The organism is Streptomyces sp. NPDC055103 (genome assembly GCF_053607625.1).
The window spans coordinates 20,850-76,201 of sequence record NZ_JBSGTX010000007.1 but is presented as its reverse complement, the minus strand read 5'-3'; the positions used below and the strand labels follow the sequence as shown (position 1 = coordinate 76,201).

54 protein-coding genes and 2 pseudogenes (1 of these 56 only partly in view) are annotated in these 55,352 nt (G+C 73.2%); 32 read left to right on the top strand and 24 right to left on the bottom strand.

Features of this window, described 5'->3' with window-relative positions; translation table 11 throughout:
- A protein-coding gene (locus ACWFR1_RS07075; RefSeq protein ID WP_453547610.1) for an LVIVD repeat-containing protein crosses the window boundary here: on the top strand, positions 1–920 show its 3' portion. 511 nt of this gene lie to the left of the window's left edge; the window shows 920 of its 1,431 coding nt (coding positions 512–1,431); its start codon lies off the left edge, out of view; its stop codon occupies positions 918–920.
- Here the strand turns inward: ACWFR1_RS07075 and ACWFR1_RS07070 are convergent.
- The 4 genes from ACWFR1_RS07070 to ACWFR1_RS07055 all read right to left on the bottom strand — a co-directional run bounded on the left by ACWFR1_RS07070 (position 899) and on the right by ACWFR1_RS07055 (position 4,157).
- Positions 899–1,549, bottom strand: coding sequence for a TetR/AcrR family transcriptional regulator (locus tag ACWFR1_RS07070; protein WP_453547406.1), 651 nt, complete (start codon positions 1,547–1,549; stop codon positions 899–901). The two genes, ACWFR1_RS07075 and ACWFR1_RS07070, sit on opposite strands and share 22 nt — an antisense overlap.
- Positions 1,550–1,678: 129 nt before the next feature.
- Entirely contained in the window at positions 1,679–2,365 is a 687-nt protein-coding gene (locus ACWFR1_RS07065; protein ID WP_453547403.1) for a phosphatase PAP2 family protein, read from the bottom strand.
- Positions 2,366–2,529: 164 nt separating this feature from the next.
- Positions 2,530–3,465 carry a M56 family metallopeptidase gene (locus tag ACWFR1_RS07060; RefSeq protein WP_453547401.1) on the bottom strand — a complete coding sequence of 312 codons (936 nt, stop codon included), beginning with the start codon at positions 3,463–3,465 and terminating at the stop codon, positions 2,530–2,532.
- Between the two features lie 125 nt (positions 3,466–3,590).
- Complete coding sequence (locus ACWFR1_RS07055) at positions 3,591–4,157, bottom strand: DUF5134 domain-containing protein (RefSeq protein WP_453547399.1); 567 nt, start codon at positions 4,155–4,157, stop codon at positions 3,591–3,593.
- Between the two features lie 160 nt (positions 4,158–4,317).
- Between ACWFR1_RS07055 and ACWFR1_RS07050 the strand changes: the two genes are divergently transcribed.
- From ACWFR1_RS07050 to ACWFR1_RS07035, 4 genes are all read left to right on the top strand, one after another.
- Complete coding sequence (locus ACWFR1_RS07050; RefSeq protein WP_453547397.1) at positions 4,318–4,881, top strand: GNAT family N-acetyltransferase; 564 nt, start codon at positions 4,318–4,320, stop codon at positions 4,879–4,881.
- Positions 4,882–5,081: 200 nt separating this feature from the next.
- A complete protein-coding gene (locus ACWFR1_RS07045; RefSeq protein WP_453547395.1) occupies positions 5,082–6,494 on the top strand; it encodes a DUF6421 family protein in 1,413 nt (470 codons plus the stop codon).
- Positions 6,491–7,300, top strand: a complete 810-nt coding sequence (locus tag ACWFR1_RS07040) for an SDR family NAD(P)-dependent oxidoreductase (RefSeq protein WP_453547392.1) — start codon at positions 6,491–6,493, stop codon at positions 7,298–7,300. Before ACWFR1_RS07045 ends, ACWFR1_RS07040 begins: the two co-directional genes overlap by 4 nt.
- The gene (locus tag ACWFR1_RS07035; protein WP_453547608.1) at positions 7,297–8,379 is read left to right on the top strand and encodes a threonine aldolase family protein; all 1,083 of its coding nucleotides are present in this window, start codon (positions 7,297–7,299) and stop codon (positions 8,377–8,379) included. The genes ACWFR1_RS07040 and ACWFR1_RS07035 overlap by 4 nt, the downstream gene beginning before the upstream one ends.
- A gap of 71 nt (positions 8,380–8,450) precedes the next feature.
- Here the strand turns inward: ACWFR1_RS07035 and ACWFR1_RS07030 are convergent, their stop codons facing one another.
- Positions 8,451–8,531 carry a hypothetical protein gene (locus ACWFR1_RS07030; RefSeq protein ID WP_453547606.1) on the bottom strand — a complete coding sequence of 27 codons (81 nt, stop codon included), beginning with the start codon at positions 8,529–8,531 and terminating at the stop codon, positions 8,451–8,453.
- Here ACWFR1_RS07030 and ACWFR1_RS07025 point away from each other — a divergent pair.
- Positions 8,505–9,065 carry a transglutaminase-like domain-containing protein gene (locus ACWFR1_RS07025; RefSeq protein ID WP_453547389.1) on the top strand — a complete coding sequence of 187 codons (561 nt, stop codon included), beginning with the start codon at positions 8,505–8,507 and terminating at the stop codon, positions 9,063–9,065. The two genes, ACWFR1_RS07030 and ACWFR1_RS07025, sit on opposite strands and share 27 nt — an antisense overlap.
- Positions 9,066–9,107: 42 nt before the next feature.
- Here ACWFR1_RS07025 and ACWFR1_RS07020 read toward each other — a convergent pair whose 3' ends face one another.
- Positions 9,108–9,830 carry a lysophospholipid acyltransferase family protein gene (locus tag ACWFR1_RS07020; protein WP_453547387.1) on the bottom strand — a complete coding sequence of 241 codons (723 nt, stop codon included), beginning with the start codon at positions 9,828–9,830 and terminating at the stop codon, positions 9,108–9,110.
- Between the two features lie 249 nt (positions 9,831–10,079).
- Here ACWFR1_RS07020 and ACWFR1_RS07015 point away from each other — a divergent pair, with 249 nt between their 5' ends.
- The 6 genes from ACWFR1_RS07015 (at position 10,080) to ACWFR1_RS06990 (ending at position 16,805) form a co-directional block, all read left to right on the top strand.
- On the top strand, positions 10,080–10,406 hold the full coding sequence (locus ACWFR1_RS07015; RefSeq protein ID WP_453547385.1) for a TlpA family protein disulfide reductase: 327 nt from the start codon (positions 10,080–10,082) through the stop codon (positions 10,404–10,406).
- Positions 10,407–10,603: 197 nt separating this feature from the next.
- The gene (locus ACWFR1_RS07010) at positions 10,604–11,128 is read left to right on the top strand and encodes a flavin reductase family protein (protein WP_453547382.1); all 525 of its coding nucleotides are present in this window, start codon (positions 10,604–10,606) and stop codon (positions 11,126–11,128) included.
- 199 nt (positions 11,129–11,327) lie between these two features.
- Positions 11,328–12,113, top strand: a complete 786-nt coding sequence (locus ACWFR1_RS07005) for an electron transfer flavoprotein subunit beta/FixA family protein (protein WP_453547380.1) — start codon at positions 11,328–11,330, stop codon at positions 12,111–12,113.
- Between the two features lie 135 nt (positions 12,114–12,248).
- Positions 12,249–13,223: an electron transfer flavoprotein subunit alpha/FixB family protein gene (locus ACWFR1_RS07000; protein WP_453547377.1), complete on the top strand. Its 975-nt coding sequence runs from the start codon at positions 12,249–12,251 to the stop codon at positions 13,221–13,223.
- A 153-nt stretch (positions 13,224–13,376) separates the two neighbouring features.
- Entirely contained in the window at positions 13,377–14,666 is a 1,290-nt protein-coding gene (locus ACWFR1_RS06995) for a DUF6986 family protein (protein WP_453547375.1), read from the top strand.
- 207 nt (positions 14,667–14,873) lie between these two features.
- Positions 14,874–16,805, top strand: a complete 1,932-nt coding sequence (locus ACWFR1_RS06990; protein ID WP_453547603.1) for a serine/threonine-protein kinase — start codon at positions 14,874–14,876, stop codon at positions 16,803–16,805.
- A gap of 83 nt (positions 16,806–16,888) precedes the next feature.
- Here the strand turns inward: ACWFR1_RS06990 and ACWFR1_RS06985 are convergent, their stop codons facing one another.
- Positions 16,889–17,923: a LacI family DNA-binding transcriptional regulator gene (locus tag ACWFR1_RS06985; RefSeq protein WP_453547372.1), complete on the bottom strand. Its 1,035-nt coding sequence runs from the start codon at positions 17,921–17,923 to the stop codon at positions 16,889–16,891.
- Between the two features lie 230 nt (positions 17,924–18,153).
- Here ACWFR1_RS06985 and ACWFR1_RS06980 point away from each other — a divergent pair, with 230 nt between their 5' ends.
- The 3 genes from ACWFR1_RS06980 to ACWFR1_RS06970 all read left to right on the top strand — a co-directional run bounded on the left by ACWFR1_RS06980 (position 18,154) and on the right by ACWFR1_RS06970 (position 21,253).
- Positions 18,154–19,137, top strand: coding sequence for an ROK family protein (locus ACWFR1_RS06980; protein WP_453547370.1), 984 nt, complete (start codon positions 18,154–18,156; stop codon positions 19,135–19,137).
- Positions 19,138–19,377: 240 nt separating this feature from the next.
- Positions 19,378–20,424, top strand: a complete 1,047-nt coding sequence (locus tag ACWFR1_RS06975) for an NUDIX domain-containing protein (RefSeq protein ID WP_453547367.1) — start codon at positions 19,378–19,380, stop codon at positions 20,422–20,424.
- Between the two features lie 76 nt (positions 20,425–20,500).
- A complete protein-coding gene (locus tag ACWFR1_RS06970; RefSeq protein ID WP_453547365.1) occupies positions 20,501–21,253 on the top strand; it encodes a class I SAM-dependent DNA methyltransferase in 753 nt (250 codons plus the stop codon).
- Positions 21,254–21,337: 84 nt separating this feature from the next.
- Here ACWFR1_RS06970 and ACWFR1_RS06965 read toward each other — a convergent pair whose 3' ends face one another.
- Positions 21,338–22,702 carry a M20/M25/M40 family metallo-hydrolase gene (locus ACWFR1_RS06965; protein ID WP_453547363.1) on the bottom strand — a complete coding sequence of 455 codons (1,365 nt, stop codon included), beginning with the start codon at positions 22,700–22,702 and terminating at the stop codon, positions 21,338–21,340.
- 372 nt (positions 22,703–23,074) lie between these two features.
- Between ACWFR1_RS06965 and ACWFR1_RS06960 the strand changes: the two genes are divergently transcribed.
- Positions 23,075–24,487 (top strand): geranylgeranyl reductase family protein, encoded by a 1,413-nt coding sequence (locus ACWFR1_RS06960; protein WP_453547601.1) that lies wholly within the window; start codon positions 23,075–23,077, stop codon positions 24,485–24,487.
- A gap of 82 nt (positions 24,488–24,569) precedes the next feature.
- On the opposite strand, the gene ACWFR1_RS06955 is transcribed toward ACWFR1_RS06960, so the two are convergent.
- The gene (locus tag ACWFR1_RS06955) at positions 24,570–25,049 is read right to left on the bottom strand and encodes a nitroreductase family deazaflavin-dependent oxidoreductase (protein ID WP_453547361.1); all 480 of its coding nucleotides are present in this window, start codon (positions 25,047–25,049) and stop codon (positions 24,570–24,572) included.
- A 138-nt stretch (positions 25,050–25,187) separates the two neighbouring features.
- Between ACWFR1_RS06955 and ACWFR1_RS06950 the strand changes: the two genes are divergently transcribed.
- The 3 genes from ACWFR1_RS06950 (at position 25,188) to ACWFR1_RS06940 (ending at position 28,080) form a co-directional block, all read left to right on the top strand.
- Entirely contained in the window at positions 25,188–25,883 is a 696-nt protein-coding gene (locus ACWFR1_RS06950) for a TetR/AcrR family transcriptional regulator (protein WP_453547359.1), read from the top strand.
- Positions 25,884–26,050: 167 nt separating this feature from the next.
- Positions 26,051–27,427 carry a sensor histidine kinase gene (locus tag ACWFR1_RS06945; RefSeq protein ID WP_453547357.1) on the top strand — a complete coding sequence of 459 codons (1,377 nt, stop codon included), beginning with the start codon at positions 26,051–26,053 and terminating at the stop codon, positions 27,425–27,427.
- Positions 27,424–28,080, top strand: coding sequence for a response regulator (locus ACWFR1_RS06940; RefSeq protein ID WP_453547355.1), 657 nt, complete (start codon positions 27,424–27,426; stop codon positions 28,078–28,080). Before ACWFR1_RS06945 ends, ACWFR1_RS06940 begins: the two co-directional genes overlap by 4 nt.
- A gap of 63 nt (positions 28,081–28,143) precedes the next feature.
- On the opposite strand, the pseudogene ACWFR1_RS06935 reads toward ACWFR1_RS06940, so the two are convergent.
- Positions 28,144–29,339: pseudogene (locus ACWFR1_RS06935) on the bottom strand (MFS transporter); the annotation flags it as partial.
- Here ACWFR1_RS06935 and ACWFR1_RS06930 point away from each other — a divergent pair.
- Positions 29,325–29,645, top strand: a pseudogene (locus ACWFR1_RS06930) (MarR family winged helix-turn-helix transcriptional regulator); the annotation flags it as partial. The pseudogenes ACWFR1_RS06935 and ACWFR1_RS06930 sit on opposite strands and share 15 nt — an antisense overlap.
- 151 nt (positions 29,646–29,796) lie before the next feature.
- Here the strand turns inward: ACWFR1_RS06930 and ACWFR1_RS06925 are convergent.
- On the bottom strand, positions 29,797–30,600 hold the full coding sequence (locus tag ACWFR1_RS06925; RefSeq protein ID WP_453547599.1) for a maleylpyruvate isomerase family mycothiol-dependent enzyme: 804 nt from the start codon (positions 30,598–30,600) through the stop codon (positions 29,797–29,799).
- A gap of 95 nt (positions 30,601–30,695) precedes the next feature.
- Positions 30,696–31,958, bottom strand: a complete 1,263-nt coding sequence (locus ACWFR1_RS06920) for an MFS transporter (protein ID WP_453547353.1) — start codon at positions 31,956–31,958, stop codon at positions 30,696–30,698.
- Positions 31,959–32,109: 151 nt separating this feature from the next.
- Here ACWFR1_RS06920 and ACWFR1_RS06915 point away from each other — a divergent pair, with 151 nt between their 5' ends.
- Complete coding sequence (locus ACWFR1_RS06915) at positions 32,110–33,336, top strand: ROK family protein (protein WP_453547351.1); 1,227 nt, start codon at positions 32,110–32,112, stop codon at positions 33,334–33,336.
- A 113-nt stretch (positions 33,337–33,449) separates the two neighbouring features.
- The gene (locus ACWFR1_RS06910) at positions 33,450–34,220 is read left to right on the top strand and encodes an SAM-dependent methyltransferase (RefSeq protein WP_453547349.1); all 771 of its coding nucleotides are present in this window, start codon (positions 33,450–33,452) and stop codon (positions 34,218–34,220) included.
- A 7-nt stretch (positions 34,221–34,227) separates the two neighbouring features.
- On the opposite strand, the gene ACWFR1_RS06905 is transcribed toward ACWFR1_RS06910, so the two are convergent.
- Positions 34,228–34,881: a DUF4865 family protein gene (locus ACWFR1_RS06905; protein ID WP_453547347.1), complete on the bottom strand. Its 654-nt coding sequence runs from the start codon at positions 34,879–34,881 to the stop codon at positions 34,228–34,230.
- Positions 34,882–34,969: 88 nt separating this feature from the next.
- On the bottom strand, positions 34,970–35,554 hold the full coding sequence (locus ACWFR1_RS06900) for a TetR/AcrR family transcriptional regulator (RefSeq protein WP_453547345.1): 585 nt from the start codon (positions 35,552–35,554) through the stop codon (positions 34,970–34,972).
- Between the two features lie 179 nt (positions 35,555–35,733).
- Here ACWFR1_RS06900 and ACWFR1_RS06895 point away from each other — a divergent pair, with 179 nt between their 5' ends.
- Entirely contained in the window at positions 35,734–36,021 is a 288-nt protein-coding gene (locus ACWFR1_RS06895) for an SHOCT domain-containing protein (protein ID WP_453547342.1), read from the top strand.
- A 56-nt stretch (positions 36,022–36,077) separates the two neighbouring features.
- Here the strand turns inward: ACWFR1_RS06895 and ACWFR1_RS06890 are convergent, their stop codons facing one another.
- Together ACWFR1_RS06890 and ACWFR1_RS06885 are read right to left on the bottom strand one after the other, a co-directional pair.
- Positions 36,078–36,752, bottom strand: a complete 675-nt coding sequence (locus ACWFR1_RS06890; protein ID WP_453547339.1) for an ATP-binding protein — start codon at positions 36,750–36,752, stop codon at positions 36,078–36,080.
- Between the two features lie 185 nt (positions 36,753–36,937).
- On the bottom strand, positions 36,938–37,264 hold the full coding sequence (locus ACWFR1_RS06885) for a hypothetical protein (RefSeq protein ID WP_453547337.1): 327 nt from the start codon (positions 37,262–37,264) through the stop codon (positions 36,938–36,940).
- 185 nt (positions 37,265–37,449) lie between these two features.
- Between ACWFR1_RS06885 and ACWFR1_RS06880 the strand changes: the two genes are divergently transcribed.
- Positions 37,450–38,580: a PLP-dependent cysteine synthase family protein gene (locus tag ACWFR1_RS06880; protein ID WP_453547335.1), complete on the top strand. Its 1,131-nt coding sequence runs from the start codon at positions 37,450–37,452 to the stop codon at positions 38,578–38,580.
- Here the strand turns inward: ACWFR1_RS06880 and ACWFR1_RS06875 are convergent.
- A complete protein-coding gene (locus tag ACWFR1_RS06875) occupies positions 38,540–39,040 on the bottom strand; it encodes an SRPBCC family protein (RefSeq protein ID WP_453547333.1) in 501 nt (166 codons plus the stop codon). The two genes, ACWFR1_RS06880 and ACWFR1_RS06875, sit on opposite strands and share 41 nt — an antisense overlap.
- A gap of 160 nt (positions 39,041–39,200) precedes the next feature.
- Between ACWFR1_RS06875 and bla the strand changes: the two genes are divergently transcribed.
- Together bla and ACWFR1_RS06865 are read left to right on the top strand one after the other, a co-directional pair.
- Positions 39,201–40,184: a class A beta-lactamase gene (gene bla / locus ACWFR1_RS06870; protein WP_453547331.1), complete on the top strand. Its 984-nt coding sequence runs from the start codon at positions 39,201–39,203 to the stop codon at positions 40,182–40,184.
- Positions 40,185–40,288: 104 nt separating this feature from the next.
- Complete coding sequence (locus tag ACWFR1_RS06865) at positions 40,289–41,107, top strand: isocitrate lyase/PEP mutase family protein (protein WP_453547329.1); 819 nt, start codon at positions 40,289–40,291, stop codon at positions 41,105–41,107.
- Positions 41,108–41,159: 52 nt separating this feature from the next.
- Here the strand turns inward: ACWFR1_RS06865 and ACWFR1_RS06860 are convergent, their stop codons facing one another.
- Together ACWFR1_RS06860 and ACWFR1_RS06855 are read right to left on the bottom strand one after the other, a co-directional pair.
- Entirely contained in the window at positions 41,160–41,600 is a 441-nt protein-coding gene (locus ACWFR1_RS06860) for an SRPBCC family protein (protein ID WP_453547326.1), read from the bottom strand.
- Entirely contained in the window at positions 41,597–42,424 is an 828-nt protein-coding gene (locus ACWFR1_RS06855; RefSeq protein WP_453547324.1) for a DeoR/GlpR family DNA-binding transcription regulator, read from the bottom strand. The genes ACWFR1_RS06860 and ACWFR1_RS06855 overlap by 4 nt, the downstream gene beginning before the upstream one ends.
- A gap of 145 nt (positions 42,425–42,569) precedes the next feature.
- Between ACWFR1_RS06855 and ACWFR1_RS06850 the strand changes: the two genes are divergently transcribed.
- Entirely contained in the window at positions 42,570–45,062 is a 2,493-nt protein-coding gene (locus tag ACWFR1_RS06850) for a hypothetical protein (protein WP_453547321.1), read from the top strand.
- On the opposite strand, the gene ACWFR1_RS06845 is transcribed toward ACWFR1_RS06850, so the two are convergent.
- The 5 genes from ACWFR1_RS06845 to ACWFR1_RS06825 all read right to left on the bottom strand — a co-directional run bounded on the left by ACWFR1_RS06845 (position 45,032) and on the right by ACWFR1_RS06825 (position 51,267).
- On the bottom strand, positions 45,032–47,437 hold the full coding sequence (locus ACWFR1_RS06845; RefSeq protein WP_453547319.1) for a right-handed parallel beta-helix repeat-containing protein: 2,406 nt from the start codon (positions 47,435–47,437) through the stop codon (positions 45,032–45,034). The genes ACWFR1_RS06850 and ACWFR1_RS06845 overlap by 31 nt on opposite strands.
- A 136-nt stretch (positions 47,438–47,573) precedes the next feature.
- Positions 47,574–48,182, bottom strand: a complete 609-nt coding sequence (locus tag ACWFR1_RS06840) for an Rv1733c family protein (protein WP_453547317.1) — start codon at positions 48,180–48,182, stop codon at positions 47,574–47,576.
- A gap of 84 nt (positions 48,183–48,266) precedes the next feature.
- The gene (locus tag ACWFR1_RS06835) at positions 48,267–49,091 is read right to left on the bottom strand and encodes an MOSC domain-containing protein (RefSeq protein ID WP_453547315.1); all 825 of its coding nucleotides are present in this window, start codon (positions 49,089–49,091) and stop codon (positions 48,267–48,269) included.
- A gap of 60 nt (positions 49,092–49,151) precedes the next feature.
- Complete coding sequence (locus ACWFR1_RS06830; protein ID WP_453547313.1) at positions 49,152–49,664, bottom strand: DUF6643 family protein; 513 nt, start codon at positions 49,662–49,664, stop codon at positions 49,152–49,154.
- Between the two features lie 316 nt (positions 49,665–49,980).
- Positions 49,981–51,267, bottom strand: coding sequence for a glycosyltransferase (locus ACWFR1_RS06825; RefSeq protein ID WP_453547311.1), 1,287 nt, complete (start codon positions 51,265–51,267; stop codon positions 49,981–49,983).
- Between the two features lie 58 nt (positions 51,268–51,325).
- Here ACWFR1_RS06825 and ACWFR1_RS06820 point away from each other — a divergent pair, with 58 nt between their 5' ends.
- The 5 genes from ACWFR1_RS06820 to ACWFR1_RS06800 all read left to right on the top strand — a co-directional run.
- Complete coding sequence (locus tag ACWFR1_RS06820) at positions 51,326–52,120, top strand: glutamate racemase (protein ID WP_453547309.1); 795 nt, start codon at positions 51,326–51,328, stop codon at positions 52,118–52,120.
- 62 nt (positions 52,121–52,182) lie between these two features.
- Positions 52,183–52,749 (top strand): hypothetical protein, encoded by a 567-nt coding sequence (locus tag ACWFR1_RS06815; protein WP_453547307.1) that lies wholly within the window; start codon positions 52,183–52,185, stop codon positions 52,747–52,749.
- Positions 52,750–52,848: 99 nt separating this feature from the next.
- Entirely contained in the window at positions 52,849–54,453 is a 1,605-nt protein-coding gene (lnt, locus tag ACWFR1_RS06810) for an apolipoprotein N-acyltransferase (protein ID WP_453547305.1), read from the top strand.
- Between the two features lie 82 nt (positions 54,454–54,535).
- On the top strand, positions 54,536–55,018 hold the full coding sequence (locus tag ACWFR1_RS06805) for an NUDIX hydrolase (RefSeq protein ID WP_453547303.1): 483 nt from the start codon (positions 54,536–54,538) through the stop codon (positions 55,016–55,018).
- Between the two features lie 55 nt (positions 55,019–55,073).
- Positions 55,074–55,352, top strand: a 279-nt coding sequence (locus ACWFR1_RS06800; protein WP_453547300.1) for an SDR family NAD(P)-dependent oxidoreductase, incomplete at its 3' end; no start/stop codon positions are given.

Genomic DNA, 55,352 nt, shown 5'->3' with positions numbered 1-55,352 from the left:
CCCACACGCTCGTGCCCAAGGGCAAGGACGTGTACGTGTACGTCTCCTCCTACTCGCCCAACGTCGCCTTCCCGGACTGCCAGCCCCCGCACGACGGCATCTCCGTCATCAAGGTGCCCCGCCAGTCGCCCGAGCAGGCCGCGATCGTCAGCTTCCCCGTCCTCTTCCCGGGCGAGGGCCCGGACGGCGGCGGCAACCCGGGCGGTCCCACCAACCCGGGCGTCTCCAAGACCACCGGCTGCCACGACATCACCGTGCTGCCGGAGAAGGACCTCGCCGCCGGCGCCTGCATGGGTGACGGCATCCTCTTCGACATCGAGGACCCCGAGCGCCCGAGGGTGATCGACCAGGTCCAGGACAACGTCAACTTCGCGTTCTGGCACTCGGCGACCTTCAACCAGAAGGCCAACAAGGTCATCTTCACTGACGAGCTCGGCGGTGGCGGCGCCGCCACCTGCAACGCCGTCATCGGCCCGAACCGGGGCGCCGACGGCATCTACGACATCGTCGGCAAGGGCAAGAAGCTCGACCTCGTCTTCCGCAGCTACTTCAAGATCCCGCGCCACCAGGCCAACACCGAGAACTGCGTCGCCCACAACGGCTCGCTGATCCCGGTCAAGGGCAAGGACCTCATGGTCCAGGCCTGGTACCAGGGCGGCATCTCGGTCTGGGACTTCACCGACTCCGCCAACCCGAAGGAGATCGGCTTCTTCGAGCGCGGCCCGCTGTCGGCCACGAAGATGTCCTCGGGCGGTTCCTGGTCCGCGTACTACTACAACGGCTACATCTACTCGAACGACATGGCCAAGGGCTTCGACGTCCTGAAGCTCTCCGACCCCCGCACCGACCCCGCGAAGCGGATCCGGATGGACGAGCTGAACGTCCAGACGCAGCCGGACTACTTCGACCTCGACGACTGATCGAGCGGCACCACAGGCGCGCCGTCGGGCGGACCTCCGTCCGGCGGCGCGCCCTGCTCCCAGTCGAGCCCGTACCGCTGGAAGAGCTCCCACCGCAGCCGCGCCATCGGCATCGGCGCGCCCGGCAGCAGCACCGCCACCACCGCGCCCATCAGGAGCGCGCGCAGCAGCGGATAGTCCGTGTCCACGTCCTCGGAGCCGTACCGGGTGACCGTGTCCCGCAGCAGGAACGCGAGGCGCTGCTGCTCCTCGCACTGCACGAACCCGTCGGCCTGCAGGATTCCCGCCATGTGGGTCCGCATCAGGGTGGGCCGGGCCACCGCGAGCCCGAGGATCGCGTCGATCGCCCGGGCCAGCCGCTCCCGGCCGTCCTCCGTGCGCGGCTCGCGCTCCAGCGCCTCCTCCAGCGTCAGATGCATCAGCCGGTGCACCGCCGCCTGCAGCAGCTGCCGCTTCCCCGGGAAGTAGTACGAGATGAGCCCGCGCGCCGTACCGGCCCGCTCCGCGATGTCGCCGAGCGTGGTCGCCTCGTAGCCATGCGTCGACATCAGGTCCACGGTGGCCCGCAGAATCCGCTCACGTGAGCGGCGTCTGAGCTCTTCATTGACCGATGGGCTACGCGGGGACATGCTTGGCTCCTGCGTTGACTGGCTGCCGGCCAATATACTCAGCGCATCCCGTCGGCGCGCCCCTGTGGCAGACCGGCGGGGAGGCCGTCTGTTCTGGGCGACACGGGGGATCGTCCAGAACAGGCGGCTTCATCGCGTTTCTCCCATTCTCCTCCCCAGGGCCGGCGAGGCGCCGGAGCCGCCGATCTTCGAGCCTCGTCGCTCGAACCGGCGGAACAGGAGGACGGCCGCGGCCACGCAGCACCAGCCGAGCAGCCAGCCGCCGAGCACGTCCGACGCCCAGTGCACGCCCAGGTGGATCCGCGTCCAGCCGACGCCGAGCACCGACACGACCGCGGCACTCGCGAGGACGCTCCAGCCGCGCCAGTCCGCCCGCCAGTGCAGCGCGAGCACCCACAGGAGCAGGCCGCAGGTCACCATCGCCGTCATCGCGTGTCCGGAGGGGAAGGCGGCGTACCGCGCGGAGTCGACCGGATCGGTCCACACGGGCCGGTCCCGCCCCACCAGAGCCTTCAACCCCTGCTGGAGTCCCACCGCGACGAGGCTCGTGCCGGCCACCCACAGGGCGAGGATCCGCTCCCGCCGCCACCACAGCAGCACGACGGCCACCGCGGCCAGGGCGCGCATCGCCCAGGGGTCCCACACCCAGTCGCTGAGGAAGCGGTTGAGGCCGGTGACACCGGGGGAGGCGACGGCGTCGCGGTGCGACTCCTCGGCGATCCACCGGTCGAGGGAGAGCAAAGGGGGCCACCCCGCGGCGACGAGCACGAGCAGGAGGACGAACAGGACTCCGGAGACCACGGCGGAGGGGCGCATGCGCCGATCCTGCCCGACACCCCACGCCGAGCGACGAACCGCCCCACCCCGAGCGGCCATCGACCCTGTCCCGAGCGACGAACCGCCCCACCCCGAGCGGCGATCGAGAGCCGAGGGCGCGTCCCCGCACGCTCCGCCCCGCCGGCCCCGTGCGCTCCGCCCCGCTACCCCAGCGCGCTGAGCGCCGGGACGAAGGCCACGAGCACCGGGACCACGGGGACCAGGGACGCCGCGGCGGTCAGCCGCAGCCGGTGCCCCGCCGTGAGCCGCGGCGCCGCCGTGAGGAGCCGGTGCACCCGCTGCGGCAGATCCGCGTCCGTGGCCGGGCCGGGTCCGAACACCCCCCGGTCCTCGTTCAGTTCGACGAGGGCCAGGGCGATCGTCAGCCGCCCGAACCGGCGCGAGGCCACGTCGTCCGCGGCCAGCTCCACCAGCCGGTGCATCTCCTCGCGGAACGCCGCGAAGACGGGGATCCCCGGGAAGCCGCCGGCGAGCGCGGCCGAGCAGTGCAGCAGCCAGTCGTGCCGGGCCCGGGCGTGCCCCTGTTCGTGGGCCAGGACCGCGTCCAGCTGCCGGCCCTTCAGGCGCCGCAGCGCGGCCGTGGTGACGACGAGCCGGGGAGTCGTCCCCGCCATCCACCACGCGCCCGCACGCTCGCCCTCCAGGACGACGAGCCGCTCGCTGCCCGGCTGCTCGCCGGGCAGCAGGGGCGCGCGGACGAGGAGGTCGCGGCGGCGCTGTCCGCGCCGGGCGCGCGCCTGGCCGATCTCCCGGCCGAGCATCGCTCCGGACCAGACGCCACCGCAGGCCAGGGCGACCGCGAGGACCCCCGACCAGGGGCCGCTCGTGCCGAGTTCGTACGCGTCGACCACCGCGCGCGGCGCGGGCGCGAAGAGCTGCCCCCGTACCGCCTGCCAGGCCGCCGACGCGCTGAACGTCATCGACAGCGCGAAGCTCAGCAGCACCGCCGCCACCACGCACTGCCACACCCAGAGCGCGACCACGGGTTCTCGCTCCACCCAGTCGGCCCGCGCCAGCAGCCGGGGGGCCGCGAGGGCGGTCAGGACGCCGAGCAGGAGTAGCGCGAGGGAGACCCACATGAGCGTCACCCTATGAGTGCGGTACGGGTCGGGGGTATGGCCCCGGACGCCAAGTGACGTACGACACGGTTTCGTTGTGAGGGCGGTGTGGATCACCCGCTCCCACACGTCACGACGTCACGCCCTCACAGCGTCACCAGCATCGCCACCATCGCCAGGGCCATCGAGAGCCGGCACGCGAGGGTCAGCTCCGGCCGGGTCGCCCAGGACGGGCCGGGGCCACCGGTCGCCGTCACCGCCGCCGGTGCCAGCCGCGCCCCCGCGCGCAGGACGTACACCGTGTAGTAGAGGAGCAGCACGCCCGTGAGCAGGGGTATGCCGCCGGCTGTCCCCATGGCGTGCCCCGTGTGCGCCCCCTGTGCGACGGGGGAGGCCATCGCCACCGCCATGTACAGCATCGCGAGCGAGCCGACGAGATGGTGCAGATGGTGGCCGCCGCGCCGGGCGGCACCGACCAGGCCGAGCAGCGCCGCCCCGCCGAACACCGCCGCGTACACCGTCCAGCTCCAGCCGGGCTGTGTCACCACCGTCGCGGGCAGCGCCATGGCGGCCATGCCGAGGCCCATGACGGCCTCGCCGCCCGCGGCCCGCCGCTCCGCCCCGTCGCACGCGCGCATCCGCAGCAGGCAGTACGTGCCCGTCGCGGCGCAGAGCGCGACCAGCAACCACCCCGACAGGGTCGCTCCGTGCACGGCACACCTCCCCCTTCGTCCAGAGGAATGCCCGTCGCCGGGAGCCCGCACGCGGGCGCACGGGCGCGCACGGGTGTACGAGGGGGAGCGAAAGGTGCGCGCGTTAGGCTCGGGACGATCGCGCACGCCGATCGTCAGCGCCCGAGGGGAGCCCGCACGCATGGACACCGCCACGTCCCAGGAGACCGGCACGACCGAGAGCCGGATCGAGTACCGCGAGGCGGTCCTGGACGACGTCCCCGTCCTCGTCCCGCTCGTCGAGTCGGCCTACCGGGGTGACTCCAGCAGGGGCGGCTGGACCACGGAGGCGGACCTCCTCCAGGGGCAGCGCACCGACCCCGAGGGTGTGGCCGCCGTCATCACCACTCCGGGCAGCCGTCTCCTGGTCGTCGAGCGCGACGGCGAGGTCGTCGCCTGCTGCCAGCTGGAGCACCGGGGCGAGGCCGCCTACTTCGGGATGTTCGCGGTCCGTCCCGAGCTCCAGGGCGCGGGCCTCGGCAGGCGGATCATCGAGGAGGCCGAGCGGCGGGTGCGCGAACTGTGGGACGTCCGGGAGATGCACATGACGGTGATCTCCGTGCGCGAGGAGCTCGTCGCCTGGTACGAGCGGCGTGGCTACCGGCGTACGGGACGGATGACGCCGTTCCCGTACGGGGACGAGCGCTTCGGCCTGCCGCAGCGTGACGATCTGCAGTTCGAGCTGCTGGTCAAGACCCTGGTCTGACGCTGCGTGGTCGAGCGGGGGCGGAGAGGGCCCGGCGGAGGCGACCCGTACGGCGGAAGCGTGGCCTCAAACCCAGTAGACAGGAAAAACTTCGGTCACCATGGGGGTCGCACAGGATAATTTCTCTTGCTCCCCTTGTGTCGAGGAACCGTGGATGGTTACGGTGTCTTGACGGAAGGTTCTCCTGTGGAGGAAGAGGCATGACGGAAATTCTTGTGCAGGACGCGACCGGTGGGGCGATAGCCGCCGACGTCCGGGTCATCGACCACCCGGCTTGGGCCGAGCTCAAGAGTGCCGTGGAGGAGATCCGTGTCTGGCAGAGCGCCGACGGCTCCATCGACTTCGACCCGGAGAACGCGGACGCGCCCGCCCGCGCCCTCGTCGAGCTGACCCTCGACCGGGTCGCCGCCGCGGTCGAGCAGCTCTCCCCGCTCGTCCCGCACGACGGCGCCTACCACCTCGCGCTCGTCTCCGACCTGCGCAAGTGGGCCGAGAGCGGCTTCACGGTCCCGGACTTCCTGGACTCGCTGCTGGCCTTCCAGCCGGCAGCCGACCGCGTCGACGGGCTCCAGCACCTCGTGCTCTTCCCGATGTACACGCAGAACGGCAACCTGGACCGCAACCTCGAAGCCGTCGTGCTCCGCATGGTGTGGCCGGAGTGGCTCGCCGAGCTGGAAGCCACCCGCTACGACAACCCGCTCTTCTGCGGCATCACCTTCGAGGACTTCACCGCCGGGTACGACACCCACTCGGCCGTCCTCTTCCCGGAGACCATCGCCGTCCGCGAGGCCCCCGAGCGCTTCAGCTGGGGCGGCATCTTCTGCGACCGCGAGGCCGCCCGCTTCCGCAAGGTCACCGAGGCCGCCGTCGACACCCTGGGCATCGACCTGCCCGCGGACATCGCGGCGATGATCGACGACCAGACCCGCTGCGAGCAGGCGTTCGTGCTCTGGGACATGGTCCACGACCGCACGCACAGCCACGGCGACCTGCCCTTCGACCCCTTCATGATCAAGCAGCGCCAGCCGTTCTGGATGTACGGCCTGGAGGAGCTCCGCTGCGACCTCACCGCCTTCAAGGAGGCCGTGAAGCTGGAGGCCGAGGGCAACGCGCACGGCCGTGACGTGCAGTACGCGGTCCTCTTCGACCGGATGTTCCGCTTCCCGCTCTCCGGCGACCGCAACCGCAACTACGACGGTCTCGGCGGCCAGCTCCTCTTCGCGTACCTCCACAAGAACGACGTGGTGCGCTGGACGGACAACACCCTCAAGATCGACTGGCAGCGGGCCCCCGAGGTCACCAACCAGCTCTGCGCCGAGATCGAGAAGCTCTACCGCGACGGCATCGACCGCCCGAAGCTGGTCCACTGGTTCAAGGCGTACGAGCTCGTCTCCACCTACCTCGCCCCGCACCCGGGATCGACCTGGGCCAAGGGTCCTGACGCCCTGGACCTCTCCCTCCCGCCGCGCAAGCTCGTCGACGACGTGCTTCCGGACGAGTTTCCGCTCAGCATGTTCTTTGAGGCCCTCGGCAAGAAGCTGAAGGGCGTGATCGCCGACACCAAGGGGATCACCGCCGCCGACGTCCCGCGCACCGAGCGGGCCGCCGCATGAGCGACCTCACCGACGGCACGGAGACCATGGAGGAGGCGTCGCCCATGAACGCCAACGGAAACGGCGGGCCGCTCGACGGCGCCGTCATCGCGGTCGCCGGCGCGGCCGGCCCCGCGGGCCGCGCGACCCTGATGCGCCTCGCCGAGGCGGGCGCGACCGTCGTCGGCTCCGACGCCGATCCGGCGCGCCTCGCGGAGGCCGTCGACGCCGCCCGCTACGCCCACGGCGGCGCCCGGGTCATCGGCGACACCGTCGACCTGCTCGACCTGGACGCCACCCGCGACTGGGCCGCGAAGACCGAGAAGGAGTTCGGCCGGATCGACGGCCTGGTCCACCTCGTCGGCGGCTGGCGCGGCAGCGCCTCCTTCACGGAGACCGACCTCAAGGACTGGGACTTCCTGGAGAAGCTCCTCATCCGCACCGTCCAGCACACCTCGCTCGCCTTCCACGACGGGCTGCTGCGTGCCGGCGGACGCGGCCGGTACGCGCTGATCAGCCAGGTCGGCGCCCACAAGCCCCTCGCCAACAACGCCGCGTACAACGCGGGCAAGGCGGCCGCGGAGGCCTGGACCCTCGCCATGGCGGACTCGTTCCGCAAGCTGGGGGGCGACGACGGCCCGCAGGCGGCGGCTGCCATCCTGGTGATCAAGGCATTGGTGCACGACGCGATGCGCGCCGAACGCCCCAACGCGAAGTTCGCGGGCTTCACCGACGTCAAGGATCTGGCCGACGAGATCGCCGGACTGTGGGACAAGCCCGCCCAGGAAGTGAATGGACAGCGTCTGTGGCTGACCCCCAAGCCGTGACACCGGCCTCCGGCCCACGGACCGACGCGCGTCGTCACCACGACCCGTCGGTCCGGGGCTTCGCCAGCGACAACTACGCCGGCGCCCACCCCGAGGTCCTCGCGGCCCTCGCCCTCGCCAACGAAGGCCACCAGGTCGCCTACGGCGAGGACCAGTACACCGAGCACCTCCAGCGCATCATGCACAGCCACTTCGGCTCCAGTGCCGAGGCCTTCCCGGTCTTCAACGGCACCGGCGCCAACGTGACCGCGCTCCAGGCGCTCACCGACCGCTGGGGCGCCGTCGTCTGCGCCGAGTCCGCGCACATCAACGTGGACGAGGGCGGGGCGCCCGAGCGGATGGGCGGCCTCAAGCTGCTCACCGTGCCGACCCCGGACGGCAAGCTCACCCCCGAGCTGATCGACCGGCAGGCCTGGGGCTGGGAGGACGAGCACCGGGCGATGCCGCAGGTCGTCTCGATCACCCAGAACACCGAGCTGGGCACGGTCTACACGGTCGAGGAGATCCGCGCGATCGTCGAGCACTCCCATGCCAAGGGCATGAAGGTGCACCTCGACGGCGCCCGGATAGCCAACGCCGCCGCCTCGCTGGACGTGCCGATGCGCGCGTTCACCAACGCGGTCGGCGTGGACGTGATCTCGTACGGCGGTACGAAGAACGGCATGCTCTTCGGCGAGGCCGTCGTCGTCCTCAACCCGGACGCCGTCAGCCACATGAAGCACCTGCGCAAGATGTCCATGCAGCTCGCCTCGAAGATGCGCTTCGTGTCGGTGCAGCTGGAGGCGCTCCTCGCCAAGGACCTGTGGCTGCGCAACGCCCGCCACGGCAACGCGATGGCCCAGCGCCTCGCGGCGGGTGTGCGCGCGGTCGACGGGGTGGAGATCCTCTACCCCGTGCAGGCCAACGCGGTCTTCGCGCGCCTCCCGCACGAGGTGACCAGGCGGCTGCAGGAACGCTTCCGCTTCTACTTCTGGGACGAGGCCGCCGGCGATGTCCGCTGGATGTGCGCCTTCGACACCACGGAGGACGACGTGGACGCCTTCCTCCAGGCGCTGAAGGAAGAGATGGCCCGCCAGTAACGTCCCCTCGGCTGGCAATGCATGAATATGCGGCCGGACGGAAAGTCATTGACTTCCGTCCGGCCGTTTCCTTACGCTCTCACCGCATGGAACTCGTGCAGCAACACCCCGACGTATCGTCCTATTTGGCGGTCGGCGAGACCGTCGACCATGACCACCCGCTGGTCAGGGAGGTGGCCGATCGTCTCTCCGGCGATCACGTCGACGCATACTCATACGCCGAGGCGGCCTACGCGTACGTCCGCGACACCATTCCGCACTCCCAGGACTCGGGCGATCTCCGCGTCACCTGGCGCGCCTCCGACGTCCTTGAGCAGGGCACCGGCATCTGTTACGCCAAGTCCCTCGCGTACGCCGCTCTGCTGCGCGCCCGCGGCATCCCCGCGGCCCTCTGCTATCAGCGGCTCGCGGACGACGACGGCTCGAACCCGGTGATCCACGGCCTCGTGGCCGTGCTGCTGCCCGGGGAGCGGGAATGGGCCCGGCAGGACGTGCGGGGCAACAAACCGGGCGTCGACGCCCGGTTCTCGGTGGGGGAGGAGCGCCTCGCCTGGACCGTACGGCCAGGGCTCGGCGAGATGGACTACCCGGAGCTGTACGCCGAACCCCACCCGGCCGTCCTGGGCGCGCTGAAGGCGGCCCCTGACCGGCCGCACCTCTGGAGGACGCTCCCTACGGAGCTGTGACCGGCCCGCGGGCCGGACCGGCGGCCTCCGCTGCCGGCTGCCTCAGCCCGCTTCCTTGACCTGGGCCGGCGTCGGAGCCGTACCGCCGAGGTGCGCGGGCACCCACCACGTGTCGTTGGCGTCCTTCGGGCGGACCGGGTAGGCGCGCTGCGCGGCCTCCAGGAGCTCCTGGACGCGCCCGCGCAGCCGCCGCGTGATGGCGCCCGCGTACTGGTCGGCGGGGGCCTCGACGGGCTCGCCGACGCGGATCGTCACCGGGATGTGGCTCCGCTTGAAGTTCCGGGGACGGCCCTTCGTCCACACCCGCTGGGTGCCCCAGAGCGCCATCGGGATCAGCGGGACGCCCGCCTCCTGCGCCAGCCGCGCCGCACCCGTCTTGAAGCTCTTGAGGGTGAAGGACTGGGAGATGGTCGCCTCGGGGAAGACGCCGATGATCTCGCCGGCCCGCAGCGACTCGAGCGCGTGCTGGTAGGCGTGCTCGCCCTGCGAGCGGTCGACGGGGATGTGCTTCATGCCGCGCATGAGCGGCCCCGAGACCTTGTGCTTGAAGACGGAGTCCTTCGCCATGAAGCGCACCAGACGCTTCTGCGGGAGGGCCGCGAGGCCGGTGAAGATGAAGTCCAGATAGCTGATGTGGTTGCTCACGAGCACCGCCCCGCCCGTACGCGGGATGTTCTCGGAACCCTGCGTGTCGATCTTCAGGTCGAGCGCCTTGAACAGCGTGAGCGCGGCACCGACGACCGGTCGATAGACGAGTTCTGCCATCGGAGAGGAACCTCTTCTTCGTGTGCCCGGAGCGGTTCTCCTGGCGAAGTTACGCGGCCGTAGGTTTTCGGCTTTGGGCAGATCGTGCCCCATGCGGGGCGCCGTGACCAGTCCAGGCGGCTTCGTACAGGGAGATTCTCGTCACCCTTGGTGGCCATGGCGGGAATCGTTCGGTCTCGTGCGACGCTGCTGGTGGGTGAGAAGTGGCCTACGTGGCCTACGTGGCGTACGGGAAAGAAGGAGACAGGGATGTCGGCGGAGACCGCGGCGGAGATCCTGGGGTCGGAGACGCTCGGCGTCGCGCTGGGGGAGCGGGCCACCCTCGTGCAGTTCTCGACCGCCTTCTGCCAGCCCTGCCGTGCCACCCGCCGCACCCTCGCCGAGGTGGCAGCCATGGTGCCGGGCGTCGCGCACGTGGAGATCGACGCCGAGGAACGGCTCGACCTCGTACGGGAACTGGGCATCGTGCGCACTCCCACCGTCCTCGTCCTCGACGGCGCGGGCCGGGTCGTCCGACGGGCGGCCGGGCAGCCCCGCAGGGCGGACGTCATCGCCGCGCTGGGGCGGGCCGTCTGACGCGGTGACGCTTCTCCCACATCCCGGTACCCACTTGACTGCAACCGCCAACGATCGTCACTCTGACGGAGTGCCCCCAGAACTCCTTCTCTACGGCCGGGCCCACGTGGACCTGGCCCGCAACGCGAGCGCGCGCTGTCCGGGTGTCTGACCACCCCAGGACTCCCCTCATGACGCCCTCGCAGAAGGATAATTCCATGACGGTTTCGCCCGAGCTCCGCGCCGTTCCCACGATCGGCGCACCCCGGCAGGCCTCTCCCGATCTGCTCCGCTCCGTCTTCCGCCGGCACGCGGCCGGTGTCGCGGTGATCACCGCGCACGGCGAGCGCCCCGTCGGCTTCACCGCGACCTCGCTCAACTCCGTCGCCGCCGAACCCCCGCTGATCTCCTTCGGTGTGGGCACCACCTCCTCCAGCTGGCCCGTGGTGGCCGAGGCCGAGCACATCGGTGTGCACATACTCGGCGAGCACCAGCAGGAACTGGCCGCCACCTTCGCCCGCAGCGGCGCCGACCGCTTCGGCGAGGACACCCGGTGGAGCGTGGGACCCGAGGGCGTGCCCGTACTCGGCGGCGTCCTCGCCTGGCTGGTCTGCCGCGTCGTCGCCCGGGTGCCGGCGGGTGACCACCGGATCGTGATCGCGCAGGCCGTCGCGGGGGACCCGGACGGGGTCGGCCGGCCGCTCCTGTACCACCACGGGCGCTTCAACGGCCTGCGCGACTGAGAGTTCCCGTACGCGCCCCTCTCCGCGCGTTGTCAAGGTCACATGGCTGAGCGCTTGCTTACTGGTAACGGACTGGGTGTACTGACGAGTAATATTTCGGTCGGTGCGTCCGGCGCCCCGACCGGAAACCCGCCCTTCAGGCGCCTATGCTGCGAGCAACAAGGCAGCCAAGTTATGACGATGCAGTAGGAGAGCCGGCGTGAGCTTGAGGATCGTTGTCTGTGTGAAGTACGTGCCCGACGCGACCGGAGACCGTAAGTTCGCGGACGACCTGACGGTCGACCGCGACGACGTCGACGGCCTGCTGTCGGAGCTCGACGAGTACGCGGTCGAGCAGGCCCTGCAGATCGCCGAAGAGGCGGACGACGCCGAGGTCACCGTGCTGACGGTCGGCCCCGAGGACGCCAAGGACGCGCTGCGCAAGGCGCTGTCCATGGGCGCCGACAAGGCCGTCCACGTCGAGGACGACGACCTGCACGGCAGCGACGTCATGGCGACCTCCCTCGTGCTCGCCAAGGCCATCGAGAAGACCGGCTACGACGTCGTCATCGCCGGTATGGCCTCCACCGACGGCACCATGGGTGTCCTGCCGGCGATCCTGGCGGAGCGCCTGGGCGTCCCGCAGGTCACCCTGCTGTCCGAGGTCAAGATCGAGGACGGCAAGGTCATCGGCCGCCGTGACGGGGACACCGCCTCGGAGCAGCTGGAGGCCTCGCTTCCGGCCGTCGTGTCCGTGACGGACCAGTCGGGCGAGGCGCGCTACCCGTCCTTCAAGGGCATCATGGCCGCCAAGAAGAAGCCGGTGGAGTCCCTGGAGCTCGACGACCTCGACATCGACGCCGACGAGGTCGGCCTCGAGGGCTCCTGGACCCGGGTCGACTCGGCCGCCGAGCGTCCCGCGCGCACGGCCGGCACGATCGTCAAGGACGAGGGCGAGGGCGGCAAGCAGCTCGCCGAGTACCTCGCGAGCCAGAAGTTCATCTAGTCGCCGGAGATCCGGGGGCCGCGCGGCGCAGCCGCACAGGTCACGTCCCCGGGTCGACACGGCAACCGGAAGCTCGCGCGAGCCGTTCCGTCCGCTCAGTCCGCCCCTTTTTCGTTCGCAGGAGATTGAAGTCCCATGGCTGAGATTCTCGTCCTCGTCGACCACGTCGACGGTGCCGTCCGCAAGCCCACCCTGGAGCTGCTGACCCTGGCCCGCCGCCTCGGCGACCCGGTCGCCCTCGCCCTCGGCAACGGCGCCGCCGACACCGCCGCCGCGCTCGCCGAGCACGGCGCCGTGAAGGTCCTCACCGCCGACGCCCCCGAGTTCGCCGAGTACCTCGTCGTCCCGAAGGTGGAGGCCCTGCAGGCCGCGTACGACTCCCTGTCCGCCGCGGGCTCCCTCGCCGCCGTGCTCGTCCCGTCCTCCGCCGAGGGCAAGGAGATCGCGGCCCGCCTCGCGGTCCGCATCGGCTCCGGCATCATCACGGACGCCGTGGACCTGGAGGCCGGTGACGAGGGCCCGGTCGCGACGCAGGCCGCGTTCGCCGCCTCCTTCACCACCAAGTCCCGTGTCTCCAAGGGCACCCCGGTCATCACGGTCAAGCCGAACTCGGCCCCGGTCGAGGCCGCCCCGGCCGCCGGTGTCGTCGAGGCGCTCGCCGTCTCCTTCTCGGAGAAGGCGCACGGCACCAAGGTCGTCTCCCGCACCCCGCGCGAGTCGACCGGCCGCCCCGAGCTGACCGAGGCCGCGATCGTGGTCTCCGGTGGCCGCGGCGTCAACGGCGCCGAGAACTTCGCGATCATCGAGGCGCTCGCCGACTCGCTCGGTGCCGCCGTCGGCGCCTCGCGCGCCGCGGTCGACGCCGGCTGGTACCCGCACTCCAACCAGGTCGGCCAGACCGGCAAGTCGGTCTCGCCGCAGCTGTACATCGCGTCCGGCATCTCCGGCGCGATCCAGCACCGCGCGGGCATGCAGACCTCGAAGACCATCGTCGCCATCAACAAGGACGCCGAGGCCCCGATCTTCGACCTCGTCGACTACGGCGTGGTGGGCGACCTCTTCGACGTCGTCCCGCAGCTGACCGCCGAGGTTCAGGCCCGCAAGGGCTGACCTGCGGTTCTGTACGGCCCGGGGGCCGCGTGGCGATTCGTCGCCGCGCGGCCCCCGGCTGTTTCGGACACCCATTGACGCGGGTCCTGGCCGACTATTAACTTCACTATACGGATTGTTGATTCCGTGCAGCGGAAAACAGGAGGGTGTGGGATGGGTCAGCAGGAGAAGGTGTCGACGAGCCTCGCGGGCGCGGTCAGCGAGGGCATCAGCGCCTCCCTGGCGGCGGTGGACGCAGAGCTCGACCGCCGCTACCCGGGAGACCCCGGCACCCGCCAGCCCGTCCACACGGTCTACGTCCCGGGCAACGTCTTCGACGCCGACACCGTCCGCACCTGGGGCGACCAGGCCCTCGCGGCCCTCGACGAGCACGCCCCGGACGCCGCCTCCTTCGCCGCCGTCCTCGGCCTCGCCGACGACCTCGCCGAGGACGTCTACGGCCGCGTGCGCGCCAAGCTGGAGCGCGAGCCCATCGAGGACCTCCGCGTCGACTTCGAGGACGGTTACGCGGGTCAGGACGAGGACCAGGACGCCGCCCGCGCCGCCCGGCTGATCTCGGAGGCGTACGCGAAGGGTACGGCCGCCCCGTACATGGGCATCCGGATGAAGTGCATGGAGTCCGCCGTACGCGACCGCGGCATCCGCACCACCGACGTCTTCCTCACCGGCCTCCTGGAGAACGGCGGCCTCCCCGACGGCCTCGTCCTCACCCTCCCCAAGGTGACCTACCCCGAGCAGGTCTCCGCCTTCGTGCGCCTCCTGGAGGCCTTCGAGAACGCCCACGGCCTGGACGCCGGCCGCCTCGGCTTCGAGATCCAGATCGAGACCAGCCAGTCCATCCTGGCCGGCGACGGCACCGCCGCCGTCGCCCGGATGATCGGCGCCGCCGAGGGCCGCGCCACCGGCCTGCACTACGGGACCTTCGACTACAGCGCCTGCCTCGGCGTCTCCGCCGCCTACCAGGCCAGCGACCACCCCGCCGCCGACCACGCCAAGGCGATCATGCAGGTCGCCGCCGCCGGCACGGGCGTCCGCGTCTCCGACGGCTCCACGAACGTCCTCCCGGTCGGCTCCACCGAGCACGTCCACGAGGCCTGGCGCCTGCACTACGGCCTGACCCGCCGTGCCCTCGCCCGCGCCTACTACCAGGGCTGGGACATGCACCCCGGCCACATCCCGACCCGTTACGCCGCCGTCTTCGCCTTCTACCGCGAGGGCTTCGAGGCCGCCGCCAAGCGCCTCTCCGCGTACGCCAACCACGCGGGCGGCGACGTCATGGACGAGCCCGCCACCGCGAAGGCGCTCTCCTCGTACCTGCTGCGCGGCATCGACTGCGGCGCGCTCGACACGGCCGAGGTCGACGCCCTCACCGGCATGACCCGCGCCGCGCTCGACCGGTTCGCCGCCCCGCGCCGCGGCGACCTCACCGCTTCGGCCGAGTAGCCGTCCCGGATCGTCCCGGGACCGTCCCGCGCCGTCCCGTCCTGATCGGCGGAGCGGCGTGATCCGGCCAACTGCCCCGTACCCTGTGCGAGTTCGCGCGCGAAGCGCGCATGTGCTCGACAGGGGAACGGGGCAGCGGTGTCAGCGGGGGAGAACGGGTGGCTCGCGGGCCGCTACAGAATCGTGGGACAGCTCGGGCGCGGCGGCATGGGTGTCGTCTGGCGGGCCGTCGACGAGGTGCTCGGGCGCGAGGTCGCCGTCAAGGAACTCCGGGTGTACTCGGACGCCGCCGGGCCCGAACTGGCCGATCTGCGCCTCCGGATGACGCGGGAGGCGCGGGCCGCCGCCCGGGTCCGCCACCCCGGAGTCGTGGCCGTCCACGACGTCACCGAGCACGAGGGCCGGCCCGTCATCGTCATGGAACTCGTCGACGGGCCCTCTCTCGACGACGTCCTGGGGGAGCGCGGCCCCCTGGATCCGGTCGAGGCCGCCCGGATCGGCGCCAGGGTCCTGGAGGCGCTCGCCGCCGCGCACGACGTGGGCGTGCTCCACCGGGACGTCAAGCCCGGCAACATCCTGCTCGACAATCCCCAGGCTCTCGACTCCGCTCGACCAGTGGAGGCCCCATCGGCCCGGGTCGTCCTCACCGACTTCGGCATCGCCACGATGGAGGACCCCGGCGACGGCTCCGCGACGCGCCTCACCCGCAGCGGCGAGATCATCGGCTCCCTCGACTTCCTCGCCCCCGAGCGGGCGCGCGGAGAGAACCCGGGCCCCGCGTCGGACGTGTGGGCGGTCGGCGCGACCCTGTACGCGGCGGTCGAGGGCGCCTCACCCTTCCGCCGTACGTCGACCTGGTCGACCCTCGCGGCCATCGTCACCGAACCCCTCCCGGAACCCCGCCGGGCGGGGCCCCTCACCCCGGTCCTGCTCCGCCTGCTCGACAAGGACCCGAGCTCCCGGCCGGACGCCCGCGAGGCGGCGCTCCTCCTGGGCGCGGTGATGGAGGCCTCGGCGCCGGCGGCTGCCGCGCCGGCGGCTGCCGCGCCGGTGGAGGGCTTCGGCCCGCCAGTGGCGCCTGTGCTGCCTGTGGCACCTGTGGCACCTGTGGCACCTGAGGCACCCGCGATACCGGGGGTGTCTGGGATGTCTGGGGTGTCTCAGGAACCCCTGACGTCGCGTGGCAGCCGGGTGGATGCCGGCCGGCGGGCCCGAGCGGCCGGGTCGGCGGGGCGTCGCAGGAACGCGCTGGTGGCCGCGTCCGTGGCCGCCGTCCTGCTGGCCGGCGGAGGCATCACGTACTCCCTCATGGACCACGGCACCACCCAGCGGGCAGCAGGCGGGAGCCTGGGGGACGGGGACGCCGGCGGCGCTCCGGACGGGGACGCCGGCCGTGTGCTGGATCCCGGTGGCAGCGGCGCGCCGTCCTCCGGCGTGTCCGGTTCCTCCGCCTCGCCCTCCGGCACCGGCCCCGACGGGGCGACCGCTTCCGGCCAGGCGTCCGGCGGGCCCGGCGAGCGCGGCTCCGCCACGGGCGGCACCGGGGGCGACGGATCGGGCGGCGGTTCGGGATCCGGCGAAGGGTCCGGTACGGGAAGTGGTTCGGGATCCGGTTCGGGATCCGCTACGGGGTCGGGCACCGGTTCCGGTGGCGCCGCGGCAGGGGCGGACGGCGGCACCATCGGCGGCAGCGCCGGCCCGGCGTCGGGCGGCGGCTCCGCCGCCGGCGGTGCGACGGCCCCGGGGACCTCGGACGGCGGCACAGCCCCGACGGGCGATTCCGCCGGGGCCTCGGACGGGAGCGGCGCGGGGGCCGGCGGGAGCACGGCCGCACCCACCACCGAGGCCCCGCAGCCGCCCGCCGGCTGCGAGACCGCCGGTTCCTCCGCCACCTGCCAGGTCGTCCGGAGCTCCACGACGACCCGCTACGACGGCGGCGAGATGGGCACGATCGGTGCCGGACCGCATGTCCTGTACTGCCAGGTCGACCTCGACCACAGCGAGTCGTACGGCGGAGTGAGCAGTCGCTGGTTCGCCAGGACCGACGACGACAGCGGCAACACCAACGTCTACCTCAGCGTGCTGAACCTCGCGGGCGGCGCCTCGGGCGGCCCCGTGGAGGGCCTCAGGATCTGCTGAGGGGAGCCGCTGACGGCGTCGTCGGCTGTTCAGTCGACTGCTTGACCGGCCGCCTCGTCGGCCGTCGTGTCCCGTACGGCTTCTCAGGCGGTCGGCGCGACGATCTCCCCCGAGCCGCGGGGGATGAGCGTCGTGCCGAGCACCACCCGCTCCGGCGGACCGCCGGCCCCGTCGAGCCGCCGGAAGAGCCGCTCCGCCGCCGTCCGGCCGAGCGCGGCGGAGTCCTGGGCGACGACCGTGATGCCGAGCAGATCGGCCAGTTCGATGTCGTCGAAGCCGACGAGCGCGATCGGAGGCGTGTGCCCGGCGAGGGTCCGTACCGCCGTCACGGTGACCCGGTTGTTCCCCGCGAACAGCGCCGTCACCGGCTCCGGTGCGGTCAGCATCTCCCGTACGGCCGCGGCCACCCGCTCAGGACCGGTCGACCCGAGCGAGACCCAGTCGTCCAGGACCGGCAGACCCGCCTCCTCCATCGCCGCGCGGTAGCCGCGCAGTCGCTCGGCGCCGGTGTGGATGCGCGGACGGTCACCGATGAAGCCGATCCGCCGGTGTCCGTGGGCGATCAGATGGGCCACGCCGTCGCGCGCCCCGCCGAAGCTGTCGGAGAGGACGGCGTCGACCTCGATCCGCCCCGCCGGCCGGTCGACGAAGACGGTGGCGACGCCCGCCCTGATCTCCGGCTCCAGATAGCGGTGGTCGTCACCGGCGGGGATGACGATGAGACCGTCCACCCGGCGGGCGCAGAGCGCGAGGGCCAACTCCTGCTCCCGGTCCGGGTCCTCGGCGCTCGAACCGTTGATGAGGAGCGCGCCGTGCGCCCGCGCGACCTCCTCGACCGCGCGGCTGAGCGGCCCGTAGAAGGGGTCGGCGAGGTCCTCCAGGACCAGTCCGACGCTGGCGGTCCTGCCCTTGCGCAGGACCCGCGCGCTGTCGTTGCGGCGGAAGCCGAGGGCCTCGATGGCCTCCTGGACGCGGCGCTCGGTGTCCGTGGTGACGCCGGGCTCGCCGTTGACGACGCGGGAGACCGTCTTGAGGCCGACACCCGCGCGGGCGGCGACGTCCTTCATCGTGGGCCGGTTGCCGTAGCGGTGATCGGTGCGGCGGGCGATGTCGGCCACGGTGCGGGGGTCCTCCGTCGTGTCGGCTGCGAATCCCGTCGCCGGTTCCGGTTCCGATTCCGGTCGAGCTGGTGGTTCCGCTTCCGGCATCCGGATCCGATGCCGATCCGGGATCTGGGTCTCAGGTCGAGCATAGAGCCTGGACAACGTTGTCAGACGCCGTGTGACTGGGCAGACTGTACGGATACCCCCCCGGCCGTTCCCGGCCGCCGACTGGAGGACCCGTGCCCATGCACACCGATCCCGCACCCGGCCCCGCCCCGGGTCCCGTCGTCGCGCTCGACATCGGCGGCACCAAGATCGCCGGGGCGCTGGTCGACAGCGAGGGACGCATCCGCGTGCGGGCCCAGCGGCCCACCCCCGCCCGGGAGGACGGCGAGACGGTGATGAAGGCCGTCGAGGCCGTGCTCGGGGAGCTCGCCGCCGGGCCGCTGTGGGAGGCGGCGCGGGCGGTCGGCATCGGCAGCGCGGGCCCGGTCGACGCCTCGCGGGGGACGGTGAGCCCGGTGAACGTGCCGGGCTGGCGCGACTTCCCGCTCGTCGAGCGGGTCGCCCGGGCGACGGGCGGGCGCCCGGTCACCCTGGTCGGCGACGGGGTGGCCATGACCGCCGCCGAGCAATGGCTCGGCGCCGCCCGGGGCCACGACAACGCCCTCTGCCTCGTGGTCTCCACCGGTGTCGGCGGCGGTCTCGTCCTCGGAGGGCGGCTCCACCCCGGCCCCACCGGCAACGCCGGTCACCTCGGCCACATCTCCGTGGACCTGGACGGCGATCCCTGCGCCTGCGGTGGGCGCGGCTGCGTCGAACGGCTCGCCAGCGGCCCGTACATCGCCCGCCGCGCCCTGGAGAACGGCTGGCGGCCGGGGCCGGACGGCGACACCTCCGCGGCGGCGGTGGCCACCGCCGCGCGGGCCGGGGACCCGGTCGCCCTCGCCTCCTTCGAGCGGGCCGCGCAGGCGCTCGCGGCGGGCATCGCCGCCACGGCGACGCTCGTCGAGATCGACATCGCGGTCGTCGGCGGCGGTGTGGCGGGCGCGGGAGAGGTCCTCTTCGGTCCGCTGCGCCGCGCCCTCAGGTCCTACGCGACGCTCTCCTTCGTACGGAACCTGACGGTCGTCCCGGCCGCCACGGGCACCGACGCCGGCCTGCTGGGCGCCGCGGCGGCCGCCGGATGCACGGGTAGCGGCGCGGCCTGGCCCAGCCCCCGCTCCTGACCGCGACGGCGCGGCCGAGCCCGGGCTCCAGGCCGAGCCCGGGCCCGCACCGGCCTGGCCTCGCACCGGCCTGGCCCTGCCCCGCGGCCCCGCCCCGTCCCCGGCCGGGCCTCGCCCCCGGCCCCTCGCCCCCGTCCCCGGCCGTGTCGGCCCGCCCGGAGATGTGTCGGACGTGCGTGCGGGGTTTTCGTGGCAGGGTGTTGCGGGCAATCCACTGGGGGCTATCCAAGAGGGGGAATCGTGATCGTCTGGATCAACGGTGCGTTCGGTGCGGGAAAGTCCAGTACCGCGCGCGAACTGGTCGATCTGATCCCGCACAGCACCCTGTACGACCCCGAACTCGTCGGCGGCACCATGACCTGGCTGCTTCCGGCCAAACGGCTCGCCGAGGTCGAGGACTACCAGGACCTGGCGATCTGGCGGCGCATGGTCGTCGACACCGCCGCCGCCCTGCTGGCCGAGGTCGGCGGGGTGCTGATCGTCCCCATGACCCTGCTCAGGCAGGAGTACCGGGACGAGATCTTCGGCGCGCTCGCCGCCCGCCGGATCGAGGTGCGGCATGTCCTGCTCGCTCCGGAGGAAACGATCCTGCGGCAGCGGATCGACGGCCGGACCGAGCACGGCGAGCCCGCCGCCGACGCGCGCGTACGGCAGTGGTGCCACGGCCACCTCCCGCCGTACCGTGCCGCGCTCGACTGGCTCGCCGGGGACGCGTACACCGTCGACACCTCGGCGCTCACCGTGGCCGAGGCCGCCCGGGCCGTCGCCGACGCGGTCCGGACCGAACGGGCCGCGTCCTGCGGCATCGTCCAGACGCCCGAACCGACCGGCGAGACCCTGGCGGCGGGCGTCCTGCTCTTCGACGAGGAGGACCGCTTCCTGCTCGTCGACCCCACCTACAAGCCCGGCTGGGAGTTCCCCGGCGGCGTCGTCGAACCGGGCGAACCGCCGGCCCGCGCCGGCATGCGCGAGGTGGCTGAGGAGATCGGTCTCGAACTCGACGCCGTACCCCGCCTGTTGCTCGTCGACTGGGAGCGGCCCAAGCCCCCGGGATACGGCGGCCTCCGACTCCTCTTCGACGGCGGCACGCTCCACGCCGCCGACACCGCGCGCCTCCGCCTCCCCGGCGCCGAGCTCCGCGAGTGGCGCTTCGTCACCGAGGAGGAGGCCGCCGGCCTCCTGCCGCCCGTCCGGTACGACCGCCTCCGCTGGGCACTGCGCGCCCGCGAACGCGGCACCGTCCTCAACCTGGAGGCCGGCGTCCCGGTGGGGCGGGACGCACCCTAGTGGCTGATGACGAGGGGGCGGGGCGGGTTCATAAATGCGTCGACAGCGCCCTCGGCACCCGGCACAGTGGCCACCCGTGACGAGCAGTGAACTGTGGACCCGCGCGACCGCCGACCGCTACGACGCCGAGGAAGCCGCATCCTCCTCGGCCGCCGTTCTCGAACCCACCCTCACCTTCCTCGCCGAGCTCGCCGGAGACGGCCGGGCACTGGAGTTCGCGATCGGAACCGGACGCGTGGGCATCCCGCTCCGGGAACGCGGCGTGCCGGTGGTGGGCATCGAACTGTCCGAGCACATGGCAGCGGTGCTGCGGCGCAAGACCGACGAGGCCACCCTCCCGGTAGTCATCGGGGACATGGCCACCACCGTCGTTCCCGGCGGGTTCACCCTGGTCTACCTCGTCTACAACACCATCACGAACCTGCTCACGCAGGACGAGCAGGTCGAGTGCTTCCGCAACGCCGCACGGCATCTGGAACCCGGCGGCCGGTTCGTCATCGAGTTGGGCGTGCCGCCGCTACGGCTCCTGCCGCCCGGCCAGGTCGCGGTGCCGTTCGACGTCTCCCCGCGGCACCTCGGCTTCGACACCTTCGACCTGGTCGAGCAGATACTCGTCTCGCACCACTTCACCCGCGACGGCGACGGCGACGACGAAAACACCCGCTACCGCCGCGGGAACTCCCGGCACCGGTACGCCTGGCCGGCGGAGCTCGACCTGATGGCTCGGATCGCCGGGCTCGAACTGGACCGCCGCGTCGCCGACTGGGACGGGTCGCCGTTCACCCAGGACTCCACGAAGCACGTCTCCGTGTGGCGCAAGCCGGCCTGAGACCGGCCATGGGGTGGGGCCCCGTCGAGCCCGGGTGCTCGGCGCGCTCGACGGGGGTCGCCGAGCGCCCGATCTTTTTCGCCGTCAGTTCTGCTTCGAGCGGGCGTAGTTGACCAGGAAGTGTGCCTCGGCGACCGAGAGCCGCTCCAACTCCTCCGGCGAGACCGACTCGTTGGGCGCGTGGATCTGCGCCTCCGGCTCGCTCAGACCGATCAGCAGGATCTCCGCCTCCGGGTACAGCGAGGCCAGCGTGTTGCACAGCGGGATCGAGCCGCCCATGCCCGCCGTCTGCATCTCCTGACCGGGGTACGCGATCCTCATCGCCTCGGCCATCGACGCGTACGCCGGGCTCGACGTGTCCGCCTGGAAGGCCTGGCCCTGACCGACCTGCTCCAGGGACACCCGGGCGTTCCACGGCGTGTGGTTCTCGATGTGCGCGAAGAGCAGCTTCGTCGCCTCGACCGCGTCCTGACCGGGCGGCACCCGCAGGCTGATCTGGGCGCGGGCCGACGCGGGGATCGACGGGGTCGCCCCGGCCACCGGGTGGCAGTCGATGCCGATGACGGTCACGGCAGGGCGCGCCCAGATCCGGTCCGCGACGGTGCCGGCGCCCGGCAGCGCCACGCCCGAGAGGACCTTGGCGTCCTGGCGGAAGTCCTCCTCCGGGTACTGGAGGCCCTCCCACGCCGTGTCGCCCGGCAGGCCGTCGATGACGGTGGAGCCGTCGGGGCCGCGCAGCGAGTCGAGGACGCGGATCAGCGCGGCCAGCGCGTCCGGCGCGGCGCCGCCGAACTGACCGGAGTGCAGATTGCCCTCCAGGGTGTCGATCTGCACCCGGATCATCGTCATGCCGCGCAGGGTCGCGGTCACCGTCGGCAGGCCCACGCGGAAGTTGCCCGCGTCGCCGATGACGATCGTGTCGGCGGCCAGCACCTCGGGGTGCTGCTCGGCGTACCGCTCCAGACCACCGGTGCCCTGCTCCTCCGAACCCTCGACGATCATCTTGACCGTCACCGGAACGCCGCCGTTCGCCTTGAGGGCGCGCAGCGCGAGCAGGTGCAGGATGAAGCCGCCCTTGCAGTCGGCGGTACCGCGCCCGTACCAGCGGCCGTCCCGCTCGGTCAGCTCGAACGGCGGGGTGAGCCAGGCGGCCTCGTCCAGCTTCGGCTGCACGTCGTAGTGCGCGTAGAGGAGGACGGTCGGCGCGCCGGCCGGACCGGGCAGGAGGCCGTACACGGCCTGCGAACCGTCGGGCGTGTCGAGCAGCGCCACGTCCTGGAAGTCCTCGGCGCGCAGCGCGTCCGCGACCCAGTTCGCCGCCGCCTCGCACTCGCTGCGGGGCGCCACGGCCTCGTCCGCCACGGACTCGAAGGCCACGAGCTCCGTGAGCTCGGACTTGGCCCGGGGCATCAGGGACCGGACGGTCTCGGCGATCGGATTCGCGGTCATGGGCACGCTCCTGGTGGGTGCGACGTTACGACGTAGGGGAGGGCGTTCGTCGTATGTCGTGGTACGGCGAACGCACCGTAGATCCTACGGCGCGGGGCTCCGGGTACCGAGCCGTAGGATGCGACGAGAGCAGACCAACGGTCGGATCAGGAGCAGAAGCACATCGTGAGCAGCGAGCACGCAGAGAACGCCGGTCCCGAGAACGCCGCCAACGCTGACGACGACGCCGCCGCGTGTGACGACGCCGCCGATACGGGTGCCGAGGACATCGCCACCACCACTACCGCCGCCGGTACCGGGGCCGACACCACCGTCACCGCCGATACGGCCGCCGACGCCACCCACGACGTCACTGCTGACGTCAGCGCCGGCATCGGTGCGGACGAGGAGGCGGAGGTCTGGGACGTGGTCGTGGTCGGCGCGGGCCCGGCCGGCGCGTCCGCGGCCTACGCCGCGGCGGTCGCGGGCCGTAGGGTCCTGCTCCTGGAGAAGTCGGAGCTGCCCCGGTACAAGACCTGCGGCGGCGGCATCATCGGCCCTTCCCGGGACTCCCTCCCGCCCGGCTTCGAACTGCCCCTCCAGGACAGGGTGAACGCCGTCACCTTCTCCCTCGACGGCCGCTTCGCCCGCACCCGCCGGTCGCGCCGGATGCTCTTCGGGCTCATCAACCGGCCGGAGTTCGACGCGCAGCTCGTCGAGCACGCGCAGAAGGCGGGCGCCGAGCTGAGGACCGGAGTCTCGGTGGCCCGGGTGGAGCAGCACGGCCCGGCCGTCCCGGACCGGCGGACGGTCGCGGTCGTCCTGGCCGACGGCGAGACCGTCCTCGCTCGCGCGGTCGTCGGCGCCGACGGCAGTGCCGGCCGCATAGGAGCACATGTCGGGGTGAAGCTCGGTCAGGTCGACCTGGGCCTGGAGGCGGAGATCCCCGTGCCGCCGTCCGTGGCCGAGGACTGGAAGGGCCGCGTTCTCATCGACTGGGGTCCGATGCCCGGCAGTTACGGGTGGGTCTTCCCCAAGGGCGACACGCTGACCGTCGGCGTCATCTCGGCACGCGGCGAGGGCGCCGCCACCAAGCGGTACATGGAGGACTTCGTCGCCCGGCTCGGCCTCGCCGGCTTCGAGCCCACGATCTCCTCCGGGCACCTGACGCGCTGCCGCACCGACGACTCGCCGCTCTCCCGCGGCCGGGTCCTGGTCTGTGGCGACGCGGCCGGACTCCTGGAGCCGTGGACCCGCGAGGGCATCTCGTACGCGCTCCGCTCGGGTCGCCTCGCGGGGGAGTGGGCCGTACGGGTCGCGGAGGCGAACGACGCGGTGGACGCCCGGCGCCAGGCCCTGAACTACGCGTTCGCCATCAAGGCCGGTCTCGGTGTGGAGATGGCGGTCGGGCGGCGGATGCTCGCGCTCTTCGAGCGCCGCCCGGGGCTGCTGCACGCCACGATCACGGGGTTCCGTCCCGCGTGGAACGCCTTCGCCGACATCACCCGCGGCTCCGCCACCCTCGGCGGCATGGTCCGCTCGAACGGCATGGCCCGACGGGCGCTGGAGTTCCTGGACAAGCGGATGGACACCGCCTCCGGCGTCGGCCCCGCAGGCCGGGGCGTCACCGCGCGCGAGCGCGCGGCGTCCGGGACGGATACGGGGACGGGGACGGGGACGGTGGCTGAATCCGGGAGTGGGGCCGAGGTCCAGACCGGGACGGCTCCGGAGGCGAAGGCCGGCGGCCAGGCCACTCCTGCGGCCTCGGCGACTTCGGAGGCTCCGGAGGCCGCGGAGCAGGTCTGACGGATCGCCATCAGCGCCTCTGTCGGTGTGAGGGGCGTGCGGGGCGCCATCGGCGCGTACGGGCTCCGCTGCTCCGGCCGGTTCACACGGCCGGAGCGGCGGGGCCCGTCGTCGTGATGCGGAAGACGGGGTGCTTCGGCGCGATGGCGCGGAGTTCCTCGTCGGAGGAGTCCGGGCCGACCCCGCCGAAGAAGACGCCGACCTCGGCCTTCCAGCGCTTGAGGTAGGCGCGGAGCAGCGCGGGCTTGTCGTCGTCGGCCAGTTCGACGGCGGTGAACGCCTCCGCGTGCTTGCCGAGGTGCAGCTGCCCGCCGCCGGCGGCGCGCATGTTGTGGGTCCACTGGACGTGGCCGCGCGGGGCCACCAGGTACTGGGTGCCGTCCACCGTCAGGAGGTTGACGGGGGTGCGGCGCCATTCGCCGCTCTTGCGGCCGCGGACGGCGAGGACGCGGGAGCCCCAGACGCTGATGCCCCGACGGGTCATCCACGCGACGGCGCGGTTGAGGACGTTGACCGTGAACCAGCCGGGCTTCATGACGTGGGCGGCGGGCTGAGCGGACATGGGTTCCTCCTGTGGAACGGTGAGTGCAAAGCGTGAGCAGTGCTCTCGCTTGCCTCCAGTCTGCACGGAGCAGCGCTCTCGCGCAAGAGCAGTGCTCTCGTTTCGGGTCGATGCTCTGCGAATGGCACACTGCTCTCCATGACAGCTGTTAGAGGAGCCCGCGCACGCGCACGCGTCGAGATCACCGCCGCCATCAAGGCCGAGGCCCGTACCCAGCTCGCCGCCGAGGGCGCCGCCAAACTGTCGTTGCGCGCCGTCGCCCGTGAGCTGGGCATGGTGTCCTCCGCCCTCTACCGGTACTTCCCCAGCCGTGACGACCTGCTGACCGCCCTCATCGTCGACGCCTACGACGCCGTCGGAGCCGCCGCCGAGACCGCCGCCGCCGAGACCGCCGGTCAGCGCCCGCTCGTCCGCTGGACCGCCGTCTGCCGGGCGGTCCGCGCCTGGGCCGTCGGGCACCCGCACGAGTACGCCCTGATCTATGGTTCGCCCGTCCCCGGCTACACCGCACCCCAGGACACCAACGCCCCCGCCGCCCGCGTCGGACTCGTCCTCGTCGACATCGCCCGCGAGGCCCACGACGGCGAGGGCGTCGCCCTCCCCCCGCTCCCCGACGACCTCCGCCCCGAGGCCGTCCGCATCACCGCCGACATCGCCCCGGACCTGCCCCCGGCGCTCGTCGTCGCCCTGGTCGCGGCCTGGTCGCAGCTCTTCGGTCTGGTCTCCTTCGAGGTCTTCGGCCAGTTCCACCGACTCGTCGAGGACCGTGACGCCCTCTTCACGACGGCCGCCCGCCGCCTGGGCCAGGACGTGGGACTCCTCCCACGCGGCTGAGCGCCCCGCCCCCCCGTACCCCTGCCGCCCCCCGTACCCCTGCCCCCGCACGCCGTCCCCGTACTCGTTCTCCGCCCCGTACCCGCCCTCATACTCCCGGGGGAGTACGGGCGGCCACCTCGCTCGGGTGACGTCCTCGCTCGGCGGGCACGGATAGCGTGACGGTCATGGACGAGGTGCGGACCGCCTGGCGCGGTGTCGGAGGCACGGGCCGGGCACCGTGGGGCCGGCGGGCCGGGGAGCGGGGCCCGGTCGGGCTCGCCTGGCGGTCGACGCTCGTGATCGCCCTGTTCGTCGTGGCGGGGACCGGCGTCGCCGCGCGGAACCAGCCCGACCGGGAGACGCTCGACGTCCTCGGGCGGGCCCTGCTGCTCCTCGGGGCGGCGCCGCTGGTGCTCCGTCACCGACGGCCCGTTCCCGTGGTGTTCGCCGTCGCGGCCGTCACGCTCGGCTACCTGGCGGGCGGTTATCCGTACGGCCCGGTGTTCGTCCTGATCGCCGTCGCCGGCTTCGCCGCCGTCGTCCACGGTCACAGGACCGCCGCGGGCTGGGCCCTCGGACTGCTCTGGGCGGGCCACCTGCTGCTCTCGCACTGGCTGTACCGGTGGCTTCCCCCGGCCGGCGACGGACCCGCGCCCTGGGGCCAGGAGCTGTCCGCGGGCGCCTTCGCCTTCGCCGTGCTCGCCGCCTCCGAGCTCGTACGGGTAAGGCGGGAGCAGTGGGCGCGGCAGCGGGCCGAGCGCGCCGTGGCCGAGCGGCGCCGCGCCGACGAGGAGCGGCTCCGCATCGCGCGCGAGCTCCACGACGTGCTCGCCCACTCGATCTCCGTGATCAACGTCCAGGCGGGGGTCGGTCTCGCGCTGCTCGACGCCGACCCCGAGCAGGCCCGCACCGCGCTGACCGCCATCAAGGCGGCCAGCAAGGAGGCGCTGGGCGAGGTGCGGCAGGTCCTCGACACCCTCCGTAGCCCCGGCGACGCCCCGCGCGCCCCGGCCCCCGGCCTGGACCGCCTCCCTGAACTCGTCGAGCAGGCCGCCTCCGCGGGGCTGACCGTCACCGTCACGGCGAGCGGCCCGCCCGCCACCGTCCTGCCTCCCGGGACCGACCTGGCCGCCTTCCGGATCGTGCAGGAGGCGCTGACCAATGTGGTCCGGCACTCCGGTTCCCGTACCGCCCGGGTGGAGATCGCGTACGGCCCCGCCCGCCTCGACCTGCGCGTCGACGACGAAGGCCCCGCCACCGGCACGGAGGCGGGCGGCAGCGGCAACGGCCTCGCGGGCATGCGGGAGCGTGCCGTGGCCCTGGGTGGCACGATCGAGGCGGGCGTACGGCCCGACGGCGGCTTCCGCGTCCACGCGGTCCTCCCGCTCCGCCCACCCCCGCCGCGCAGCTCACCGAGCTCACCGAGCTCACCGAGCTCACCGAGCTCACCGAGCTCACCGAGCTCACCGAGCTCACCCCACGCACCCAGTCCACCCCACGCACCCAGTCCACCCCACGCACCCAGGTCATCCAACTCACCCAGTCCCGAGGAGACCCCGTGATCCGTGTGCTGCTCGCCGACGACCAGTCGCTGGTCCGTGCGGGGTTCCGGGCGCTGCTCGACGCCCAGCCGGACATCGAGGTGGCGGGGGAGGCCGCGGACGGTGCCGAGGCGGTGGAGCGGGTGCGGGCGCTGCGCCCCGACGTCGTCCTCATGGACATCCGGATGCCGAGGCTCGACGGCCTCGAAGCCACCCGGCACATCACGGACGACCCGGACCTCGCGGGGGTCCGGGTCGTCATGCTGACCACCTTCGAGCTCGACGAGTACGTCTTCGAGGCGATCCGCGCGGGCGCCTCCGGCTTCCTCGTGAAGGACACCGAACCGGAGGAGCTGCTGCGGGCGGTGCGGGCCGTCGTCCACGGCGACGCGCTGCTCTCCCCGGGGGTGACCCGGCGGCTGATCGAGGAGTTCGCGGCCCGTTCCAAGGCCCCGGGCGCCACGGCCGCGCTGACCGAGCGGGAGCGGGAGGTGATGGCCCTCGTGGGGATCGGCCTCTCGAACGAGGAGATCGCCCGCCGGCTGGTCGTCAGCCCGCTCACCGCCAAGACCCATGTGAGCCGCGCGATGGTGAAGCTGGGCGTTCGGGACCGCGCCCAACTCGTCGTCCTTGCCTATGAGTCGGGCCTCGTGCGGCCCGGCTGGCTGGGCTGAGCGGAGGGCCGGGCGCCGAGCTCGCCCCGGTGATGCGCCCGGCCGCCCGGCCTTCCGGACGGCTCAGTCGCGTACCGCGACCTTCCTGGTGGTCAGCCCGTCGGTGTCGCCGTCGGCCGGGGACTCCGTGGGCGTCGAGCGGGCCACGACGACCGATTCGGTGGCGGCCGGCCGCTTCTTCCGGAGACCCGGCAGGGTGATGAGAAGTCCGGCGAGGGAGATGGCAGTGACCACGGCGAGTCCCGGCCGGAAGCTGTCCAGGGCCGCCTGCGGAGAGGCCGACGCCTCTCCGTCTGCGGTGATGACGGCGGTGACGACGGCGAGGAAGAGCGCGCCGCCGACCTGGATCGAGGTGTTGAGGAGCCCCGAGACCATCCCCTGCTCGCGGTCGTCGACGCCGGTGGTGGCCCGGATGTTGAGCGACGGGAAGACCAGGGCGCAGGCGGCGCCGAGGAGCAGCATCGAGGGCAGGATCACGGCCGCGTACTGCGGGGGCAGTGAGATCCGCAGGAACAGCCCGTACGCGACGACGGGCAGCGTGAAGCCGACGGCGATCACCCGGGGCGTGCCGAAGCGGTCCATGATTCCGCCGATCTTCGTGGAGGAGAGCGCGCCACGAGCACGCCCGCCGGGAGGAAGGCCAGCGCGGTCTGGAGCGCGGACCAGTCGAGCAGCACCTGCATGTACGGGGTCACGATGAACTGGAAGGCCACGTACGAGCCGAAGAACACCGCCGCGCCGAGCTGGGCGCGGACCTGGGAGCCCGAGCGCAGGACCCCGAGCCGTACGAGCGGGCTCGCGCTCCGCCGTTCCACCAGGACGAAGGCGACGAGGAGGGCGGCGGCCACGAGGAAGGACAGCAGGGTCCTGGCCGAGGTCCAGCCGGCCTCGGGGGCCTGGACGACGGTGAAGACGAGCAGCAGCATCGCGGCCGTGCCGGTGACGGCGCCCGGCAGGTCGTAGCCGCCGGAGGAGTCCTCGCGGGCGCTGTGGGGGATGAGGCGGATCGCGAAGACGAGGGCGATCAGGGCGACGGGGGCGGGCAGGAGCATGGTCCACCGCCAGCTGAGCTCGGTGAGCAGGCCGGAGAGGACCAGGCCCATGGGGAAGCCGGTGGCGGCACAGGTGGTGTAGATCGCCAGGGCCCGGTTGCGCTCCGGGCCCTCCTTGAAGGTCGTCGTGATGATCGACAGTCCGGCGGGGGCGGTGAAGGCCGCGCTGAGGCCCTTGACGAACCGGCTGGCGAGCTCGACCGGGCCCTCCCGCCGTACGGGCTCGGCGCCAGCGACTTCGAGGTCCTCGACGTCCTCGCCGAGGGCGTGGCCGAGGACGGCCCGGCCTCCTGGCGCGTCCAGGAGCTCGCGGGCCGGGTCCACCTCAGTCAGAGCGCGCTGTCCCGGACGGTCGCGCGCCTGGAGAAGGACGGCCTGGTCCTGCGGGGGATGTGCGCCGAGGACCGGCGGGGCGTCCAGGTGAAGCTCACGGAGAAGGGGCTCGCGCGCCACACCGAGGCGCAGCCGCTCCAGCGTGAGGTGCTGACGAGGATGCTGAACGGCGCTTCCTGAACCGGAGGGACGGCCCCTGCTGACCGCACCGGCCGACGCTGCCGCCGGTGCGGCCCTGGCCCCCGGTCTCTCCGGTCTCTCCGGCCCCTTCGGCCCCTTCGGCCCCTGGGGTCCCCTCCCGTCATGGGTGCGGTCCGGTTCTCAGGGGCAGTCAGCCGATGCCCGAGTTCTCCCGCCACAGCCGGGCGATCGTCTCGTCCCCGGTCACCGTCACGGCGTCGGCCGGCAGCCGGTTCCACAGGGTCAGGTACAAGCGGTCGGCGGCCCCGCTGAACTCCACGTCCGCCACCGACTCCTCCCCATCTCCGCCCCGCTCCGTCCGGGGCGGTTCCGTGGCCGACAGGCGGACGTTCCAGGCGTCACCCGTGTCCGTGGCCCGCACCCGCAGGATCCGGGGTTCGGGCGTGCGCACCCGGCTGCTGTCGCGGCCGTGGAAGCCGCACAGCAGCTCGTCGATCCCGTCGACGGCCAGCGCCGTGTCGACGGCCGGCGCCCGGTGAACGCCCGGCGCCCGGTCAACGGCCGACGCCCGGTCGACCACCCCCGGCCCGGTCGTGAGCGCCGACTCCGCGTCCGCGCGGTGGACGGTCGTCTCGTGGGCCTGTCGTCGCGCCCAGAAGGCGAGCGGCGAGGGGGCCGGGAGGAAGGTCCAGCACTCCAGCGTCTCCGGCGCCGCGCGCAGGGCGTCGACCAGGTCCGCGTGGCCCGCCCGGTAGTAGGCGAGCAACTCGTCGCCATCGAGGGCGGGTTCGCCGCCGTCCGGGTGGTACCCGGTGTGCCCCTCGACCACGAAGGCCGTGGCCCAGCGGTGCACCGTCGTCATGTGCCGCAGGAGGTCGCGGACCCGCCACCCCGGACAGGTCGGGACCTCCGCGTCCGGCCCGGCCTCGGCCGCCGCGTCCCCGAGCGCCCGCCCGGCCGTCTCCAGCGCCATGATGTGTTCTTCGATCTTCATCGTGCCCCCGGTGATCATTGTCATGGGGCGGATTCTGGCAGCCGAGGGGCGCTTCGGGGGCGGATTCAGGGGCGGTGCCGTGTGCGTGCGGTGTCTCAAATCGCCTGGTGGGCGCCCGCGTTCCGCGCCCAGTAGCCCATCGCCGCGGCTCCGGCGGCCAGGACCGCGACCGTGGTGAGCGCCACCGGCAGGGAGAACCAGTCGGCGAGGAACCCGATGGAGGGCGGGCCGAGCAGCATGCCCCCGTAACCGAGGGTGGAGGCCGTCGCGACCCCGCCGGGTCCGGCGACCGCGCCCGCGCGGGCCACGGCGACGGGGAAGATGTTGGCGAGGCCGAGGCCGGTCACCGCGAAGCCGAGGAGTGTCGCCCAGACGGTCGGTGCGAGCGCGCCGAGGAGCATGCCGGCGGCGGCCGTGGCCCCGCCCGCGACGAGGGTACGGGTCTGGCCGAGTCGCTCCAGGAGCAGCGTGCCGGAGAGCCGGCCGGCGGTCATGGTCAGGGCGAAGACGGAGTATCCGGCCGCTGCCACGCCCGGGTGGGCGCCCAGGTCCTGTTCGAGGTGGAGCGCGCCCCAGTCGGCCAGCGCCCCTTCGCCGTACGCCGTGCAGAGCGCGATCACACCGAAGACGAGGACGGTACGGCGGGCCGCCCGCGACGGCTTCCCGGCGCCCGGCTCCTTTCCGGCGCCCGGCCGCGGCCGCTCCCCCTTGTCCCGTGCGGGGAGGGACTCCGGCAGTCCGGGGGCCGTGTGACGCAGGAGTACGGGACCGGCGGCGGCCGTCAGGGTCAGGCCGACGACCGTCAGGCCGAGGAGGTGGGTGGCGGGGGAGAGGCTTCCGGCGAGGAGCCCGCCGAGGCCGGCGCCGAGCATGCCGCCGAGGCTGAAGGCGGCGTGGAAGCTCGGCATCACGGGGCGGCGCAGGGCGGTCACCAGGTCCACGGCGGCGCTGTTCATGGCGACGTTGATCCCGCCGTACGCGGCGCCGAAGACCAGCAGGACGAGGCCGAGGGCGAGCGGGGACCGGGTGAGGGCCGGCAGGGCGACCGAGAGGCAGAGCAGGACGGCGGTGGCGACGGTGACGGCGTGGCTGCCGAAGCGGCGGCAGAGCCGGCCGGTCAGCGTCATGGTCACGACGGCGCCCGCCGAGACGCCGAGGAGGGCGAGCCCGAGGTCACCGGCCGAGGCGCCGGTCTGCTGCTTGACGGCGGGGATGCGGACCACCCAGCCGGCGAAGAGGAAACCGTCGAGGGCGAAGAAGAGGGTCAGGGCGGAGCGGAGGCGGGACAGGGAGTGGGTGGCGGTGTCTCCGCCGTAGCCCCCCGATGCGGCCGTCCGTACTTTGTTTAGTAGCGGCACAAACTCAGGATAGGGGGCGACGGGCCCAGGATTCAACCGCCCGGCATCCGCCCGTTCCTCGCGACCCGTGGGGGCGCCGGCCCCGCGGTGCGTCGGCCGCCCGGCCGGGTGCGGGTTCGGCGTGTCGTCCGATCATGGGAGACTCGCCCCCATGAACGGCAAGGCGACGACGACCCGGACACGGCTGGACAGGGGGCGCAACGCGCTCGGCCCCGCGCTGGAGCTGGTGCACACGGGAAGGGCGCCGACACGGGCCGTCCTCACCGCCGAGCTCGGCGTCACCCGGGCCACCGCGGGCGCGGTCGCCGCCGAGCTGGAGGCCCTCGGCCTCATCCGCGTCGACTCCAACCCCGGTGCCGCGGCCGGCTCCCAGGGACGTCCCTCCCACCGGCTCGCCGTCGACGAGAAGGGGCCCGTCGCCCTCGCCGCCCAGGTCCACGCCGACGGCTTCCGTGCCGCGCTCGTCGGTCTCGGCGGCACCATCGTCGCCACGGCCCCGGGATGCGTCACCGTCTCCGCCGACCCCGCCCAGGTCCTCGGCGCCGTCGTCGACGCGGGAGCCGCGCTGCTCCGGGAGAGCGGCCGCCGCTGCGTCGGCGCCGGACTCGCCGTGCCCTCCGCCGTCGCCGAGCCCGAGGGCACCGCGCTCAACCCGCTCCACCTCGCCTGGCCCGCCGGTGCGCAGGTCCGGGAGATCTTCGCCGAGCGGGTAAGGGCCGCCGGGATCGAGGGCCCGGCCTTCACCGGCAACGACGTCAACCTCGCCGCCCTCGCCGAGCACCGTCACGGCGCCGGGCGCGGCGCGCGTGACCTCCTCTGCGTGGCCACCGGTCACCGGGGCGTCGGCGGCGCGCTCGTCCTCGACGGCCGTCTGCACACCGGCAGCGCGGGCCTCGCCCTGGAGGTCGGCCATCTGACGGTGAACCCGGAGGGGCGCCCCTGTCACTGCGGCAGCCGCGGCTGCCTCGACGTCGAGACCGACCCGCTCGCCTTCCTCACGGTCGCCGGCCGGGCCCCCGGCCCCGAGGTCTCCCTCCTCCAGCAGGCCCGTGACCTGCTGCGGACGAGCCGCGACGACCCGGGTGTCCGGGTGGCCGTCGGGGAGCTGATCGACCGCCTCGGCCTCGGCCTCGCCGGTCTGGTGAACATCCTCAACCCGGACCGGATCATCCTCGGCGGACTGCACCGCGAGCTCCTCGACGCCGACCCCGAGCGCCTCCGCGCGGTCGTCGCCGACCGCAGCCTCTGGGGCCGCAGCGGCGGTGTCCCGATCCTGCCCTGCACCCTCGACCACAACAGCCTCGTGGGCGCCGCCGAGCTGGCCTGGCAGCCGGTCCTCGACGACCCGCTGGCAGCGCTCGGCCGCGGGGCCGCCTGAACGACATCCTCCGGTCCGGTTCGGACGCCTCTGCCAGAGGATGGGTCCCATCCGCTGTCGCGTGGCCGAAAACCGGTGGGCGGGGGAGGCCGTACGACGTAGCGTTCCGCCTCATGATCACCTCCGACTCCGGTCTCCCTCCGCGCCTCGGCAGCCTCACCTTCCACGGGCCCCTCTCCGAGGCCCGCGCCACCCGCATGATCGGACGGCTCGCCGCCGAACAGCCCGCCGACGTCCTCGACATCGGCTGCGGCTGGGGCGAGCTGCTCCTCCGCGTCCTGGAGAACGCCCCGGGCGCCAAGGGCGTCGGAATCGACATCAACGCCGAGGACCTGGCCCGCGGCCGCGCGCTCGCCGAGGAGCGCGGTCTCGCCGACCGTGTGCTCTTCGTCGAGGAGTCGGCGCTGGGCACCGAACGGGGACCCGTCGACGCGATCCTCTGTCTCGGATCCAGCCAGGCGCTCTGCGACCCCGAGCAGCCGTACGACGTCGCCGGCGCCCTCCGCGAACTGCGCCGACTGGTCCGCCCCGGCGGTCGCGTCGTGCTCGGCGAGGGCTTCTGGGAGCGCACCCCGACGGACGAGGAGCTGGCCCGCATGTGGCCCGGCGCGGTCGCCGGCGACCACCTCTCCCTCGGTGTCCTCGTGGACCTCGCGATCGAGGCGGGCTTCCGGCCCGCGCGGATCGAGACGGCGAGCGCCGAGGAGTGGGAGGAGTTCGAGTCCGGCTACCGGTACGACACCGAGGTCTGGCTCGCCGCGAACCCCGACCACCCACTCGCCGCCGAGACCCGCGAACGCGTCGACCGTCAGCGGTCGACCTGGCTCAACGGCTACCGCGGGGTCCTCGGCATCACGTACCTCACCCTCGTCGCCGTGGCCTGAGGCCGCGTCACCACCGGTGTCGGCCGGCCCCCAGCTCTCCGCGGCCGGGGGCCGAGAGGTGCAGTACCCGGAAGCGCTCGCCCTCGTCGGGGGCGGGCGCTTCCGCGTGGGCGGCTGCTTGAGCGTCGGCGGGCGCCTGAGCGTCGGACCACGACTGTTGCCCCGGATCCTCGGCCCACAAGGTGAAGGCCAGCAGTTCCCAGTGGCGCGGATCCACGGCCAGGGCCGAGGCGACCACGCCGTCCCGGCGCGCGTCCCGCGCGTGCCGGGCCACCGCCTCCGCCACGGCCTCGCCCGGCGGCACCGCCGCGCCGAGCGGCGTCCTGCGGCGCGTCGCGGTGGCGGGAGCGGACGCGGCCGCCGGCCCCTCCTCGTACGCCAGGCCCGTCCAGTGCTGCACCACCGGCCGGCCGAAGTCGTTCACGATGCCCTGGAAACCCGGCCCCCAGAGGAAGGAGTTCATGCCCTCGGGGGCCGTCCAGAGGTAGAACGGCGCGTACTGGTTGACCGGCGATCCGGCCTCACGTTCCCGGATCAGATAGGCCTTCAGGCCGAGCCCGGGGAAGCTGTCCAGCAGATGGCCCCGCGTCGCGACCCGCTCGCGGATGATCCCCATGTCGTAGTCGGCGGGGAGAGTGATCTCGTACTGCATCGCGTGCACGGAACGGCCTCCGGTGAGCTGGTGAGCTGGTGAACTGGCCATCTGGATCCGGTGATCCGGTGATCCGGTGATCCCGAACAGGGGGTGGTCAGGCCGCGGCGAGAAGCGCCAGCAGACCGCGTACCGCGCTGTCGAACGGCGCTCGTGAGTCCGTGGCGCGGGCCAGTACATAGCCGCCCTGCACGGTCGCCACGACCGTCGCCGCGATGTCCTCGGGAACGAGGGAGTTCCTCAACTCGCCGGTGTCCAGGCCCTCCTGGACCACCTCGGCGAGCCGGGCGCGCAGTCGCGCGAGCGCCTCCTCGACGGGCGCGCGCAGGTCCGGGTGCGCGATCACCTCCGGGTCCATGGTCAGCCGCCCCACCGGGCAGCCGCGCAGGACCTCGCGCTCGCGCAGCAGATACGCCTCGATCCGGGCGTACGCCGAGCCCTCGCCGCCCAGCACGTCCTCGGCCGCCGCGCCCATCTCCCCGGCCGTACGCCGGATCGCCGCGAGCGCCAGCTCCGGCTTCCCCGAGAAGTGGTGGTACATGCTGCCCTGACCCACGCCGGCGGCCTGCTGGACGGCCTTGGGGCTGGTGCCCACGTAGCCGCGCTCCCACAGCAACGCGCGGGTCGCCTCGACGAGGCGCTCGGACGTGGTCTTCGGAGTGCTCATGATCCGACTGTACATACCAGTAGGTACAGAAAGGAAGGTCCCCGCACCCACCCCCGGTTCCGTCCCGACGTACTCCCGACGTACTCCCGCTGTCGTACGCGCGAAGCCGCTGCCCGTACGACGCCCCGGACCCCCTCCCCGCGCGAGTCTCGAACCACGGGCATCACCACAGCGCACCGAGGAGCTGAACTCTCATGAACACACTCGCCCACGCGGGCCCCGGCCCGTGGATCCTCGTCGTTCCCCTGTTCTGGGCCGTCGTCGTCGCCGGGATCGTCACCCTCGCCCGCCGCGCCCGATGGCGACCGGGTCGCGGTGGCCGTCCGTACCGGGACGGCCGGCCGGACGAGCACTCGCCGATCGCGCTGCTCGGTCACCGGTTCGCCGCCGGGGAGATCGACGAGGAGGAGTACTGGCGGCGACTCACTGTCCTGGAGGAGCAGTTCGGCCGCGCCGCGACCACCAAGGGGCATCAGGCATGACCCGCCCCGTCGGGCCGCCCCGGTCGTGATCGGCCTGGCGGCTCCGGCCCTCGGCCTCAGCCCGAGCGGCCCGCGAGGGCCGCGCCCGTCGGAACCTTGCCCGCGACGACCGGGACCATGGCCGGGACCGGCGCGTCCGGGGTCTCGAAGGGGACGTCCGGAAACCGGCCGTACCCCACGAAGAGGCCCTCGGGAGCGGAGCTGTGCACGGCCTGCGCGTGCTCCTCGACCGGGTCGGCCGAGGGCGGAGCGGAGAGCGTGAACCACACGACCTTGCCGTCGGCGCCGCACGGGCGGACACCCCAACTCTCGCTGACCGCACCAACGATGGCGAGGCCGCGGCCGGAGGTGGCGAGACGCTCGAACGCGTCGAGTCCGTCGCCGTCACCGTCGTCCGGGGCTCCGACACCAGCGGCTCGGACGCCCGGGGTTCCGACACCCAGGTTTCCGACACCCTGGATTCCGGCCTCCGGTATTCGGGGATCGTGGTCCCTGACCGACACCGTCAGCCGGTCGAGCAGCAGCTCGAGCTCGACCGTGCAGCGCTTGTCCGGCTGCGCGTGTCGGTGGACATTGGTCAGAAGCTCGGTGACACCGAGCGCGGCATGGTCGATCAAAGCATCGAGATGCCAGTGGCGCAGATGCGCGGAGACGATTCTGCGGACCTGACCGATCCGCGACGGCAGGGCGTGGAGCTCCACCGCGTAATACCTGCTCGGCTCGCTGATCACGGCTGCGACTCCCCGAAGTAGTCCGGAAGAAGACGAAGATTCGGATCTCTCATGCGGTACAGCGGTACTGCGGTACGACGAGGTGGCGACCGAAGCGCAACGTCACCACCGGTGAACCCTCGGTGAGGTGGTTCCAGCGTGAACCAGTGGTGACCGGGCCGCAACTCGCGGCGATCCGTGGCAGGTCAGCGCCCGGCGGCTCGCCTCAGCGCCGCGAGGAACCGCCCCGACCCCTCGGCCTCGCTCCCGCTCCCGCCCTGCCCGCCGTCGCGGTCGCGGTGCAGGGTCAGCCGGTACCGCGTCCCGTTCACCGTCGCCACCGCCTCGTCGGCCTTCGCGAACCACGGCCGCCCGGCGCGCACGGCGGTCACCGGCGCGCTGTCGATCTCGCTGCCGTAGCTCGTGAGCAGCGCGAGCCGGCCGTCCTCGATCCGTACCTCTCCCGCGCGCGTCAGGGCACGCGGCCAGCGTGCGATCCGTACACCCCGCGCACTGAACTCGGGTTCCGCCATACCGGTCCGCCCCTTTCACCCGATTGCCGTACCCAGTGTGCAGGGCGGCCCGCGACCGCACCAGTAGCCCCGCCACAAGGGAGGCCTATGGGACATCAAAGGGAACGTTTGCCCAGGTGAGAGGGGTATCGTCGGGGTCGGGAAAGCTGTGGAGACGCAGCGGCAGTGAGCGAGGAGTGGGACCGATGAGCACCACCGAGAACAGCGTGACCGCCGCGCCGGCGACCGTCGACGTCGACCGCAGCGATCCGTCGTACCGGGCCTGGCTGAAGGAGGCCGTCCGCAAGGTCCAGGCCGATGCCAACCGCTCCGCCGACACCCACCTGCTGCGCTTCCCGCTCCCCGAGAAGTGGGGCATCGACCTCTACCTCAAGGACGAGTCGACCCACCCCACCGGCAGTCTCAAGCACCGGCTCGCCCGCTCTCTCTTCCTCTACGGGCTCTGCAACGGCTGGATCCGGCCGGGCAAGCCCGTCATCGAGGCCTCCAGCGGATCGACCGCCGTCTCCGAGGCGTACTTCGCGAAACTCGTCGGCGTCTCCTTCATCGCCGTCATGCCCCGCACGACCAGCCCCGAGAAGTGCCGGCTCATCGAGTTCCACGGCGGCGAGTGTCACTTCGTCGACGACTCGCGGACGATGTACGAGGAGTCCGCCGCCCTCGCCGCCCGTACCGGCGGCCACTACATGGACCAGTTCACCTACGCGGAGCGGGCCACCGACTGGCGCGGCAACAACAACATCGCCGAGTCGATCTACCAGCAGTTGAAGCTGGAGCGCTACCCGGAGCCCACCTGGATCGTGGCCACCGCGGGCACCGGTGGCACCTCGGCGACCATCGCCCGCTACGTCCACTACATGCAGCACGACACCCGGCTCTGCGTCGCCGACCCGGAGAACTCCTGCTTCTTCGACGGGTGGACCCACAACGACCCGCAGGCGACCGCCGACTGCGGTTCGCGCATCGAGGGCATCGGCCGCCCCCGGATGGAGCCCAGCTTCGTGCCCGGGGCGATCGACCGCATGATGAAGGTCCCGGACGCGGCGAGCGTCGCCGCCGTCCGCGCCCTGGAGGCGGCCATTGGGCGCAAGGCGGGCGGCTCCACCGGCACCGGCCTCTGGAGCGCGTTCAAGATCGTGGCCGAGATGGTCAGGGAGGAGCGCACCGGCAGCATCGTGACGCTGATCTGCGACCCGGGCGACCGCTACCTCGACAAGTACTACTCCGACGACTGGTTGGCCGCCCAGGGCCTCGACATCGCGCCGTACAGCGCCGCTATCGAGCGGTTCCTGGCGACGGGGGCCTGGCCGGAGTGAGCCGCCGGTCCAGGCGGCGCGCCGCGTCACGGAAGGACAGCCCGAGGCCGGGGCGGGCGAGCCGGAACGCGAACCGCAACGGAGCCGCGCCGTCGACGGCCATGGTCCACCGCATGCGCGTGCCCTTCCCGGCGGGGGAGAGGGCCCACTCCTCCGCCATGGCGGAGACGCCGGGGGCGTTGGTCAGGTCCACGCGGTAGCCGTACCGCACGTCGGGCTCGGCGGCGAGAATCGTCTCCTCGAAGAGGATCCCGCCCCGCAGCCGTATGGTCCGGCCTGCCCCGTCTCCTGACGGGACGGCGGAGGTGACGGCGGTGAACCACGAAGGCAGACTGCCCACTTCCACGGCCAGCGACCGGTAGACGGCGGACGGGGGTGCGGCCAGCGTCGCAGCGAAGGAGAGGCGGACGGGTGCGGTGGCGGTGAAGTCGAGCTTCACCGGCTCGAGTCGGCGTGCCATGGTCCGAACCTCCCGTGGACGGAACGCGGAAGTGAACCCTAGCTGACGGCATGTCAATGGCACAGGGTGGCGTTGGGCGCTGCGCATGATGGGCCGGCGCGACGCGTTCACCGGACCGGAAGGGGAAGCCACCTTGTCCACCCTGCCCACCTTGCCCACCTTGTCGACCACGCCTCCGACGCCTCCGACGTCCCCCACGCCTCCGACGTCCCCCACGTCCCCGACGTCCGCCACGTCCACCACGGCACCGCTCCCGTCCCGCCGTACCGCGCTCGCCCTCGGCGCCGGCACCGCGCTGGCCTCCGTCCTCCCGCTCGGAGGGACGGCCCATGCGTCGACGGACCGTCTCACCGCACACCTCCGGGAGCTCGAACACGAACATGCCGCCAGGCTCGGCGTGTTCGCGTACGACGCCCGCACCGGCCGGTCGGTGGCGTACCGCGCCGACGAGCGCTTCCCGATGTGCTCGGTGTTCAAGACCCTCGCCGTCGCGGCCGTCCTGCGGGACCTCGACCAAGACGGTTCCTTCCTGGCGAAGCGCGTCCGCTACACGAAGGCGTACGTCGAGCGGTCGGGCTTCTCGCCGAGGACCGGGCTGCCGGAGAACCTCGCCGCCGGGATGACCGTCGCCGGGCTCTGCGACGCGAGCATCCGCTACAGCGACAACACCGCCGCGAATCTCCTGCTGCGCGAGCTGGGCGGGCCGACGGCCGTCACCCGTTTCGCCCGGTCGGTCGGGGACGAGGTCACCCGGCTGGACCGCTGGGAGCCCGAACTGAACTCCGCCGAACCCTGGCGCGCCACCGACGTCACCACGCCCCGCGCCATCGGCCGGACGTACGGACGCCTCGTCCTCGGCGACGCGCTGACGCCCCGGGACCGCGACCGGCTGACCGGTTGGCTGCTCGCCAACACCACCAGCGGCGAACGGTTCCGCGCGGGACTGCCCGCCGACTGGACCCTCGCCGACAAGACCGGCAGCGGGCGGTACGGCGGCAACAACGACGTGGGCATCGCCTGGCCGCCGACCGGCGGCCCGGTCCTGCTGGCCGTCCTGACGGCCAAGTCCGAGGAGGCTGCGACAGCCGACAACCCGCTCGTGGCCGGAGCGGCGGTCCTGGTGGCGGCGGAACTCGGCCCTTAGGGCCTGCCTTTCGGGGCACGCCGGGCTCGCGGGGATCCCGAGTGTCGACGTCTGTGTCGGATTCCTGCCAGAAGTCGGGCGGCGATCGATGTTTGGCTGTGGCCATGACCCTCACACAGTCGGACCACGCCCGCGCCTTCCGTTCCCTGCACACCCCCGCTTCGCCCCTGGCCCTCGCCAACGCCTGGGATGTCGCGAGCGCCCGCGTCATCGAGGCCGCGGGTGCCCCGGCGATCGCGACGACCAGTGCCGGCGCCGCCTGGTCGCTGGGGTACCCGGACGGCGACTTCCTCTCCCGCGACCGGGCGCTGGAGCTGGTGGCCCGCATCGTCGCCGCCGTCGCGGTTCCGGTGACCGCGGACATCGAGGGCGGGTACGGGACGGATGCCGCCGGCATCGCCGAGACCGTCACGGGGGTGCTCGCGGCGGGCGCCGCCGGCGTCAACATCGAGGACGGTGCCAGGCCCCCGGCGGAACTCGCGACGCGACTGGCCGCGGCCCGGCTGACCGCCGACCGGGCAGGCGCCGACCTGTTCCTCAACGCCCGTATCGACACCTACCTGTTCGGTCTCGGCGACCCGGACACCCGACTGAAGGAGACCCTGACCCGGGCGCACACCTACGTCGACGCGGGCGCGGACGGCATCTTCGTGCCCGGCGTCACCGACACCGACGTCATCGCGACGCTGGCCCGGGACATCTCCGTGCCGCTGAACGTCATGGCCGGCCCCGGTGCCCCGACCGTCGCCGAGCTCGGCGCCCTCGGCGTGGCCCGTGTCAGCCTCGGCTCGGGCGTGGCGCAGGTCGCCTACGCCGCCGCCCGCCGCACGGCGCGGGAACTCTTCGGCACCGGCGACCACGAGTCCCTCGCCGACGGCATCGCCTTCCCGGAACTCGACGGGCTGTTCTCCGAGCCCCGCTGACCCCGGCCGAGTCGGGTGGCGTGAGCAGGGCGACCACCCCACTCGGAAGCGGTCACGAAGGGCGGAGCAAGCCGTCCACGGCCCGGCCGAACAGGGCCCGTCCCGCCCGCGCCAGGAGCGGGTCGAAGGCGCGTGGCAGACCTCGTAGCGCGAGCTCCTCCGTCCAGTCCACCCGGCAGCCTCCGCCCGGGGTCTCCGTCACCTCGACGATCGCCCAACCCAGCACGACCCGGCCGGACTTCTCCAGGTGGCACACGCCCGGCCGTCCCGCCTGCGGCGGTTCCCAGCGCGCGACCTCCATCGGGTCGTCGAAGGCCAGCCGGCCGATCCCGGTCCGCGCCGTGAACTTCACCCCCACCCCGTTCGGCCCCGGCGTCAGGACCCTCGTCCGGGTCAACGGCACCTGGCGGCCGTGCGCCGTCCAGTCCGTCAGCCGCCGCCACGCCTCGTCCGCCGGCAGCGCCACGGTCCGCTCGATCCGGAACAGGGTCATGCCGGCTCCTCGCCCGCCACCACGAGCCCCGGCAGGTGCTCGGTCACCTCACCGCGCATCCCCTCGCCCAGGCCGCGGTCCGTCACCCAGGTGTCCACCTCGCCGAGATCGGCGAAGGAACTCAGGCCCACCGTCCCCCACTTGGTGTGGTCGGCGACCACCACCACCCGGCGCGCCGATCGCATCAGGCAGCGGTTGGTCTCCGCCTCCGCGAGGTTCGGCGTCGACAGTCCGGCCTCGACCGAGATGCCGTGCACCCCGAGGAACAGCAGGTCGAAGTGGAGCGAGCGGATCGCCCGGTCCGCCACCGCCCCGACCAGCGCGTCGGACGGCGTGCGCACCCCGCCCGTCAGGACGAGGGTCGCCGCCCCGCGGCGCACCTCGGCCCCGCCGCCCGCCAGTTGGGCCTCGTGGAACACGTCCGCGACCCGCACCGAGTTCGTCACCACCGTCAGATCCGGGACGTCGAGCAGATGCCGGGCCAGCGCGAAGGTCGTCGTCCCGCCGGAGAGGGCGATCGCCGTGCCCGGCGCGACCAGCGCCGCCGCGGCCCGCGCGATCTCGTCCTTGGCGCTCGGTTCGAGCACCGACTTGGCTTCGAAGCCCGGCTCGTGCGTACTCGCCTCGACCACCGGCACGGCCCCGCCGTGCACCTTCGCCACCATGCCCTGCCGGGCCAGCGCGTCCAGGTCGCGGCGGATCGTCATGTCCGAGACGTTCAGCCGGCGGGTCAGTTCGTTCACTCGCACACCGCCGCGCCGCCGGACCTCGTCGAGGATCAGGGCACGCCGCTGCTCCGCGAGGAGGTTCTGGTTGTCAGTCACCGCCGGGGCCGGTCCTTCCACAGGGAACAAGGGGATCAGTGTCGGAAGAGCGTCGGATTCGGTGAGAGACCGTGCGCGGTCGCACGACTGTCCGCGATCCTGTTTCCGACGTCGCATCCTCCCACCCAGAGAGGAAGTCCCCTAAGTGTCCCCTGCCACACCCGCCCCGGATGCCGGGGGCGCGGCGCTCGAGCTCCTCGTCCACGGAGTCGGCGGAGCCACCCCGCAGTCCATGCTCGACGACCCCAGGACCGTACGGGTCACCGGCGACCGCACCGCCGCCGTGTACCGGCGGGCAGAGGACCTCGACGCCGAGGACCACCCCGAGCGGTACGCCGCGCGGCCCGTACCGGAGGCGTACTGCTGGTCCAACCTCACCTCGGGCGACGGCACCCGCGCCCTGTGGCTGCTGCTCCTGCCGTTCATGGTCGCCAACCTGGCCCACTGGATGCGCCCGCCGTCCCAGGGCAGGCCGGGACTCGTCCGGTTGTACGGAGTCCTCGTCCGGCTCGTCGCCCTCACCCTCACCGTGCTCCTCACCGCCGCGGCCTGCGAGGTCGCGCTCGATCTGACGGCCTGGCAGTGCGCCGGCACAGCGGCCTGCTCCGACGCGTACTCCTGGCTCGGCTTCCTCGCCGCCGACCACGGCGGCTGGTGGTCCACGCCCGGGCGCCGCCTCGCCCTCGCCGCACTCGTGCCGACGGCGCTCGTCGGCCTGCTCTGGTACCTGTCCAACCGGACCTGGAGCGCGTACGAGGCCCAACGCCCGCCCACGGGCTACGACACCCCGGCGCCGGAGCCCCAGGCCGACACGCGGGCCGGCACACACGCAAAACCCCAGGCCGACACGCGAGCAACCCCGCAGGCCGACGCGCGCACAAGCCCGCAGGCCGACCCCCAGGCCGACACGGAGGCCGCCGACAGCGACGAGCCGGAGCCCGCCGGACCCACACCACCCACCTCCACCGAACTCCGTCCCGCGCTCGGGCGTCCCGGCTTCTGGTACGGGCGCCGCCTCGTCGCCCGGCTCCGGGCGGCGCACACCGCCGCCGGATTCCTCACCGTCGCCGCCACCCTCACCACCGCCACCACCCGGTACGACACAGGGGCACGCGCCGTCTTGGGCCTCGCGCTCCAGGCCGCCCTCGTCGTCCTCGCCGCCGTCGTCCTCCAGGTCGTCTGCCGCCGGGGCCGCAGCGAGCGCCGCCTCGACCTGCGCGTCGAGCGCGCCCTCGTGTCCTGGCTGCCCGGCTCCGCCCTCGCCCTGCTCGCCCTCACCGCCCTGCACGCCGGCTGGTCCCGTCCCGGCTGGGCCTCCACCGGCACCCTCCCCGGAAACGCCGCGTTCGGCGCCCTCACCCTCGCTCAGGGCGGCCTGGTCGTCGCCCTCGGCGTGGTAGCCCTGTTCCTCCAGCGGCCCCGCAGGGACCCCCGCACCGCGCTGCGCGGGCTCGGCGGGCCCGCCGTCGCCATGCTCGCCTGCGCCCTCGCCGGGGTCATGTCCGGCGGTGTCGCCCAGCGCGTCGCCGACTGGCTCGACGGCTCCGGCGCGGGGCAGGGCCCCCGGATCGGTCCGCCCGTCCTGCTGAGCTGGCAGGCGTCCGTGATCCCTGTCCTGCTCCTGCTGCTGCTCGCGCCCGCCGCGCTCCTCGCCGTACGGACCGTGCTCGACGCCCGGCGGCTGCGGCCGGTCGTCGAGGCCGACTACGGCGCCGCCGACGAACAGGACCCGGTCCGCACCGGACAGATCGCGGCCGGCCGGGCCCGCGCGGCGCTCACCGACTCCGCTCCCGTCCTCGTCGCGGTCGTCTCCGGCGCGACCCTGCTCCTCGGTGCCGCGTCCGTCGCCGGCGCCTGGGCCAGCGGAAACGTCCCCGGCCGGGCCTTCGACGGCGCCCACCCCGCGATCGCGTCCGCCGCCTCCGCCGCCCAGGCCGTCGGCTCCTGGATGATCGGCCTCGGCTTCCTGCTCTTCGTCACCTGGGGCCGCCGCGCCTACAAGGACGCCTCGGCCCGCCGCACCATCGGCATCCTCTGGGACGTCGGCACCTTCTGGCCGCGCGCCGCCCACCCCTTCGCCCCGCCCTGCTACGCCGAACGGGCCGTCCCCGACCTCACCTGGCGCATGAGCTCCTGGACCCGCGGCACCGGCGGCCGGCTCGTCATCTCCGGCCATTCCCAGGGCAGCGTCCTCGCCGCGGCGGCCGTCTGGCAGCTGCCGCCCGCCACCCGCGGCCGGGTCGCGCTGCTCACCTACGGCTCACCCCTGGAGCGGCTCTACGGCCGCTGGTTCCCCGCCTACTTCGGCCCCGAGGCGCTCCGCGCCCTCCACCGCACGGTCCACTGCTGGAGCAACCTCCACCGCGCCACCGACCCCATCGGCGGCCCCGTCCGCGTACCCGCCGAGGCGGACCGGCCGGCCGTCGACGGCGACGTGCTGCTCGACCCCGTCGCGTACGGACGCACCCGTGAACACCCGCTGCCGGAACCGATCCTGGGCCACTCCGACTACCAGGCCGACCCGGCGTTCGCCCGGCGGCGCTCCGCCCTCCTCGACCGGCTGCCGCCCGCCCTGCCCCGCCAGCGCGAGCCCGACGGTCAGGCCCTTCAGGGGAGTTCGGGGAGGTCCTCCGGGTAGAGCAGGGTCAGGTCGTCCGTGCTCGGCTCGGCGAGCGCGGCGACCCGGCCCGCGTGCCGCTCCACCATCGACTCGAAGGTCTGGCGTGCCGTACGGCCGTTGCCGAAGGCCGGGCCCTTGGGCAGCTTCGTGAAGTACGTGAGCAGTGCGTCGTCCGTGCCCGGCACGAGCCGGTACTCGTGCTCGTCGGCCTGCTGCCCCACGATCCGCAGGAGCTCGTCCGGCGCGTAGTCGCCGAAACTGATGGTCCGTGAGAAACGGCTGGCCACACCGGGGTTGACGGTCAGGAAGCGCTCCATCTCCGCCGTGTACCCCGCGACGATGACGACCACCGCGTCCCGGTGGTCCTCCATCAGCTTCACGAGCGTGTCGATCGCCTCACGGCCGAAGTCCCGGCCCGAGTCCTCCGGCGACAGCGCGTAGGCCTCGTCGACGAACAGCACGCCGCCGCGCGCCCGGTCGAAGGCCTCCTGCGTCCGGATCGCGGTCGAGCCGATGTGCTCGCCCACCAGGTCCACCCGGGAGACCTCCACCAGATGGCCCCGCTCCAGGACCCCGAGCGAGGCCAGGATCTCGCCGTACAGCCGGGCCACGGTCGTCTTGCCGGTGCCGGGGTTTCCGGTGAAGACCAGATGGCGGCGGACCGAGGCCGCCTTGAGCCCCGCCTCCTGACGCCGGCGCCCCACCTCGATCATGTTCGTGAGCGTCCGCACCTCGTGCTTGACGCTCTCCAGGCCCACCAGCGCGTCCAGTTCACCGAGGACGTCCTGAGAGGAGCGGGCCTCGGGCACCGGCACCATTGGCGGCGGGGCGGCCGCCTGGGCGCGCGGCACGGGGACCGACCCGAGGATCCCCGCCGGCTGCGTGGCCGTCAGCACGGTGCCGCCGTCGGGCACGGAGGAGCGGACCGCGCTCTCGTCACTGGTGCAGTCCTCCGCGACCGCGCCCTCCTCGGGGAACTCGTACCCGCCGCGCGCGCACCGCTCCGTACGGCACTTGCGCAGGCTCGTCCGGCAACCGTCCGTGACGTGGAAACCGTAGCCGCCGCTGCCCGTGACCCGGCAGCCGTGGAAGGACCCGCGCCCCTCGGCCGACACGTAGAAACCGGCCTCGGCGGGCGAGGTGACCGTGCACCGCTCGATCGTGGGGTCGGCGCCCTTGGTCACGATGACCCCGGTCTGCACGGCGTCGATCGTGCACCCCGCCAGGGTGCCGCCGCTGCCGTGGTCCCGGAACCAGGCACCCGTGGAGGCCTCCCGGATCCGGCAGTCGTCGAGCTGGGCCGTCGCCCCGTCGCTCACCGACACCGCCGTGTTCCGCACCTGCGAAAGGTCGCTGTCGACCACGTCCACGCGCGAGCCCCGGTCGAGGACGAACAGCGCGTCCGGCACGTCGTGCACCCGGCAGGCGTCGAGGACGACGGTCGCGCCGTCGCTCACCCACACCGCCGGGTAGTCGCCCGTACTGTCGTGGATCTCGCACTGGTTGGCGTCCACGCGCGTGCCCGGGTCCCACACCGACAGGCCGTTGCGGCCGAACCGGCGGACCGTCGACCGGGTCAGGGTCAGCACCGAGCGCGAGCGCAGGTCGACCGCGTTCTCGGGGACGTCGTGGATGTCGCAGTCCGAGAGCGTCAGCACCGCGTCCGTGTCGAGGGTGATGCCGTCCGCCGACGTGCGGTGCACCGACGAGTCCGTGAGGTGCGCGGTGGCCCGTGACGCGATCTGGAGACCGGCGCCCTTGATCTCGTACACCTCGCAGCCGACGCCCTCCAGGCCGCTGCCCTCGCCGGTGACCGCGATCCCGGCACCGGAGGCGTGGTGCACGCGGCAGCGCTCCAGTCGCGGATGCGCCCCTCCGCGCACCGACACGCCCGCCTGCCCGGCGGAGACCACCTCGCACTCCTCGAACACCCCGCCCGCGCCGTCGACCACGGCGATGCCGACCCCGGCGGGGTTGTCGATCGTGCAGCGGCGGACCGTCGGCCGTGCCGCGCCCCGCACTTCGATCCCGGCGGCGGAGCGGGTCATGATCCGCAGGTCGAGCAGCTCGGGCGTGCCGTCCTCGACGAGCAGGGCGGGCGCGGCGACGTCCTGCCCCTCGATGTGCAGGTCCTGGAGGGTGACGGAGGCGCGGACGGTCAGCGCCACCCCGTCCGGCGGCGCGATCCGCACCGACCCGACGGCGCCCTCGGGGCCGCGCAGGGTGACGGCCCGCAGCATGACGAGGTTCTCCCGGTAGGTGCCGGGCGCGACGGTGAGGACGTCCCCGTCGCTCGCGGCCTCCAGGGCGGCGGCGAGAGAGGCGTACTCACCCGTGCGGCGCCGCCACCGCGATGTGCCGGTGTGCGTCACCTGGACCGTGCCCTGTGCCATGGGTGTGCCCTGCCCCCGCCTGATGCCTCGCCGCTGATCCGATGCCCCACCGTAGCGCGCGCGGAGGGCGGGGGTTGACGGGTCGTGAGGGGTCACCTCTACGGGGCGGGGGGAGGGCGCGGGGGAGTGGCGCGGGTCAGCTGCCGGTGTCCGCGCGGCCCCAGTCGGGGCCCGCCGAGGCCCACGCGCGGTCCAGGCGCGCGTACCGCCGCAGCACGAGACGGCGTACGGCGAGACGGCGCACGATCTCCACGAGGAGGCCGGTGAGGAGCGCCGCCATCAGACCTGCGATGGCCGCGTGCGCGCGGGCCGTGCCCGCCGGCATCGGGGGCGACACCGGGCGACCGTCCCGGTCGGTCCAGAGGGCGAACGTGTCACCGGGCGAGGAGTGCCGCCTCGCCGTGGGCACCGTTCCCGTACGGGCCGTACCGTCGGGGGCGGTCCAGCGCGCCACCACGGACCGGCGGAGCTGTTCCTCCCCGGCGGACTCGCCGGTACGGGGACCGCTCGCGGGCCGGTCGTCGAGGCGTACGACCCTGGCCGTCGTCGGCAGCCGCTGCTCCTGCTGCGTGCGGACCGCGCGCTGGAGCGAGCCGCTCGCGGACGAGCCCGCGACCAAGCCGGCCAGGGGCACGAGGACGCAGAGGAGCACGGCGGCCGTGAAGGCGACCCACGCCTCGACCAGGTCCGTGGTCCGGCGCAGGGGATTGCGGCGCCAGCGCCAGACTCCGGTGGCTGCGCGCACGTCGGGACCCCCTCGTTGTTCGCCGCTGCTCCAACGAGTGTGCCCCGGGCAGACGTTCCCCGCCTGTCGGGCCGCGGGGGAACGTCAGTCGAGGATCTTCACGGGGTCGCCGACCCGGACCGTGCCGCGGTGCTCGGGGACGAGGTTCTGGCCGAAGATGACGCGGCCGTCCTGCTTGCGGTGCAGAGCGAGGCTGCGCAGCGGCTCCTTGCCCCGCTCGCCGGTCGACTGGTTCGTCGTGGTGACGACGCAGCGCCCGCAGGGCCTCGCGACACGGAAGGTGACCTCGCCGACGGCGAGCCGGGTCCAGCCGTCCTCCGCCCACGGGTCGGTCCCCTCGATCACGAGGTTCGGGCGGAAGCGGTTCATCGGCAGGGGGCCCTCGTGGGCGTGGTCGCCGGCCGCGATGAGGGAGTTGAGGGCGTCGAGCGAGGCCGTGGTGGCGGCGAGGAGGGGATAGCCGTCCGCGAAGCTCACCGTCTCGCCGGGCAGCGCGTAGTCCGGGTCGACCGGCCGCCGGTGCTCGGGCGCGTCCATGTGCACGAGCCGGGCGTCCGTCTCCAGGTACGCGGAGAGCCAGGCGGCCACCTCGGCGCCGGCCGGGACCGCCTCCACGAACTTGTCGAAGATCTCCACCGTGAGCGTGGTCGCGGGGGCCGGCACCTCGACCTTCAGCTCCGCGTGACCCGGCGCGGACAGCACGATGCCGCCGTCCGCCGAGAGCTCCGCCGTGGCCAACGCCATCCGGGGGTGACGGCGTTGGGTCACGACCTTGCCCGCGGCGTCGACGACGGTCCAGCGGCGGTCCCCGGCGAGCCCCCAGGGCTCCACCTCGGCCTCGCTGGGGCTCAGCGCGCGCATGGCCTTCACCGGGTGGACGTGGACGGAGCGGAGTACAGGAGTGGACATGACGTCATCCTGCCAGCCGCTCCGGACCTCGTCGGCCGGTGGGGGCGGGTCTGTCCCCGGTCAGTAGCCTCCGCCCTGGTAGGGGCGGTTGTACGGGTCCTGGTACATCGCCGGTGCGGGGGCCGGGATGGGCGCCGGCGCCGGCATGGGCCGGGGGGCCGCCGGGCGCATGGCCTCGTACCCCGCGGCGGCCGGGCGGGGCTGTTGCGGGTAGCCGCCGCCCTGGTAGCCCCGCGGGGCCACCGGCTGCTGCGGGATGTACGGCGCGGGGGCGTGCTGGAGCGGTGCGGGGGCCATCTGCTGAGAGGGCTGCGGATAGCCGTACCCACCGCCGTAGACGGGGGCGGGGTGCGGGCTGGGCGCCGCCGGGAGGGCGGGCAGGGCCGCGGGGAGCGCCGGCAGGTAGGAACCGCTCACGGGGAAGCTGCTGCCGGTGTCGTAGGCGGCGGGCACTCGGATCGGGGCGATCTGAGGCGTGCCCCGCTCCGCGACCAGGGAGTCGTAGATCGGGGTGTCCGGGAAGGACGGCGCGGTGTGGTAACCGCCTCCATAGGTGGAGCGGGGGGAGGTCATGGCACATAAGTTAAGCCCACGATGTGCTGGTTGGGGAGCCTGATTAGAGGGTTGTTTGACGGGCTTCGCGAAGAGGTGGATCCCCAATCAGAGCGAACGTGACAAAAACGGGCGGCGCCGCGGCTCAAGATCGTGTAAAAGCCGAGTTCGGAGGGGGTTACCGGCGGGTTGTGTCCTAGCCCGGCCCGCGGTACCCCCCGGCGTGAAGAACGCATAAAGAAAAGGTGCCAGGAAGGCGTGCAAGAAGTGATCATGGGCATGCTTAAGCGTCAATCCCGGGAACGGGGGGCGATGCGCACGCGCCGAATTGACGACGCTACTCCCCGTGTCGGGAAACGCAATTCCCGGCGTAGGTACGCCCCTTCCACGCCGATCCCCGGCCCCGGTGGTGCTGCGCGGCGGAGTCCACCGTCATCAGCAGATAGAGGAGAGCGGTGAAGGGCAGCAGCGGAGCGAGCCACAGCGGCTGCCGGTAGTAGCGGAGCATCGGCAGGTACGTCCCCGCCATCACCGCCCAGGCCGCACCGCCCGCCCAGGCCGCCGCCGCGTCCCCCGTCAGGCCACCCGCCACCAGGGCCACCGGCGGCACCAGATAGACCACCACCAGTCCCGCCACCGTGCCCGCGAGCACCAGCGGGCTGTACCGCAGCTGCGCGTACGCGCTCCGCGACACCATCCGCCACAGCTCGCCGAGACCCGGGTAGGGGCGGACGCTGTCGACCCGCTCCGCGAGGCCCAGCCAGATCCGCCCGCCCGCCCGGCGCACCGCCCGCGCCAGCGACACGTCGTCGATCACCGCCCGCCGGATCACCTCCGGTACGCCGGCCGCCACCGCCGTCTCCGTCCGCAGCAGCACACAGCCGCCCGCCGCGGCCGTCGCGCGGGGCCGCGCCCGGTTGATCCAGCGGAAGGGATAGAGCTGCGCGAAGAAGTAGACGAACGCGGGCACGACGAGCCGTTCCCACGGACTCGTGACCCGCAGCCGGGCCATCTGCGAGACCAGGTCCAGATCGTTCGCCCGCGCCGCGGCGACGAGCAGCCGCAGACTGTCCGGCTCATGGGCGATGTCCGCGTCCGTCAGGAGCAGGAACTCCGGTTCACGCGCGCGTGCCAGGGCGATGCCGTGCCGCAGCGCCCACAGCTTCCCCGTCCACCCGGGCTCGGGCTCGCCCGGCGACACGACGGTCAGCGGCAGCCCACGACGCTGCCCGGCCGCCTCGCCGTGCTGCTCGGCCGGCTCGACCCGATCCCCGCGCTGGGCCCGCTCGGCCAGTTCGGCGGCGAGCCGACCCGTGCCGTCCGTGCTCCCGTCGTCGACGAGGACCACCGCGGCCTCGCCGGGATAGTCCTGCGCCAACAGCGACGGCAGGCTCAGGGGCAGGACCTCGGCCTCGTCCCGCGCCGGTACGACGACGACCACCCGCGGCCACCCGCTCTCGGCCGCCGGTGCGCTCTCGGGCGGCGGCGCCACTCCGGCCCGCAGCGCGCCGCCCTCGCCCACCGGCGGCAGGCGCTGGTCCGTGCGCCAGAAGAAGCCCTGGCCGAGCAGCAGCCAGAACCAGGCGGCCAGGGAAGCGATCGCGAACCAGGCGAGGGTGCTCATTCGCCGCAGTCTGCCCCAGTTCGCCGGGCGCGTGAGGCCCATCAGCTAGGGTGACCGGGTGAAGATCGCGCTCATGGATTCCGGAATCGGCCTGCTCCCGGCGGCAGCCGCGGTGCGCCGGCTGCGGCCGGACGCCGATCTGCTCCTCTCCAACGACCCCGACGGCATGCCGTGGGGTCCCCGTACCCCCGAGGACCTCACCGAGCGCGCCCTCGCGGTCGCCCTCGCCGCCGCCGAACAGGGCCCGGCAGCGCTCATCGTGGCCTGCAACACCGCCACCGTGCACGCCCTGCCCGCCCTGCGCGCCGCCCTCGAACCGACCATCCCCGTCATCGGCACCGTCCCCGCCATCAAGCCCGCGGCCACCGGCGGCGGCAAGGTCGCCATCTGGGCCACCCCGGCCACCACCGGCAGCGCCTACCAGCGCGGACTCATCCGCGACTTCGCGGACGGCGCCGAGGTCACCGAGGTGCCCTGCCCGGGGCTCGCCGACGCCGTCGAGCACGCCGACGGGGACGCCGTGGACGGGGCCGTCGCCGCGGCCGCCGACCTCACCCCGGCCGACGTCCGCGCCGTCGTCCTCGGCTGCACCCACTACGAGCTGGTCGAGGGGCGCATCCTCGCCGCCCTGGAGGCGCGCCGCCGCCCCGGACTGCCGCCGATCGTCTTCCACGGCTCCGCCGACGCCGTCGCCGCGCAGGCGCTGCGCCGGATCGGCGCCGATCCCGCGCCCGACGCGGATGCCACCGGTGGCCTCGCCGTCCTGCTCAGCGGACGCCCCGGACAGCTCCCCGCCACCGCCCTCGGCTACGCGGAGGGCCGCCTCCTCACGGCCTCCGCACCTGCTCACTGACCGTGAGGGAGTGACCGCACTCCGACGCGCTGTGCCGCGTGATTCTGGGTACGCTTTCTGACATGAGGCAGTACCCGCGGGACCAGCGCGCCGACGAGCGGAAGCCCGCCGTCTGGACGGGGCGCGCCACCAACCGTCTCCAGTGGCTGGCGGCGCTCGCAGGTGCGGCCTGCATGGCCCTTGGCATCACCATCGCCGTCGAGTCGGCCTGGACCTCCGGAATCACGGCCCTCCTCATGGCGGTGATCGGCTGCGTCGCGGCCGGGCTGCTCGTCCTCTTCGGCACGCTCGCCTTCGTCCACGTGGCCGTCAAGGTCGACGACCGCGCCATGGAGGTCCGTTGCGGCCACATCGGCCTGCCGCGCCGGCGCATCCCCCTTTCCCATGTCGTCGGCGCCGACTTCGCCCCGAGCGTCAACCCCCGCCAGTGGGGCGGCTGGGGATACCGCTGGCGCCCCGAGAAGGGCACGGCCGTGATCGTCCGGCGCGGCGAGGGCCTGGTCCTGCGCCTCGGCGACGGCCGCTCGTTCACGGTCACGGTCGACGACGCGGAATCCGCGGTCCGGGTCATCCGCGACCGCCTCCGCCACCCGGCCCCGCCCGGTCCGCCCGCCACGACAGGCGTCTGAGCTCCGCTCGTCCCCGCAGGCAGGACGGACGACGGTACGGCGATCACCCGGCTCGCACCCGCCTCGGTGCCGACAGGGACGCCCCGTAGACTCCGCAAGGTGAGCGCCACCATCACCCCCGCACCCGTCCCCGCGTCCGGAGCCGACAGCCCGACCGCGCCCGGTTCCCCGCTGCGACGGTTCGTGCGGCCCGTGACGGCCCTGCTGTCCGGGCTCCTGCTCTTCCTGAGCTTCCCGCCGCGCCCCCTGTGGTGGCTCGCCCTGCCCGCCTTCGCGCTGCTCGGCTGGACCCTGTGGGGGCGTCGCCTCCGCGCCGGGTTCGGCCTCGGCTACCTGGCGGGTCTCGGCTTCATGCTGCCGCTGCTCGTCTGGACCGGCGAGGAGGTCGGCCCGGTCCCGTGGCTCGCCCTCGCCGCGATCGAGGCGCTCTTCGTGGCCGCCGCCGGTCTCGGCGTCGCGGCCGTCTCCCGGCTTCCGTGGTGGCCCTTCTTCGCGGCCGGTGTGTGGATCCTCGCCGAGGCGGCACGCGCGCGCGTGCCCTTCGGCGGCTTCCCCTGGGGCAAGATCGCCTTCGGACAGGCGGACGGCGTCTTCCTGCCGCTCGCCGCCGTCGGCGGCACCCCGGTGCTCGGCTTCGCGGTCGCCCTCTGCGGTTTCGGTCTGTACGAGACGTACCGGCGGCTCCGCGCCCGGCGTGCCACCGGCACCGTCCCGCGCGGCCCGCTCGCCGTCGCCGCGCTCTCCGTGCTCCTCCCGGTCACGGGCGCCGTCGCGGCGCTGCCGCTCGTCGACGACACGGCGGAGGACGGCACCGCGACCGTCGCCGCCGTCCAGGGCAACGTGCCCCGCCTCGGCCTCGACTTCAACTCCCAGCGCCGCGCCGTCCTCGACAACCACGTCGCTCGCACCCACGAGCTCGCCGACGCCGTCAAGGCCGGGCGCGAGCCGCAGCCCGACTTCGTGCTGTGGCCGGAGAACTCCTCGGACATCGACCCGTACGCGAACCCGGACGCGGCCGACGTCATCGACGGAGCCGTCCGCGACATCGGCGTACCCACGGTGATCGGCGCGGTCATCTCCCCGCCGACCGGCAAGCTCCGCAACACCCTCATCCAGTGGGACCCGGAGCGCGGCCCCGTCGCCACGTACGACAAGCGGCACGTCCAGCCCTTCGGCGAGTACATCCCGATGCGGTCCGTCGTACGGCTCTTCAACAGCAACGTCGACCGGGTCAGCCGTGACTTCGGACCCGGCTCGAAGGTCGGCGTCTTCGACCTCGCCGGGACCAAGGTCGGCCTCGCCACCTGTTACGAGGCGGCCTTCGACTGGGCCGTGCGCGACACCGTCACCCACGGCGCCCAGCTCATCACCGTCCCCAGCAACAACGCGACCTTCGGTCGCAGCGAGATGACCTACCAGCAGCTCGCCATGTCCCGGGTGCGGGCCGTTGAGCACAGCCGGTCGGTCGTCGTGCCCGTCACCAGCGGGGTCAGCGCGGTCATCCGCCCCGACGGCGAGATCGTCGCGCGGACGAAGATGTTCACCCCCGACGTCCTGGTCGAGAAGGTGCCGCTGCGCTCCTCGCTCACCCCGGCGACCCGGATGGGCACCCTGCCCGAGGCCCTGCTCGTGGCGCTCGCCGCCGCCGGCCTCGGCTGGTCGACGTTCCGCTCCGTACGGGCCCGGCGCACGCCCGCGGAGTGACACCGGCCCGGCGCACGCCCACGGAGTGACACCGGGATCCGGGCCCCGCGTCGCGAACGATCGGATGATCTAGGGTCGGAGCATGGGTACCCCTGACTTCATCCGTACGCTGCGCGAGACGGCCGGACACCAGCTCCTCTTCCTGCCGGGGGTGAGCGCCGTCGTCTTCGACGACCGGGGCCGGGTCCTGCTCGGCCGGCGGTCCGACAACGGCACATGGTCGATCATCGGTGGCATCGTCGAGCCCGGCGAGCAGCCCGCCGGCTGCGCGGTGCGCGAGGTGTACGAGGAGACCGCGGTGCACTGCGTGCCGGAGCGGATCGTGCTCGTGGAGACCTTGCGCAAGCCCGTCGTCTACCCGAACGGCGACACCTGCCAGTACATGGACGTCACCTTCCGCTGCCGTGCGGTGGGAGGAGAGGCCCGGGTCAACGACGAGGAGTCGACCGACGTCGGCTGGTTCGAGGTGGACGACCTGCCGGAGATGAAGCGCTTCTCTTACCTCAGGATCGAGAAGGCGCTCGCCGACGACCCCACATGGTTCCGCACTACAGAGACCAGCTGAACTATGGGCGGGGACCACATCGGTGGGGGAGTGGTGCGTTCATAGGGTGCGGAGCATGAGCGCCCCCATCACCGCCCCCGTATCCGACTCGGACTCGCCCTCCCCCCTGCCCGGGGTCGTCGCCCTCGACCTCACCGGCCGCACCGCGCTCGTCACGGGCGCGGCCAGCGGCATCGGGCGCGCCTGCGCGCTGCGGCTCGCCGCCGCCGGAGCCCGGGTCAGAGCCGTCGACCGGGCGGCCGAGGGCCTGGAGACCCTGGCGGGACAGGCCACCGGCTACGCCGGAAGCGTCGAACCCCGGCTCCTCGACCTCACCGACCTGGACGCGGCCGCG

Excerpts from the sequence above, each read along its gene's own strand:
- ACWFR1_RS07070 (WP_453547406.1), bottom strand. The coding sequence starts at position 1,549 with ATGTCCCCGCGTAGCCCATCGGTCAATGAAGAGCTCAGACGCCGCTCA.
- ACWFR1_RS07065 (WP_453547403.1), bottom strand. The coding sequence starts at position 2,365 with ATGCGCCCCTCCGCCGTGGTCTCCGGAGTCCTGTTCGTCCTCCTGCTC.
- ACWFR1_RS07060 (WP_453547401.1), bottom strand. The coding sequence starts at position 3,465 with ATGTGGGTCTCCCTCGCGCTACTCCTGCTCGGCGTCCTGACCGCCCTC.
- ACWFR1_RS07050 (WP_453547397.1), top strand. The coding sequence starts at position 4,318 with ATGGACACCGCCACGTCCCAGGAGACCGGCACGACCGAGAGCCGGATC.
- ACWFR1_RS07045 (WP_453547395.1), top strand. The coding sequence starts at position 5,082 with ATGACGGAAATTCTTGTGCAGGACGCGACCGGTGGGGCGATAGCCGCC.
- ACWFR1_RS07040 (WP_453547392.1), top strand. The coding sequence starts at position 6,491 with ATGAGCGACCTCACCGACGGCACGGAGACCATGGAGGAGGCGTCGCCC.
- ACWFR1_RS07030 (WP_453547606.1), bottom strand. The coding sequence starts at position 8,531 with ATGGTCGACGGTCTCGCCGACCGCCAAATAGGACGATACGTCGGGGTG.
- ACWFR1_RS07020 (WP_453547387.1), bottom strand. The coding sequence starts at position 9,830 with ATGGCAGAACTCGTCTATCGACCGGTCGTCGGTGCCGCGCTCACGCTG.
- ACWFR1_RS07015 (WP_453547385.1), top strand. The coding sequence starts at position 10,080 with ATGTCGGCGGAGACCGCGGCGGAGATCCTGGGGTCGGAGACGCTCGGC.
- ACWFR1_RS07010 (WP_453547382.1), top strand. The coding sequence starts at position 10,604 with ATGACGGTTTCGCCCGAGCTCCGCGCCGTTCCCACGATCGGCGCACCC.
- ACWFR1_RS07000 (WP_453547377.1), top strand. The coding sequence starts at position 12,249 with ATGGCTGAGATTCTCGTCCTCGTCGACCACGTCGACGGTGCCGTCCGC.
- ACWFR1_RS06995 (WP_453547375.1), top strand. The coding sequence starts at position 13,377 with ATGGGTCAGCAGGAGAAGGTGTCGACGAGCCTCGCGGGCGCGGTCAGC.
- ACWFR1_RS06990 (WP_453547603.1), top strand. The coding sequence starts at position 14,874 with ATGGGTGTCGTCTGGCGGGCCGTCGACGAGGTGCTCGGGCGCGAGGTC.
- ACWFR1_RS06980 (WP_453547370.1), top strand. The coding sequence starts at position 18,154 with ATGCACACCGATCCCGCACCCGGCCCCGCCCCGGGTCCCGTCGTCGCG.
- ACWFR1_RS06965 (WP_453547363.1), bottom strand. The coding sequence starts at position 22,702 with ATGACCGCGAATCCGATCGCCGAGACCGTCCGGTCCCTGATGCCCCGG.
- ACWFR1_RS06955 (WP_453547361.1), bottom strand. The coding sequence starts at position 25,049 with ATGTCCGCTCAGCCCGCCGCCCACGTCATGAAGCCCGGCTGGTTCACG.
- ACWFR1_RS06950 (WP_453547359.1), top strand. The coding sequence starts at position 25,188 with ATGACAGCTGTTAGAGGAGCCCGCGCACGCGCACGCGTCGAGATCACC.
- ACWFR1_RS06945 (WP_453547357.1), top strand. The coding sequence starts at position 26,051 with ATGGACGAGGTGCGGACCGCCTGGCGCGGTGTCGGAGGCACGGGCCGG.
- ACWFR1_RS06925 (WP_453547599.1), bottom strand. The coding sequence starts at position 30,600 with ATGAAGATCGAAGAACACATCATGGCGCTGGAGACGGCCGGGCGGGCG.
- ACWFR1_RS06915 (WP_453547351.1), top strand. The coding sequence starts at position 32,110 with ATGAACGGCAAGGCGACGACGACCCGGACACGGCTGGACAGGGGGCGC.
- ACWFR1_RS06910 (WP_453547349.1), top strand. The coding sequence starts at position 33,450 with ATGATCACCTCCGACTCCGGTCTCCCTCCGCGCCTCGGCAGCCTCACC.
- ACWFR1_RS06900 (WP_453547345.1), bottom strand. The coding sequence starts at position 35,554 with ATGTACAGTCGGATCATGAGCACTCCGAAGACCACGTCCGAGCGCCTC.
- ACWFR1_RS06895 (WP_453547342.1), top strand. The coding sequence starts at position 35,734 with ATGAACACACTCGCCCACGCGGGCCCCGGCCCGTGGATCCTCGTCGTT.
- ACWFR1_RS06885 (WP_453547337.1), bottom strand. The coding sequence starts at position 37,264 with ATGGCGGAACCCGAGTTCAGTGCGCGGGGTGTACGGATCGCACGCTGG.
- ACWFR1_RS06880 (WP_453547335.1), top strand. The coding sequence starts at position 37,450 with ATGAGCACCACCGAGAACAGCGTGACCGCCGCGCCGGCGACCGTCGAC.
- ACWFR1_RS06875 (WP_453547333.1), bottom strand. The coding sequence starts at position 39,040 with ATGGCACGCCGACTCGAGCCGGTGAAGCTCGACTTCACCGCCACCGCA.
- ACWFR1_RS06865 (WP_453547329.1), top strand. The coding sequence starts at position 40,289 with ATGACCCTCACACAGTCGGACCACGCCCGCGCCTTCCGTTCCCTGCAC.
- ACWFR1_RS06860 (WP_453547326.1), bottom strand. The coding sequence starts at position 41,600 with ATGACCCTGTTCCGGATCGAGCGGACCGTGGCGCTGCCGGCGGACGAG.
- ACWFR1_RS06845 (WP_453547319.1), bottom strand. The coding sequence starts at position 47,437 with ATGGCACAGGGCACGGTCCAGGTGACGCACACCGGCACATCGCGGTGG.
- ACWFR1_RS06835 (WP_453547315.1), bottom strand. The coding sequence starts at position 49,091 with ATGTCCACTCCTGTACTCCGCTCCGTCCACGTCCACCCGGTGAAGGCC.
- ACWFR1_RS06830 (WP_453547313.1), bottom strand. The coding sequence starts at position 49,664 with ATGACCTCCCCCCGCTCCACCTATGGAGGCGGTTACCACACCGCGCCG.
- ACWFR1_RS06825 (WP_453547311.1), bottom strand. The coding sequence starts at position 51,267 with ATGAGCACCCTCGCCTGGTTCGCGATCGCTTCCCTGGCCGCCTGGTTC.
- ACWFR1_RS06815 (WP_453547307.1), top strand. The coding sequence starts at position 52,183 with ATGAGGCAGTACCCGCGGGACCAGCGCGCCGACGAGCGGAAGCCCGCC.
- ACWFR1_RS06805 (WP_453547303.1), top strand. The coding sequence starts at position 54,536 with ATGGGTACCCCTGACTTCATCCGTACGCTGCGCGAGACGGCCGGACAC.